This is a genomic window from Sutcliffiella sp. NPDC057660 (assembly GCF_042800035.1).
Classification (GTDB): Bacteria; Bacillota; Bacilli; order Bacillales; family Bacillaceae_I; genus Sutcliffiella_A.
In genome coordinates this window covers 114,986-172,656 of sequence record NZ_JBHVHV010000005.1, presented here as the reverse complement: position 1 = coordinate 172,656, position 57,671 = coordinate 114,986, and the positions used below count along the sequence as shown (strand labels likewise).

Genomic DNA, 57,671 nt, shown 5'->3' with positions numbered 1-57,671 from the left:
TGACGTTGTCCGAAATGAGCAATTCTCAATCGATTTTTCGAGTCAGAGAGAGCTTCTTGATAATATTCAAGAGATGAAACGGATGATGAAAGGGTTAAAAAGTCCATATAGCCGTGATTCAGAATTACCCGATTACTTTTTCGAAATCGAAGAATCCTTGCAGAAAACGGAACTTCCCACCGAACTCGCACAAGCAGCTTCAGAGCATCTTTATCAAGAGTGGCAGAAGAGTAAAAATATGTCCAAAAGACAGATGACAGAGACTCTAAAGGGTTATTTTCTTCAATTAATAGAGCAGGTTGATTTTGAGCGGAATATTTATAAGAAGAAGTATGTAAGCCTTGTCGGCCCAACAGGCGTCGGTAAAACCACGACATTGGCGAAAATGGCAGCGAGTGTGGTACTGAAGCATGGCAAGAGCGTTGGTTTTATAACGACTGATACCTACAGGATTGCTGCTATTGAACAATTGAAAACCTATGCAAGCATTTTGGAAGCGCCAATTGAGGTTTGTTATAATGCCGAAGATTTTCAGGAGGCAAAAGGGAGGCTTTCTCATCTGGATATTGTGTTTATCGATACGGCAGGGAGGAACTTTCTGAATGAAGAGTTTGTCAGGGATCTGCAAGCGGTCATTGATTTCAAAGAGGAAATGGATACGTTTCTGGTTTTATCCCTCACTTCGAAAATAAATGATATGAAAAAGATAACAGATCAGTTTTGGAAAGTCGGCATTCAACAATTCATATTCACGAAAAAAGATGAAACGGCTTCCTCAAGCTCGATGTATGCCATGATACAACAATACGATATTGGTGCAGCTTTTATCACAAATGGACAAAGTGTGCCGGAAGACCTGCAGGTGGCACATAAGGACCTGGTCGTCACAGAATTGCTTGAGGAATTGAAGCAATGAATGATCAGGCAAGACTACTAAGAGAGCAGATTGAAAGACATCGTGAATCATCAGGACATGAAGGCCGGCCTCACAAGGAAGCAAAGAGCCTTGCCATCATAAGCGGAAAAGGCGGAGTAGGAAAATCCAATTTTTCGTTGAACTTTTCGATAGCCCTCCAGCAAAAAGGGAATAAAGTACTCTTGTTCGACTTGGATATCGGGATGGCAAATATAGATATTCTAATGGGCACAACTCAAGGTTACAGCATAGTACATCTTTTTGAAGAAGGACGCACACTGGATCAGATTATACAGCGCGGACCGGAAAATCTCTCCTATATAGCTGGAGGATCGGGATTAACAGAAATTTTCAAAATGGATGAGCAAAAAAGGAGATATTTTTTAAGCCAGTTGGAAGAAGCTTCGTCCCATTACGATTACATTATCTTTGATATGGGAGCTGGGATCACGGATGAAACTCTGCAACTCCTTTTATCGGTCGAGGAGATCTTCCTACTGACGACGTGTGAACCTACGTCTTTGACAGATGCCTATTCCGCTCTAAAATATATCAATATCCATGAGGAATCCATTCCATTTAAATTGCTGTTGAATAAAGTTCCGGATTTCCAAGTCGCTGCCAAGACAGCTGAACGGCTTCAGGCAGTGGCCAAGCAATTTCTGAAAAAAGACCTTCCATATCTTGGCTCCATCCCGGATGATAGATATGTGTTGCATGCTGTAATGGAACAGACCCCATTTGTACTGAAGTATCCTAAATGCCAGGCATCAAGGGCAGTAGCCAACATAGCTTCCTATTACTTGGAGGATAAGAAAAAGTCCTCTACATCAACCAATCAAAAACCATCCTTTGTCGCAAAGCTACTTCGTCTTTTTTCCTAAAGACTGAATGGTTGCGGTAATAGCTTTCGAAAGAGGGGCAGTCATACAAAAATGAAAAAAATAAAAGTATTGGTGACAGACGATTCAATTTTTATGCGGAAGCTGATTTCAGATCTTCTTCAAGATCACCCCGATATTGAAGTGATTGCTACTGCGCGTAATGGGGCCGAGGCAATCGAAAAGGTGAAGGAACTGTCACCGGATGTTGTCACATTGGATGTGGAAATGCCTGTTATGGACGGCTTAGAAGCATTGAAGCAAATGATGGCCCAATCAACTGTACCTGTTATCATGCTTTCAAGTACAACCTCGTCGGGATCCTTGAATACCATTCTGGCGATTGAAAACGGGGCAGTAGACTTTGTTGCAAAACCATCCGGAGCAATATCCTTGGATATATATAAGGTAAAAGAGGAATTGATCGAGAAAATTCTGCTTGCTGCATCTTCCAATATCCTATCTTTACGAAAAAGAGAGAGGAAAAAACCCCAGCCAACAAAAGCCTTGTGTAGTAAAATAGACCTAGATTCAGAGGAAAGAAAATGGAACAGATCTATTATCTGTATAGGGACGTCGACCGGAGGACCAAGAGCACTTCAAACATTGCTTACCTCGCTGCCGAACTCCTTGAATACACCTGTATTTATTGTTCAGCACATGCCAAAGCAATTTACAAAATCATTGGCAGAGCGGCTCAATTCCCTTTGCAGTTTTCCTGTTACAGAAGGGGCACATAGTGAAAAAGTGAAAAACGGTACCGTTTATATTGCGCCTGGCGGGTTTCATATGGAAGTGGAGGAGTTAGGAGACGAGCTATATATCTCCTTGAATGAAGATTCTCCTTTAAAAGGTCATCGTCCAGCCGTTGATAACCTCTTTGCTTCCTTGAGTAAATTAAAGAAAACCAGGAAAATTGCCGTAGTCCTTACAGGAATGGGTACGGATGGGGCTGCCGGGATAAGGAAGCTAAAAGAAAGTGGACACACAGTTGCAATAGCCGAGTCAGAACAGACTTCCATTGTGTATGGCATGCCGAATGCAGCCGTTCAGACAGGCCTTGTAGATCGCATCGAAAATCTTGAAGATATTGCTGACGTTATTCAGCAATATACATTGTGATAGGGGTGTTTCAACATGGAATTAAGCCAATATTTAGATATTTTCCTTGAAGAAAGCAAGGAACATTTAGAAACAATCAATAACCAGCTTGTTGAATTGGAACGTAATCCTCAGAATATCGAAATTGTCAATGAAATCTTCCGTTCCGCACATACACTTAAAGGAATGTCTGCCACGATGGGCTATGAAGACCTTGCGAGTCTGACTCATCAAATGGAAAATGTGCTGGATATGATTCGAAATCATAAATTATCTGTTTCGTCCAATCTGTTGGATGTCATTTTCCGCTCGGTAGAGTATCTAGAGGCAATGGTATTTTCCATTGCAGATGGTGGAGATGGGAAAAAAGATGTTTCCGATGTAGTCGCGCTGCTGGTGAAAATTGAAAAAGGCGAGACGTTCGTGGACGAGTCAATAAAGACGAGTGGAGATGTGGAGGAGCATTCCTATGACTCCTATGAACTGACGATTCTCCAACAATCCGAAGAACAAGGGTTTTTGCCTTTGGAGGTCAAGGTTACTCTCCGCAAAGACTGTCTTTTAAAAGCAGCTAGAGTATTTATGGTGTTTGAAGTGGTGGAGCAGATAGGGGAAGTAATCAAATCAAACCCACCTGTTGACCAGCTTGAAGAAGAGAACTTCAACGATTCGTTTGTTATTACAATGGTAACAAAAGAGGACAAACAGGATGTCAAAGAAAGAATCATGAAGGTTTCAGAAGTGGAAAAGGTAGAAACTACCGTTATACATACAAAAAATCTTTCTGTGCAGGAAACAAACGACGTGCAAGTTGAACCTGAAAATGAAGGGCTTGTGCTACCTGTCATAGAGGCAGCAGCAACGTTGGAGCCTTCAATGAAGGCTGCAGAGCCGGTAGTTGCTATAAAAGCAGGACAAACAAACAAAACGATCCGAGTAAGTATCGATAGGCTGGATGGGCTGATGAATCTGTTTGAAGAGCTTGTGATCGATAGAGGAAGGCTGGAGCAGATTTCAAAGGAATTGAATGAGACTGAATTGATTGAAACTGTAGAAAGAATGTCCAGAATATCGAATGATCTGCAGAACATCATCTTGAATATGCGTATGGTCCCTATTGAAACCGTCTTTAACCGTTTTCCTCGTATGGTCCGACAGCTTGCAAGAGATCTTGGGAAAAAGGTGGAAATAGAAATCATTGGTGCTGAAACCGAATTGGATCGTACCGTTATGGATGAGATCGGCGATCCGCTTGTTCATCTTCTGCGCAATGCAATCGACCATGGCATTGAGCTGCCTGATCAAAGAAGCGCGGCTGGGAAGGATGAAGAAGGTAAAATCACATTAAAAGCCTTTCATAGCGGGAACCATGTTTTCATTGAAATCGTCGATAATGGCGGTGGAATTTCAAGGGAGAAGGTCCTTAAGAAAGCGATTAGCCGGGGTATCGTATCCTCTCAGCTTGCCGATAGTCTAACAGACCAGGAAGTTTTTCAGCTTATATTATCCTCTGGATTCTCGACTGCTGAAGTGATCTCGGACATCTCTGGCCGTGGTGTTGGATTGGATGTAGTAAAAAACACAATAGAATCCCTAGGTGGAAATATCACGATAGATTCCGTGGAAGGAAAAGGAACAACCTTCTCCATCCAACTGCCATTGACCTTGTCTATCATATCCGTACTACTTACAGAAATAGAAAAAGAGAAATACGCAATTCCTTTATCGTCAATCATAGAGACGGCAATTATCAAGAAAGAGGAAATCCTGACCGCACATGGGCAGGAAGTAATTGACTTCCGAGGGAAAATTGTACCGGTCGTACACCTTGAAAAGGTATTTCATGTCGAGAAAACCCGGGATAATAAAGCGGATCTTTATTCCATTGTCCTGGTGAAAAAAGGGGATAAGATGGCAGCGCTTGTCGTGGACTCCTTCATTGGACAGCAGGAGGTTGTATTAAAGGCACTTGGCCAATACCTAAGTTCAACATATGCCATAAGCGGGGCGACTATACTCGGAGATGGACAGGTTGCGCTGATTGTAGACTGCAACGCTCTTATAAAATAGATACGTTGCTATTCGTAGCCCGTGATTTCAGGAATGACTGGAGGAAAAGGAATGCAGACAACTGCTCAAAAATTAAAGCTCATTATTTTTGAACTGAATACGGAGGAATATTCCATACAGGTTCAGCAGGTCCGCTCTATCGAGAAATTATTGCCAATTACAAGAGTTCCCAATGTACCTGCACATATTAAGGGAGTCATTAATCTAAGGGGTGTAATCACACCAATTGTCGATCTGCGTACAAGATTTGATTTGCCTGAAAAGCCCTATGATGAAAGAACAAGAATCATCATTACAGTTGTCGGTGATCTTGAAGTAGGATTTATCGTGGATGCTGCAAACGATGTTCTGGATATCTCCGAAGAGTCAATCGAACCGGCGCCGGAAGTAGTGGGAAGCGTTGAAACAAAATATGTCCAGGGTGTCGTGAAGATTGATAAACGACTGTTCGTTCTCTTGGATCTTCATGAAGTCCTGCAATTGGAAACACTACATGATTGAAGGTTGATAGAATGAACAATCGGGATAAACAATTAGAATTGGACTTATTGAAGGAGCTTGGCAATATAGGCGCTGGCAATGCTGCCACCGCTTTGTCGCAGCTCTTGAATAAAGATATATATATGAACGTTCCAAGGGCAAAGATTGTCAGCTTCAATGAAATGATGGAGCTTGCAGGCGGCCCTGAAAGACCTGTTGCAGCCGTGTTTTTAACAATGGAAGGGGAGCTTTCCGGCAGCTTGTTCTTCGTCCTTTCCTTGGAAGATGCTACAAAGCTGATACAGCAGCTATTAGAGGACGAAAGTCTGAACAAAGAAAGCTTGCCGCAACATGAGATGGCCTTGTCTGCATTGCAGGAATTGGGCAATATTGTCTCCGCTCATTATTTGACGGCATTATCGGAAGCAATCGGACTAATTGTGACACCTTCTGTACCACAGGTTTCATTGGATATGGTAGGGGCTATTGTAATGGCAGGTCTGCTGGAAATTTCACATGTGAGTGACCATGCGATATTCATTGATACGGAACTATCGCAAACCTCAGACGAGACGGCCGAGAAAGTGAAGGGTCATTTCTTCCTTATTCCTTTTCCGGATTCATTCGAAAAAATTTTGATGGAATTGGGAGCGAAGTAAATGCTGGGCTTACAAAATGTCGTCAAAGTTGGTATTGCAGAGATGAATATAGTTCAAGTTCCACAGTTCATACGCACATCCGGTCTTGGATCATGTGTCGGGGTCGTTCTTTATGATGCGACATCAAAGATTGCAGGGATGGTACATGTGATGCTTCCCAATTCCAGCCTTGCGAGGACAACAGATTTTAACCCTTGCAAATATGCAGATACAGGAGTGGATCATCTACTCCATATGTTAATCAGAAGTGGCGCCAGCCTCCCGAAATTGAAAGCCAAAATGGCTGGAGGAGCTCAGATGTTCCAATTCTCCAGTTCTAGCAGTGAAATGATGAGAATCGGCCCCAGAAATGTCGAGGCTGTCAGGGAAAGACTTGAATTTCACCAAATAAAGGTAGTAGGCGAGGATTGCGGGGGTAACAGCGGCAGAACCATTGAATTCAATCCGGAATCAGGAAAACTGATGATAAAGACAGTCAATAAAGGAATCACTTATATTTAATGTAATAGGTCTTAACGGCAATAAAGGGGGGGAAGCCATGAGTACAATATCATCTAGCAAGGAATCAAGCTACTGGAATCTTTGGAAAACAAAAAAAGATCAGGATGCAGGCGATTATCTAGTGAAGAAATATATGCCACTTGTCCATTATCATGTTCAGCGTATCGCAACAGGCCTACCCAAAAATGTAAAAAGAGAAGAACTAAAAAGCTTGGCATTGGTCGGGTTATTTGATGCTATAGAAAAATTCGACCCCAGCAGGGACTTGAAGTTTGACACCTATGCCTCTTTCCGGATTCGCGGCTCCATCATTGACGGATTAAGAAAAGAAGATTGGCTTCCAAGAAGTCTACGCGAAAAGTCCAAACGGATTGAAGCGGCAATCGAAAGGTTGGAGCAGTCGCTCATGCGGAATGCCACCCTTCAGGAACTGGCGGAGGAGCTTTGCATGCCTGAGGAGGAAGTAGCCGCTATTACTCATGAGGTGTTTTTTTCCAACGTTCTATCCATTGATGATATGCCGAAGGAACAGGATGATTCCTCCCATCAAACCTTTGCTCTGAAAGATGAATCAATCATTTCCCCTGAACAGGAATTGTTGAAATCCGAAGCGATCCAGCAGCTGATGGACCAGATTGAAAAACTGAATGACAATGAAAAGCTGGTCATTAGTCTATTCTATAAAGAGGAACTGACCTTGACGGAGATTGGTCAGGTACTCAGCCTTACTACCTCCCGGATTTCACAGATACATTCCAAAGCAATCTTTAAATTGCGCAAAGAACTGTCTGCTATGATTTGATGTAATAGACCATAAAAACTCCCCTGTTGGTTTTCGCTGCAGGGGGGCGTTCAAAATCAATTTTGTTCATAATTCAAGGCTATTTTCGTAAGATTGTTGCTTTAAGCATAGGGAGCTGGACTAAAGATTAAATGTGAACAATAAACACCCTGTTGGTCTCCGTTCCAGGCGGCAGCGATCGCGGGCGGCCTCGGGATCCTCCTCGGGGGTCTCCCTTGACACGCTGCTCCCGCAGGAGTCTCACGCCTTGCACTCCAACCAACAAGGGTGAGTAATAGAATAAAATTTGCCTTTCTAAAGTTTGACAAATTGGCCTTTGTCTCTTATTTTCATTTCAGTGGAGCAAATAATGTTAAAAAACTGAGTTGATTGTAGCGGAGGACACTTGACTCCAGCGGGAGAATAGAGGGTATGGGAGACCCCACTGGCGAAGCCGAGGAGGCTCCCATCCGTCCCCGGCGAATCTTGTGTCCGCAGCGGAAATCAACGGCTACATTTGAAGTGGCCATTTTATCAAACTAGTAGCAATGAATGTGATAACAGCCTAATATGAATTAAAAAGTGCAAAATCCCAAAGCCGGTTGTGTTCATTCAATAACGCAATCGGCTCCATCTTTGATATGAAGTGAAAGGAGCGTGTTGCTTTTGACAAACCTATTCTTGGTGATTAATTTTGCCATAAGCTTATTGGCTATTTTTCTTGTTATCATCCTATATATTAAATTTTCTAATGTACAGCAGCTGGAACAGGATTATCATAAGCTGCTGAAAGAGGCGGAAGAAACGATAGGTTCCTATGTTTACGAACTGAAGGAAGAGAACGAAGCTTTTCTAGCGAAGCTCCCTGAACGTAATAAAGTGGTGAAAGAGCAGTCAGGGAATTCGACAGAACGTTTAATTGACGAAAAGGAGCCTGAAATCACCCAGGATGATATCAATGCCTTGCTTGGGGGAAGGGTACCGTCAGACTCAAAAGGCAAGAATGAAAAGAAAATAGCTTTTGAAGAATTAAGCACCTATGAACAAGTGGCGATCCTTCTTGAAGAAGGCCATTCCATGGAGGAAATTGCAAAGAAATTGGATAAAGGTAAGACGGAAATAGAACTTTTGTGGAAAATTCGACAGTGATAAGCAATTACGACTTGATTGTAAAATGTGATTGTGATATATTTATTTTCGGTGTTATAAATTCACACGTTTACCGATTCGAGCATTGGTGCTGACCTGTTCAGTTTTGCTTGGAAATGAAGTGGACGGAGGAAAAAAAACCATTAGGAGGAATATAACATGTCAGTAATCTCTATGAAACAATTACTAGAAGCTGGTGTACACTTCGGACACCAAACTCGCCGTTGGAACCCGAAAATGAAGAAATTCATCTTCACTGAGCGTAACGGCATCTACATCATCGACCTTCAAAAGACAGTTAAAAAGGTTGAAGAAGCATACAACTTCGTGAAGGAACTTGCTGGTAACGGCGGAACAGTATTATTCGTTGGTACTAAAAAGCAAGCTCAGGATTCTGTGAAAGAAGAAGCAGAACGTTCCGGAATGTACTACGTTAACCAACGTTGGTTAGGTGGAACTTTAACTAACTTTGAAACAATCCAAAAGCGTATTTCTCGTCTAAAAGCGATTGAAAAAATGCAAGAAGATGGAACTTTCGAAGTTCTTCCAAAGAAAGAAGTTGTAATGTTAAAGAAAGAGCTAGAGCGTCTTGAAAAATTCTTAGGCGGAATTAAAGACATGAAGGGCCTTCCTGATGCATTATTCATCATTGACCCACGCAAAGAGCGTATCGCTGTTGCAGAAGCAAGAAAATTGAACATCCCTATCGTTGGTATCGTAGACACTAACTGTGATCCGGACGAAATCGATGTTGTAATCCCTGCAAACGACGATGCAATCCGTGCTGTAAAACTTTTAACTGGTAAAATGGCAGATGCTATCCTTGAAGCGAAACAAGGCGAAGAGACTGCTACAACTACTGCATAATTTGATTTAAGAAAAAGGTGATAAGAGGGGAAAGCCTTTTATCACTTTTTTTTGGAAAATATCCAGATGGCAGAGTGGACCAACTTTTCCCCACTCCATCAGATTTACATACACTAAGGAGGAATATTACTATGGCTGTAACTGCTCAAATGGTAAAAGAATTACGTGAAAAAACTGGCGCTGGCATGATGGACTGCAAAAAAGCGTTAACTGAAACAAACGGTGACATGGAGAAAGCAATCGATTTCCTGCGTGAAAAAGGTATTGCGAAAGCTGCTAAAAAGACTGACCGTATCGCTGCTGAAGGGTTGACTGCTATCGTAACTAAAGGAAACGAAGCGGTAATCCTTGAAGTGAACTCTGAAACGGATTTCGTAGCGAAAAACGAAGGATTCAAAACGCTTGTTAACGAATTGGGTGAATTCCTGATCACAAACAAACCTGAATCTGTAGAAGCTGCACTTGAAATGAAAATGGACAATGGTGTTGCAGTATCTGAACACATCAACACTGCTATTTCTAAAATCGGTGAGAAGTTGACTCTTCGCCGCTACACTATCGTAACTAAAACAGACGCTGACGCGTTTGGTGCATACCTTCACATGGGTGGACGCATCGGTGTATTGACTCTTCTTGAAGGTACTACTGATGAAGCTGCTGCGAAAGACGTTGCTATGCACATCGCTGCAATCAACCCTAAATACGTTTCCCGTGACGAAGTTTCTGCTGAAGAAGCTGATCGTGAGCGTAAAGTTCTTACCGAGCAAGCATTAAACGAGGGCAAGCCTGAGAACATTGTAGCTAAAATGGTAGAAGGTCGCCTTGGAAAATACTTCGAGGACATCTGCCTTTTAGACCAGTCTTTCGTTAAAAACCCTGACATGAAAGTTCGTCAATTCGTTGAAAGCAAAGGCGGAGCTGTAAAATCATTCATCCGCTACGAAGTTGGAGAAGGTATCGAAAAACGTCAAGATAACTTCGCTGAAGAAGTAATGAGCCAAGTTAAAAAATAAGAGTTGAACTCTGTATAGTAGGGGAGCACACTTTGTGTTCCCTTTTTTAAAAACAATATTATCTATTTATATAGGTAGGTAGAATAGAAATACATGTATTCCTGGAGGTTATTATGGCTCAAGCAAAATATCGTCGTGTCGTATTGAAATTAAGTGGGGAAGCTTTAGCAGGCGACCAGGGCTTCGGTATCAATCCATCCGTTATAAAATCTGTATCCCTTCAAGTAAAGGAACTGGCTGATTTGGGTGTGGAAGTGGCTGTCGTAGTTGGCGGCGGAAACATCTGGAGAGGCAAGATAGGCAGTGAAATGGGAATGGATCGTGCTTCCGCTGATTATATGGGGATGTTAGCTACTGTCATGAACTCATTAGCACTACAAGACAGCCTGGAAAACGCAGGGGTGGAAACCCGTGTTCAAACTTCGATCGAAATGAGACAAGTTGCAGAACCATACATAAGAAGGAAAGCAATACGTCATCTTGAAAAGAAACGTGTTGTCATTTTCGCTGCAGGTACCGGTAACCCGTACTTCTCCACTGATACAACAGCTGCATTGCGTGCTGCTGAAATTGAGGCGGAAGTAATCCTGATGGCAAAAAACAATGTGGATGGCGTATATAGTGCAGATCCGACCATCGATAGTACTGCAACAAAATATGAAACACTTTCCTATCTTGATGTATTACGCGAAGGACTTGCTGTAATGGATTCCACAGCTTCTTCTTTATGTATGGATAATGATATACCAATCATTGTTTTCTCTGTCATGGAAGAAGGAAACATCAAACGTGTAGTTTTAGGTGAAAATATCGGAACAATTGTAAGGGGGAAATAACCATGGCCAAACAAGTCATTACACAAACAAAAGAAAGAATGGAAAAAGCGATTCAGTCTTATTCCAGAGAATTGGCATCCATCCGTGCAGGACGTGCTTCTGCGGCAATTCTCGATAAAGTGACTGTCGATTATTATGGCGCTCCGACTCCTGTAAACCAGCTTGCATCCATTAACGTGCCGGAAGCAAGACTATTAGTGGTACAGCCTTACGACAAATCTTCTTTAGGGGATATCGAAAAAGCGATCATCAAGGCGGATTTAGGACTGAATCCTTCCAATGACGGAACCGTTATCCGTATTTCCATCCCTGCATTAACTGAAGAAAGACGTAAAGAGCTTGTTAAAACTGTGAAGAAATCTTCTGAGGAAGCAAAAGTTGCGATCCGTAACATTCGTCGCGACGGCAATGATGATTTAAAAAAGCTTGAAAAGAACGGCGAGATCACAGAAGATGAATTGCGTGGTTATACAGATGACATCCAAAAGCAAACAGACAGCTATATTGTGAAGGTGGATTCTGTTACAAAAGAAAAAGAAAAAGAAATCATGGAAGTCTAAGCGATTTACATGTAAAATAGAAAGATGGAAAGACCCTCTAATGTTTACAGGGGGTTTTTTTGTTAATACTGTTACTATAAATGGAGAACCTTTGTTGGCGAGTCTGTTTATTTTTAATGGAGGATTTTTATGCTGAAAAAAATACAAGAGTGGAGAGGCAAAGAAACCTCTAAATCCTCTTTTTCCAAAGAGGAACTAATGCAGCACCAAATCCCGGAACACATCGCTGTCATTATGGATGGAAATGGGAGATGGGCGAAAAAACGCGCCCTACCACGAGTGGCAGGGCATCATGAAGGAATGAAAACGGTAAGAAAGATTACAAAGTCCGCTAATAGCCTTGGTGTCAAGGTGCTGACGATGTATGCTTTTTCAACTGAAAATTGGAAACGCCCAAAATTGGAAGTGGATTTCTTGATGAAGCTCCCTGAAGAGTTTCTTGGCACATTTCTACCTGAATTGATGGAGGAAAATGTACAAGTCCGATTGATGGGAAACAAATCAGACCTCCCGGCACACACGCTCAGGGCTGTTGAAAATGCAATGGAAAAGACAAAGGATAATACCGGTCTAATTTTAAATTTCGCCTTGAATTACGGGGGCAGAGATGAAATTTTACGTGCGGTAAAAAATGCAACAACAGATATTCAAGACAACAAATTAACGATGGAACAATTATCAGAAGAGGTTTTTTCTACGTACCTTTTCAGCAATCAACTACCAGATCCAGATCTTCTAATTCGTACAAGCGGTGAGATTAGATTAAGTAACTTCATGCTATGGCAGCTTGCCTACGCCGAATTCTATTTTACTGATGTACTATGGCCAGATTTTGATGAAAATCATCTCTTTGAGGCGATTAGTAGCTATCAACAGCGCGGCAGAAGATTTGGTGGTATATAAAAAGGTGTTGGACATACAATGAAACAACGGATTATTACAGCTGTCATCGCTGCCGCGGTGTTCTTGCCAATCGTGATTTATGGAAATCTACCATTTGTACTCTTTATTTATTTATTAGCTACCATAGGATTATACGAAGCACTTAGAATGAAGAATATCTCCATTACAAGTGTTCCAGGCGTGTTATCCCTGCTGTTGATGTGGGTGCTTCTTATCCCAGGAGGATGGATGCCGACTGAACCCCTGTTTACGAAAGTGGAATTCCTGGTAATGGGTGTCTTGCTGCTATTAACCTATACGGTCATTAGTAAAAATAGATTCAATTTTGATGATGTAGGGTTTGCATTGCTCTCTATTATCTATGTTGGTATGGGCTTCTTCTATTTTATCGAAATTCGTGACATCTCCTTGGCCTATGTGTTTTTTGCTCTGGTTGTAATTTGGGCAACCGATTCCGGAGCGTATTTTATTGGCAAGGCGATGGGAAAAACAAAATTGTGGCCGGAAATCAGTCCGAATAAAACAGTGGAAGGATCATTGGGCGGAGTGGTTTGTGCAATTTTAGTTGCAATCATTTTCCAGTTTACAGTAGGGTTTGAACATGGGCTTATCATTACCATCATAATAGCGAGTATTCTATCGGCAGTGGGACAAATGGGCGACCTGGTCGAGTCCGCACTGAAAAGACATTATGCGATTAAGGATTCCGGTAATCTCCTCCCTGGACATGGTGGGATTTTAGATCGTTTTGATAGCCTGCTGTTTGTTTTGCCACTATTGCATTTTATACATAAATTTATATCCTAAGCGCTCGTATAGTGGTGGATGAAGGAGTGAAAGCTTGTGAAGCAGATATGCCTATTAGGTGCTTCTGGTTCGATAGGGGTACAAACTTTAGATGTGATAAAGCAGCATCCGGATCTATTTCAACTAGTCGCCTTTAGTGTCGGGAGCAATGTTTCGGCAGCAGTCGAGATAATCAAGGATTTTTCACCTAAAGCTGTTTCAGTGAAAACTAAAGAGGACTGTGATACATTGAAAAGGCAGTTTCCGGCAAGTAAAATCCGCTTTTCCTATGGGGAAGATGGGTTAGTGGATATTGCCACCCATGAAGAGGCAGAGATTGTCGTGAATGCAGTGATGGGAAGTGTTGGACTAGTTCCGACGCTGCATGCCATTGAGTGCAAAAAAACAATTGCACTTGCAAACAAGGAAACTCTCGTTACAGCAGGTCACATCGTCATGGCGGCGGCTAAAAGGCATGGTGTAACGATTCTTCCGGTTGACAGCGAGCATTCCGCAATTTATCAATGTCTTCAAGGAGAAAATGAAAAAAACATCCAATCTCTTATCTTGACTGCATCCGGTGGAAGTTTCAGGGATAAATCCAGAAAAGAATTGGAAGGGGTAACAGTTGCCGATGCCCTGAATCATCCTAACTGGTCCATGGGTGCAAAGATCACCATAGATTCTGCGACCATGATGAATAAAGGGTTGGAAGTGATCGAGGCACACTGGCTGTTCGATATCCCTTATGAAGATATAAAAGTGGTATTACATAGAGAAAGTGTCATTCACTCTATGGTGGAATTCCATGATACAAGTGTGATGGCCCAGCTCGGCACGCCAGACATGAAGGTCCCCATCCAATATGCACTAAGCTATCCGGATCGTTTTGAACACAAATCAGGAAAAAGACTGAGTCTCACGGATTTTGGAAAGCTCCATTTTGAAAAAATGGATTTTGAACGATTCAGATGCCTGCATTTTGCTTTTGAAGCAGGGAATACGGGAGGCACGATGCCTACTGTACTGAATGCAGCGAATGAAATGGCTGTGGATGCATTCCTCAACGGCAAAATAGAGTTTTTAACCATTGAAGACCTCATCGATAAGGCCATGCAGCGACATACAGTCCAGTTGAATCCTGATTTGCAGACCATTAAAGAGGTTGACCTTGAAACGAGAGAATTTGTTCGTTCACTAACAGATTAGAGGTGGAGATCTAGTGAATACAGTAATCGCATTTATTATCATCTTTGGAGTTCTTGTATTTGTTCATGAACTGGGACATCTGGTTTTTGCCAAACGCGCAGGTATTCTTTGCCGCGAATTTGCCATTGGCTTTGGCCCCAAGGTATTTTCATTTAAGAAACAGGAAACCGTCTATACCATCAGGCTTCTGCCAATCGGTGGATTTGTCCGGATGGCTGGGGAAGACCCGGAAGTTATTGAGGTCAAACCGGGGTACCATGTCGGCCTTATGTTCGATGGCAAAGGGGAAGTCAATAAGGTAGTCATCAATAATAAGGATAAGTATCCGGATGCCAAGATCATCGAGGTTGAATATGCGGATCTCGAACGTGAACTTATCATCAGAGGGTACGAGTTAAATGAAGAGGAAACTTTGAAGGAATATAAGGTGAGCAAGGAATCCTACTTTGTCATGGACGGGCAGGAAATCCAAAATGCACCGTACGATAGACAATTCGGTTCCAAAACGCTAATGCAGCGTACACTGGCTATTTTTGCAGGTCCGATGATGAACTTCATTCTAGCCTTTTTGATTTTCGCCTTTCTGGGTATGGTCCAGGGTTATTATATCAACGAAGCCGTTATCGGGGAATTGACTCCGGATGGCGCTGCTCAGTCTTCAGGTTTACAGCAAGGCGATAAAGTGTTGGCAATCAATGACGAAAGCGTGTCTACGTGGGAAGAAGTCGTGAAGATCATCCAAGTTAACGCAAATGAGGAACTGCTGTTCTTGGTTGAAAGAGACGGGCAGTCGATGAACATTCCGGTCACCCCTAAATCCGAACAGGCTGAAAATGGAGAGGCAAGAGGAGTTATTGGCGTATTCATGCCTACCGAGAAGTCCGTCCTAGGGGCTATTCCAAAGGCTGCCACAGAAACCTATACTTGGACAAAAGAGATCATTACCGGTCTTGGTAAGCTTGTAACAGGTCAATTCTCCATTGATATGCTTTCCGGTCCTGTAGGCATTTATAAATCTACCGAAGTGGTAGCGGAATCAGGAATTTTCCTCCTCATGCGCTGGACTGCCGTGCTAAGTATCAACCTGGGCATCATCAACCTACTGCCTATCCCGGCATTGGATGGTGGAAGACTGATGTTCTTTGCTGCCGAAGCGGTAAGAGGAAAACCGATTGACCGCCACAAAGAAGGACTCGTCCACTTCATCGGTTTTGCATTACTGATGCTCTTGATGCTAGTCGTAACCTGGAATGACATCCAGAAGTTCTTTTTGTAATAAGAATCTTTTCGTAAAGATTGTTGCTTTAAGAATAGGCTTCAGCTAAAGATAGAATGCCGACATTAAACACCCTGTTGGTCTCCGTTCCAGGCGTTCGCTTATCCTAAGGCGGCCTCGGGAGCCTCCTCGGCGCTTTGCGCCTGCGGGGTCTCCCTTGACACGCTGCTCCCGCAGGAGTCTCACACCTTGCACTCCAACCAACAGGGGTGAATCATAGTATAAAATTTGCTTCTCTAAAGTTTGAAAATTGGCATTGTCAAATTTTTTTACTTCAGTAGAGCAAATAATGTAAAAAAACTGAGTTGATTGTAGCGGAGGACACTTGACTCCTGCGGGAAGATAGAGGGCATGAGAGACCCCACAGGCGAAGCCGAGGAGGCTCCCATCCGTCCCCGGCGAATCTTGTGTCCGGAGCGGAAATCAACGGGCTACATTCGATGTGACAGCCTAAATTAAAAAGTTTGATTAAAGGAGATTGACTTGCATCCTTGTGAAAGATGCAAGTTCTCTTTGCTTTTATAGTAAAATACATAAGTTATGGGGTGCCCTTATATGAAACAAAGCATGACGCTAATTCCTACTCTGAGAGAAGTCCCTTCAGATGCAGAAGTGAAAAGCCATCAATTGCTGCTTCGAGCAGGTTTTATACGACAAAACGCAAGCGGAATCTACAGTTTTCTGCCTTTAGGAAAAAGAGTATTGAAAAAGGTGGAAGATATCGTCCGCGAAGAAATGGAAAATGCAGGGGCGGTGGAGCTACTGATGCCGGCTATGCAAGCGGCAGAGCTGTGGCAGGAATCCGGCCGATGGTATTCCTATGGACCTGAACTCATGAGATTGCATGATCGCCATAATCGTGAGTTTGCACTCGGTGCGACCCATGAAGAGGTAATTACAACAATTGTACGTGATGAAGTGAAATCCTATAAGAAGCTTCCTTTGACACTCTATCAGATTCAAACTAAATTCCGTGATGAAAAGCGTCCCCGCTTCGGTCTTTTACGAGGGAGAGAGTTTCTGATGAAGGATGCCTATTCCTTCCATGCAACACAAGAGAGCCTGGACGATGTTTACGAAAAGATGTTCACAGCCTACTCCAATATCTTTACAAGACTGGGATTGAATTTCCGAGCTGTCATTGCAGATTCCGGAGCAATGGGCGGTAAGGATACGCATGAATTCATGGTACTATCAGAAATTGGAGAGGATACGATTGCCTATTCTTCGGACTCTTCCTATGCTGCCAATATTGAAATGGCTCCGGTTGTTGCCAACTATGAAAAAAGCGGCGAAGCGGCAGAAGAGTTGGAAAAGGTGTCTACACCTGACAAAAAAACCATTGAAGAGGTTTCAGACTTCCTACAAGTTACTAGTACCAAAATGATTAAAACACTTTGCTTTAAAGTGGATGAAAAATTTGTGGTAGTACTGGTTCGCGGCGACCACGAAATCAATGACGTAAAATTGAAAAACCTCTATCAGGCATCCGTAGTTGAATTGGCATCGCCTGATGAAGTGAAAGAACAGATGGGCTGCTCCATCGGTTCCCTTGGACCGATAGATTTACCCCAATCTATAGAGGTTGTAGCTGACCACGCAGTTGAGTATTTGGTAAACGCTGTGGCAGGTGCCAATGAAGAAGGCTATCATTATACGAATGTTAATCCTGTCAGGGATTTCACCGTAAGTCAATATACAGACCTGCGTTTCATTCAGGAAGGGGACCTTTCACCTGATGGACAAGGGGTTATCAAGTTTGCCAAAGGCATTGAAGTTGGACATGTATTCAAGCTTGGTACACGCTATAGCGAAGCAATGGGGGCAACTTTCCTTGACGAAAACGGAAGATCGCAGCCGATGATTATGGGCTGCTACGGCATCGGTGTGTCCCGTGTTATGGCTGCGGTAGTAGAGCAGTTCCATGATGAAAGTGGAATTGTGTGGCCCGAAGCAGTTACACCTTATGATGTTCATGTCATACCGGTTAACGTGAAAAATGCCGACCAGGCACAACTGGCGGAAGAAATTTATTCCGATTTGAAAAAAGCAGGATTTGCAGTTCTGTTCGATGATCGCCAGGAACGTCCTGGAGTCAAGTTTGCAGATGCAGAGCTGATCGGTTTGCCTGTACGTGTGACTGTCGGGAAAAAAGCAGAGGAAAAAGTAGTGGAAGTAAAATGGAGAAAAACAGGTGAAATGGAAGAAGTATCTGTTGAACATTTGATTCAAACACTGCGCCAATCTGTAGTACAATAGATGTGAATACACAAAAAAGGTACCCCCATTTGGAGGTACCTTATAGTATGTTTAGAAAAATGATTAGGGACGGAGAAAGGGGTCTGAACATTGTAATGGAGCTAGTTCAAGAAAAAAAAGATCGATTTCGTCTTCTCCTTCAGCAGCTTGATTTGACAAGTGATGATATTTTTCCTTACTTTGCAGAAGCTGGAATAGATAAATTGACTGTAGAGAAGACAAGCAAAAGATGGCATTTTCATTTTGTTCTACAGAAAGTTCTGCCTGTTTCCATCTATGAATTATTTTACATGAAGCTAACAAAAAGCTTTTCGCATATAGCCAATGTTTCCTTTCAAATCAGTGTCTTGGACCGTTCATTTGAGGATTCATATATACAAGACTATTGGCCAGTCTGCCTGAAAGAACTTGAAGGCTGTTCCCCGCCGCTATTAATGTTATTAAAGGGGCAAGCACCTACGCTTCAGGGCAATAAGCTTATGCTGACTGCCAGGAATGAAGCGGAGGCTATAGCGGTCAAACGAAAATTGAACACTACCATATGTACAACATATGAGGGGTTTGGTTTTCCGACGTTCGTGCTTGATACGACACTTTCCCATTCGGAGGAGGAGTATCAGCAGTTTGTGGAACAAAAGCAGATGGAAGACCAACAAAAAGCGTTGGCCGCTGTCACCGAGATGCAGAAAAAAGATAGCGCCAAAGAGGATGGCAGTTCGATCAGCGGTCCGGTAATGATCGGCTACACCATCAAGGATGACGCAGAGATAAAAACCTTGGCGGAGATTGTCGAAGAGGAAAGACGTGTCGCTGTTCAAGGGTATGTATTTGATGCCGAAACGAAAGAGCTTCGCAGCGGCAGAACGTTGTTGACCTTCAAGATAACCGACTATACCAATTCCATCCTTGTAAAAATGTTCTCAAGAGACAAAGAGGATGTACCGTTATTGCAAGCCGTGAAAAAAGGCATGTGGCTTAAAGTGCGAGGAAGCATTCAAAACGACACCTTTGTCCGTGACCTCGTTATGATGGCCAATGATATCAATGAATTCCAAGGCAAAGAAATCAGGGATACTGCACCAGAGGGTGAAAAAAGGGTCGAACTGCATCTTCATTCCCCGATGAGTACAATGGATGCCGTCAGCTCCATTTCCTCCCTGGTGGCTCAGGCAAAAAAATGGGGTCATGAAGCCATCGCCATTACAGACCATGCGGTTGCTCAAGCCTATCCCGAAGCATATTCCGCCGGAAAGAAGAATGGCGTCAAAATATTGTATGGATTGGAAGCGAACCTCGTAGACGATGGTGTTCCCATTGCCTATAATCCTGCCCATCGAAATCTGGCGGAAGATACTTATGTTGTTTTCGATGTGGAGACCACAGGTTTATCTGCCATGTACGACACAATTATCGAGCTTGCAGCAGTCAAGATCAGGGATGGAGAGATTATTGACCGATTTGAATCATTCTCCAATCCCCACCACCCTTTATCTGCAACCACCATCAATCTGACAGGGATCACAGATGACATGGTCCGGAATGCACCGGAAATAGGTGATGTACTGCAGGATTTCTATAAATGGATAGAAGATGATATTCTAGTGGCACACAATGCGAGCTTTGATATGGGATTCCTGAATATCGGGTTCCAGCGCATAGGAATTGGAAAAGCGAAGAATCCTGTCATCGATACACTTGAGCTGGGTCGACTGCTTTTCCCGGATTTAAAAAATCATCGGTTGAATACCCTTTGTAAAAAGTTTGATATTGAACTAACACAGCATCACAGAGCAATCTATGACGCGGAGGCCACCGGTTACCTGCTCATGAAGATGCTGAAGGACTCCCTGGAGCGCGGCATCACCTATCATGATGAACTGAATGACAACTCCGGTAAGTCCGATGCCTATAAAAGGGCGAGACCTTCCCATATCACTCTGCTGGCAGTAAATGAGGTTGGATTGAAAAACATTTTTAAGCTTGTATCGATTTCCCATATGAACTACTTTTTCAGAGTTCCTCGAATCCCACGTTCATTGCTGCAAAAATATCGGGAAGGCCTGCTCGTAGGGACGGCCTGCGATAAAGGGGAAGTTTTCGAAGGGATGATGCAAAAAGCACCGGATGAAGTAGAAAGCATTGCCGAGTTCTATGATTACATCGAAGTTCAGCCTCCAAGCAATTATGATCACCTGATTGAATTGGAATTGATCAAGGACGAAAAGGCGTTAAAAGAAATCATCACAAATATCGTCAAGCTTGGAGAAAAACTAGAAAAGCCGGTAGTAGCGACTGGTAATGTACACTATCTGAAAAAAGAGGATAAGATTCACCGTGAGATTCTTGTAAGGTCCCAATCAGGAGCGAATCCCCTGAACCGTCACAAGCTTCCGGATGTCCATTTCAAGACAACCGACGATATGCTTTCCGCCTTTTCTTTCCTTGGTGAAGAAAAAGCAAAGGAAATTGTCGTCACAAATACGCAGAAAATCGCGGGCATGACCGAGGAGATTAAACCGATCAAGGATGATTTGTATACACCTAAGATTGAAGGTGCAGATGAAGAGATTCGTGAGATGAGCTATTCAATGGCGCGAAGCATCTACGGGGAAGATCTTCCGGATCTGGTGGAGAAGCGAATTGAAAAAGAACTGAAAAGTATCATCGGGCACGGTTTTGCAGTTATCTATCTGATATCTCATAAGCTTGTTAAAAAGTCATTGGATGATGGATATCTAGTAGGTTCTCGTGGTTCTGTCGGATCTTCTTTTGTGGCAACCATGACGGAGATAACCGAGGTGAACCCACTTCCACCGCATTATGTGTGTCCATCCTGTAAAACATCCGAATTCTTTGACGACGGTTCGGTAGGTTCGGGGTTTGATCTGCCGGATAAAGACTGTCCGAATTGTGGAGAGGCTTTCAAAAAGGATGGTCATGATATACCGTTTGAAACGTTCCTTGGATTCAAAGGGGATAAGGTTCCCGATATCGATTTGAACTTTTCCGGGGAGTATCAGCCTCGTGCCCATAATTACACGAAAGTGCTGTTTGGCGAAGACTATGTATTCCGTGCAGGGACGATCGGTACCGTAGCTGATAAAACAGCATACGGGTATGTGAAAGGCTACGCAAATGATCGTAACCTCATTCTTCGGGGAGCTGAAATTGACCGCCTATCATCAGGTTGTACAGGGGTAAGAAGGTCAACAGGTCAGCATCCCGGCGGTATTATCGTTGTGCCGGATTATATGGATATATATGATTTCTCCCCTATACAGTTTCCGGCTGATGATACAAGTTCGGAATGGAAGACCACTCATTTTGACTTCCATTCCATTCATGACAATCTGTTAAAGCTTGATATACTTGGACATGATGACCCGACCGTTATCAGGATGCTGCAGGATCTAAGCGGTATTGATCCGAAGACGATTCCTACAGACGACCCTTATGTGATGAAAATCTTCAGCGGCACCGAATCGCTCGGGGTTACGGAAGAACAGATCATGTGTAAAACTGGTACACTTGGTATTCCTGAGTTCGGAACAAGGTTCGTAAGGCAGATGCTTGAAGATACAAAGCCATCGACCTTCTCTGAGCTTGTCCAGATATCCGGGCTATCGCATGGTACAGATGTATGGCTTGGGAACGCACAGGAGCTTATTCACAATAAGACATGTACCTTGAGCGAAGTTATCGGATGCCGTGATGATATAATGGTTTATCTCATCTATAAAGGACTGGACCCTTCCATGGCCTTCAAGATCATGGAATCTGTTCGTAAAGGGAAAGGTCTTTCCGAAGAATTCAAAGAGGAAATGATCAAGAACGATGTACCTGCATGGTATATCGATTCGTGCCTGAAAATAAAATATATGTTCCCGAAGGCGCATGCTGCAGCCTATGTTCTTATGGCAGTGCGTATCGCCTACTTTAAAGTGCATTTCCCACTGATGTATTATGCGGCGTATTTTACCGTCCGAGCGGATGATTTTGATCTTGACAGTATGGTGAAAGGATCAGCAGCCATCCGTCAAAAGATTGAAGAGATAAATGCCAAAGGTCTGGATGCTTCCCCGAAGGAAAAATCCTTATTGACCGTTTTGGAATTGTCACTGGAAATGAGTGAAAGAGGATTCTCGTTCCAAAAAGTGGATTTGTATAAATCACATGCATCCGATTTCATTATTGAAGGGAATACACTCATCCCTCCTTTCAATGCCATTCCTGGACTTGGTACCAATGCTGCCATCAATATTGTAAATTCAAGGGAAGATGGCGAGTTCCTTTCAAAAGAGGATCTTCAGCAGCGCGGCCGGGTTTCAAAAACTATCATGGAATTTCTGGACAAGCAGGGATGTCTTGGTTCTCTACCGGATCAAAACCAGCTCTCCCTGTTCTAAAATGTTGTCACAAACCTTGTAAATCAAAACAGGGCAAGCTTTGCAAACACTAGAAAGATTTGCATATTTACCAGGGATATGATATATTTACATTGGAAATGCTATATACAGGTAATTAGCAAAGAGTGGGGAAACCCACTCTTTCGTATTGTATCCCCATTTTCCGGCGACTTAGGAAATTACGATTCTTCGGTATCGCCTTTAGGTGTACATAAGCTTGCTTGTTTATGATTCCCTGCTAATTTTGGCAGGGTCTTTTGTTCAGATTTTAAAAACATCGTTTCTCGCTACAGCGAAGGAGGAAAAAGATGAGCAAAAATGTAATAGATACGGTAGAGGAATTAATGCTGCCTATCTCAGAAGAAATGAATGTTGAATTAGTGGATATTGAGTACGTAAAAGAAGGTTCTTCTTGGTTTTTACGTGTGTTTGTAGACAAAGATGGCGGCATCGACATCGAAGACTGTGGAACAGTGAGTACGATGTTGAGCGAAAAGCTTGATGAGCTGGACCCTATCCCGCATAACTACTTCCTCGAGGTCTCTTCTCCTGGTGCAGAACGCCCCTTGAAGAAAAAAGAAGACCTGGAAAAATCAATCGGCAAGTATGTGCATGTGAAAACATACGAACCGTTGGATGGACTCAAAACTTTTGAAGGTGACCTTTTAAGTTTTGATGGAGAAACTCTTACCATTTCCATGACGATCAAGACACGTAAAAAAGTAGTGGCAATTCCGTATCCGAAAGTGGCCAAAGCACGTTTGGCAGTGAAATTCTAATAAGGTTCAATACCTATTTCCACACTGGCCGTCAAGGTTAAAAAGAATGAATAGGTATGTTAAGGGGGACATGGTTGTATGAGCAGCGAGTTATTTGATGCCCTGACTCTGATGGAAAAAGAAAAAGGCATTAGCAAAGACGTAATTATTGAAGCGATTGAGGCTGCACTTATATCTGCTTACAAAAGAAACTTTAATCAAGCACAAAATGTTCGGGTGGATCTGAATTTGGAATCAGGCACTATGCGAGTATTTGCAAGAAAAGATGTCGTAGAGGAAGTATTTGATCCCCGTCTTGAGATTTCCGTGCAAGAAGCTCGCCGACTGGATCCGAACTATCAGGAAAACGATGTTGTGGAAATCGAGGTAACACCGAAGGACTTTGGCCGCATTGCAGCACAAACTGCGAAGCAGGTCGTAACGCAACGAGTAAGAGAAGCGGAGCGAGGAGTCATCTACTCGGAGTATATCGAACGTGAAGAAGATATCATGACAGGTATTGTCCAACGATTGGACGCTAAGTTCATTTATGTCAGCCTAGGGAAAATCGAAGCGCTTTTGCCGGTAAATGAGCAAATGCCTAATGAACATTACAAACCTCATGATAGAATAAAAGTATTCCTTACAAAAGTAGAGAAGACAACAAAGGGTCCTCAGATCTTTGTTTCACGCTCGCACCCGGGTTTGCTGAAGCGCCTATTTGAATTGGAAGTTCCGGAAATCTATGATGGAACTGTCGAAATCAAATCCGTTGCCCGCGAAGCAGGTGATCGCTCCAAGATCTCTGTTCATTGCGATAATCCGGAAGTTGATCCGGTTGGAGCTTGTGTAGGTCCTAAAGGGCAAAGGGTTCAGGCAATTGTAAACGAACTGAAGGGCGAAAAGATCGACATCGTAAAATGGTCCAAGGATCCTGTGGAGTTCGTGGCAAATGCCCTTAGTCCGTCAAAGGTTCTGGAGGTACAGGTAAATGAAGAGGACAAAGCGACAACTGTCATCGTTCCTGACTATCAACTTTCCCTTGCAATCGGGAAAAGAGGCCAAAATGCGCGTCTTGCAGCCAAACTTACAGGCTGGAAAATTGATATAAAAAGCGAGTCTGAAGCAGAACAATTAGGAATCTATCCAAGCCTTTCCCTATCAAAAAATGATGAGGAAGATATGGATGATTACTATGAGGATGAGAACACAGAAGAATGATCGTAAAAGAGGGTGAGACCAGTGAACAGTCGCAAAAAAATTCCTATGCGAAAATGCGTTGCTAGTCAGGAATTGAGACCGAAGAAAGATCTGATTCGCATTGTCCGCTCCAAAGAGGGCGAAGTCTCGATTGACCTTACAGGGAAAAAGTCTGGTAGAGGGGCGTATTTGGCAAGAAGCAAAGAGAGTATCCTTCTTGCACAAAAGAAAAATATATTATCCCGACATCTAGAAGTGGCGATTGATGATTCATTGTATGATGAATTGCTTCAACTGGTAGAAACGGAGAAAGATTCAACATCATGAATAATCAATGGTTATCCATATTAGGTCTCGCCACAAGAGCGAGAAAAATCATCACCGGGGAAGAGCTGGTGGTGAAAGAAGTCAGAGCTGGGAATGCCAAGCTTGTACTAGTTGCAGGGGATGCATCTCCCAATACAATGAAAAAGCTGCATGATAAGTGCAGTTATTACGAAGTGCCGATCAGAACGGTCGAGGATCGGTACGAGTTAGGTCGGGCAATAGGAAAAGACGCGAGAGTTTCCATCGCGATCCTTGATGCAGGGTTTGCAAAAAAACTCCTCACTTTGCTCGATTAATCTTTGGGGGTGAATGTATGACGAAATTACGCGTGTACGAATACGCTAAGCAAAAGAACGTATCAAGTAAAGATGTCATTACAAAACTAAAAGAAATGAATATTGAGGTATCAAACCATATGGCAACATTAGATGAAGACACTATCCAAAAACTGAATGGCACAAATAAAACTGAAGCAGCTAAAAAACCGGCGGCTTCCCAAGGAACTAACAGTGCTCCAAAAAAGCCTGCGAATAACCAAGGGTCAGCACAAGGTGGCACAAAGAGCAGCAACTCTGCCCAAAAGCCAGCAAAGAAGCCATTCAACAATAATAGCAATAACAGCAATAATAACAATTTTTCAAAAGGTAAGAAGAAACAGCAGAACAATAAACAAAACCGCGGACCACAATCAGCGCCAACACCACCAGTGAAGAAAAAAGAGACACCTTCTAAGATCACTTTCACAGGTTCCCTTACAGTTGGAGAATTAGCAAGCAAGCTGAACAAAGAGCCTTCTGAAATTATCAAGAAGCTTTTAATGCTTGGTGTAATGGCTACCATCAACCAGGATCTTGATAAAGATGCAATCGAACTGGTAGCTGGCGAGTTCAATGTTGAAGTAGAAGAAGAAATCATTTTTGAAGTAACTGATTTCGAAGGCTACGAAACAGAAGATAAAGAAGAAGTGCTAGAAGAACGTCCACCAGTTGTTACCATCATGGGTCACGTTGACCACGGTAAAACTACCCTGCTTGACTCCATCCGTAACACAAAGGTTACAGCTGGAGAAGCAGGTGGAATCACCCAGCATATCGGTGCTTACCAAGTAGTGGTGGAAGGAAAGAAAATCACTTTCCTTGACACTCCTGGGCATGCTGCCTTTACTACGATGCGTGCGCGTGGAGCGCAAGTAACGGATATAACCATTCTTGTTGTAGCGGCCGATGATGGAGTTATGCCTCAAACAGTAGAAGCAATCAACCATGCAAAAGCTGCCGAGGTTCCAATCATCGTTGCGGTAAATAAGATGGATAAAGAAGGTGCCAATCCTGAACGTGTTATGCAGGAATTGACAGAGCATGGACTTGTTTCCGAAGCATGGGGCGGGGATACTATATTTGTTCCACTATCTGCTCTAAGCGGAGAAGGAATTGATACGCTACTTGAAATGATCCTGCTTGTATCAGAAGTGGAAGAATTCAAAGCAAACCCTAAGCGTGCCGCATCAGGTACGGTTATTGAAGCACAGCTTGATAAAGGAAGAGGATCTGTAGCGACACTTCTTGTGCAAAAAGGTACACTCAAAGTTGGAGATCCAATCGTTGTAGGAAACACTTTCGGCCGCGTGCGTGCGATGGTAAATGATTTGGGACGCCGTGTGAAAGAGGCTGGTCCATCTACACCTGTTGAAATCACGGGTCTTAATGATGTGCCGCAAGCCGGTGACAACTTCATGGTCTTCGCAGATGAGAAAAAAGCACGTAATGTCGGAGAAGCACGTGCTCAAAAACAACTTCAAGAGCAAAGAAGCGAGAAAACTCGTGTAACATTGGATGACCTTTTTGAACAAATCAAACAAGGTGAAATGAAAGAAATCAATATCATTGTCAAAGCTGACGTTCAAGGTTCTGTAGAAGCGATGGCTGCATCCCTGCAGAAAATTGAAGTCGAAGGCGCCAAAGTGAAAATCATTCACACTGGTGTTGGAGCAATCACAGAATCCGACATTATTTTAGCATCTGCCTCCAATGCGATTGTAATAGGCTTCAACGTGCGCCCTGATGCAGGAGCAAAGCGTACAGCTGATGTGGAGAAGGTTGACATTCGTCTACACCGTATCATCTACAAGGCGATTGAAGAAATTGAAGCAGCGATGAAAGGGATGCTTGACCCTGAATTTGAAGAAAAAGTTATCGGTCAAGTGGAAGTTCGTCAAACCTTCAAAGTTTCCAAAGTTGGAACAATCGCAGGAGCTTATGTGACGGAAGGTAAAATCACTCGTGATTCCAGCATTCGACTAATCCGTGATGGCATTGTCATTTTTGAAGGGGAATTAGATACTCTAAAACGTTTCAAGGATGATGTGAAAGAAGTTGCGACAAACTATGAGTGTGGAGTAACGATCAAAAACTTTAATGATATCAAAGAAGGCGACATCATCGAAGCGTACGTCATGCAAGAAATCGAAAGAAAATGATCGGATATTTAGAATGTGACTGTATGATCTATGATGCTCAATCCTTGAAGGAGAAGAGAGCCGTACTTCAGCGCATCATCACAAGACTGAAGCAACGGTTCAACATTTCCATTTCGGAGATTGACCATCAGGACGTATGGCAGCGGACGAAGCTAGGGATCGTATCCATATCTTCTTCTAAATCCGTCACCGAAAAGGAATTGCAGAAAGTCCTTATATATTTGGATTCCTTTCCGGAAATAGAACGAGCAGAAACTTCGCTTGATTGGCTTTAAAGGGGTGAAAAGTATGACACTCAGATCAAACCGTGTTGGAGAGCAGATGAAAAAGGAGCTTTCCGATATCATTGGTCGTAAAATCAAAGATCCCCGTGTAGGTTTTGTCACAGTTACAGATGTGCAGGTTACCGGCGATCTTCAGCAAGCCAAGGTGTTTATCTCTGTCCTTGGAGACGATGAAAAGAGACAGGATACACTGATAGGCCTGGCAAAAGCAAAAGGCTTCATCCGCAGTGAAATCGGACGGAGAATTCGTTTGAGAAAAACTCCTGAGCTTTTCTTTGAATTTGACGAATCCATGGAATACGGTAATCGCATCAATACCTTAATCCATGAATTGAATAGAAATGACTCTGATGATGAAGAGTAACCTTGAAGGATAGACAGAAGTGTCTATCCTTTAAGTGTAATTAATGCGTTATTCAAGGCTTTAAAAACTACTGAATTGATTAAATAGGAAGGGGTGCATCCCTTGGATGGCATTCTGGTCTTAAACAAACCAAAGGGATTAACTTCTCATGACTGTGTCTTCAAAGTGAGGAAAATCCTCAAAACAAAAAAAGTCGGCCATACAGGCACGCTCGATCCGGAAGTTACAGGTGTTCTGCCGATCTGCATTGGAAAGGCGACTAAACTTGTTGAGTTCCTGACAGCTGAACAAAAAACATACATAGGGGAAGTAACAATAGGCTTTTCCACCACAACCGAGGACCAAACAGGAGAAGTGGTGGAGAAAAAGGAAGTAACTGAACCTATTTCACAAGAGAAAATAGAGCAGGTTCTAAAAGAACTGACAGGTGAAATAGAACAGACCCCTCCCATGTTCTCCGCAGTGAAAATAAATGGGAAAAAATTATATGAATATGCCAGGGAAGGAAAAGTTATAGACCGACCTTCCAGAAAAATTACCATCTACGACCTTTTTCTAACAAGTGATATTAAGCATGAGAACGATACTCTGAAGTTTTTATTTGAGGTGTCATGTAGCAAAGGGACCTATGTAAGGACATTGGCAGTCCAAATAGGAGAACTGCTTGGCTATCCAGCACATATGAGTCTATTGACCAGAGTCGCTTCTGGGAATTTTAAAATTGACCAGGCGATTACTTTGGAGGAACTCGAAGATCTGATGGTGAACGATAAAGTGGACAGTGTCCTTGTTCCAATGGAAAAAGCGTTAAACTCGTTGCCTAAGCTTGAGATAAGTGATACAGTAGCAGAGAAAGTCCAAAATGGAGCAGTCCTCCCCTTTCCTGAAGAGTTTGCTGGTGAAGCGGAGTACTTCAGTGTTTTCCATAATAATGCTTGCCTGGCCATTTACATGAAGCATCCGACAAAACCGGGATTAATGAAGCCAAAGAAGGTTTTTCACGGTCAGGACAGTGGATTTTAAAGAGAATAGAAATTTGGCATACATTCTGTATGAACAGATAGATTTAGGTGATTATGATGAAAGTTGTCTATTTAGAACATCCTCATTCTATACAGCAAAAAGAGTGTGATCCTTCGGTCGTGGCACTCGGTTTTTTTGACGGCATCCATTTAGGTCACCAAAGTGTCATAAAGGCTGCCATTGAAATATCAAGGGAGCATAATCTGAAAGCTTCCGTCATGACATTAGATCCGCATCCATCCGTCGTTCTGAGGAAGACCGTTCAACATGTTCGTTATATTACACCCTTGATGGAGAAGATAAAGATTCTTAACAAATTGGGTGTGGATATTCTGTACGTGGTGAAATTCGATCTGGAATTTGCCGGTCTTGTGCCTCAGGACTTTGTTGACCAGTATATAATTGGGCTCAATATCAAACATGTAGTGGCTGGATATGATTATTCATACGGCCGCTTAGGGAAGGGAACAATGGAAACACTGCCTTTCCATTCTCGAGGGCAATTTAATCAGACCGTCATTGAAAAGTATACAACCAATAACCTCAAAGTAAGCTCTACACTGATTCGGGATCAGATCAAAGAGGGGGAAATGGATAAGCTCCCCCATACGCTGGGCCGCTTCTATGTAATCAGGGGAACAGTGGGGCATGGTGATAAACGTGGCCGTACCATCGGTTTCCCTACAGCGAATATTGAGCTTTCAGACGATTATGTGGTTCCGAGGACAGGTGTCTATGCAGTGAGAATGCATGTAAGAGGTCAATGGCATCAAGGAGTCTGCAATATCGGCTATAAACCGACCTTTAAAGAACGTAAAGAAGATGCATTGCCTTCCATTGAGGTCCATCTTTTTGAATACAATGAATCTATCTATGGAGAGGAAGTCATTGTGGAATGGCACCAAAGCATCCGGGAAGAGCGGAAGTTCGCAGGTGTTGATGCCTTGATTACACAAATCAAAAAGGACAAGCAGATGGCAAAGGACTATTTTCATAAAAGCACACCCGATACTTGCTTTTTATCGAAAAAAGATGTATGCTATTAAACGTACTAAAACCATTGCTTGGCAAGTCGAATCACCAACGCTTGCTCGGTAATAGGGGTTTTTACTAATAAGGAGGTGAATAGGATGGCTATCACACAAGAGCGTAAGCAAGAGCTAATCAATGAGTACAAAACTCATGAGTCTGACACTGGATCACCAGAGGTTCAGATCGCTGTCCTAACAGAGCAGATCAACAACCTAAACGAGCATTTACGTACGCACAAGAAAGATCACCACTCACGTCGTGGTCTATTGAAAATGGTTGGTAAACGTCGTAACTTACTAACTTACCTACGTAATAAAGATGTAACTCGTTACCGTGAACTAATCACAAAATTAGGTCTACGTCGATAATGTTTTTTGAAAAAGCGGGAGAATTCCCGCTTTTTTGTTAGTATTTTTAGAAGCGACTATTCGCAAGGTTGTACCTTTGACTTTCCATATATATCATAAAAGGCAACTTTTTACCTATACATTACGGAATTCTATTGATATGTTGTAGTTATTTCGTTCATACTATACATAATACTGAATGCATTATTTTTACTATTGAATATTTTAAATAGGCACTACTCAGATCGTTGCTTTTACCTTATATGAAAATTGTACCTCTTGGCTTCTTGCTTTTTAGTGTAGATGTCCCAATAGGATGAAAGGAAAGTAGCAAGTAAGTAAGCCTATACATATGAAATGCTAGAGAGGGGTTAAACGAACTCATGGGACAAGACAAACAAGTCTATACTATTGATTGGGCTGGAAGAAGCCTTTCGGTGGAAATTGGCCAATTGGCGAAACAAGCAAACGGAGCTGTAATGGTTCGTTATGGTGACACTGCGGTATTGAGCACTGCAACTGCTTCAAAAGAACCAAAAAAATTAGATTTCTTCCCATTAACTGTAAACTACGAAGAGAGATTGTATGCAGTCGGGAAAATTCCTGGTGGATTCATCAAGCGTGAAGGTCGTCCAAGTGAAAAAGCGATCCTTGCCAGCCGTTTGATTGATCGCCCGATTCGTCCGTTGTTTGCCGACGGGTTCAGAAACGAAGTACAGGTCATCAGCATCGTGATGAGTGTGGATCAGAACTGTTCCTCTGAAATGGCTGCTATGTTCGGTTCATCATTGGCATTATCCATTTCTGATATCCCTTTTGAAGGACCGATTGCAGGAGTTACCGTTGGTAGAATTGATAACGAATTCATCATCAATCCTAACGTGGAGCAATTGGAAAAGAGTGATATCAATCTGGTTGTTGCCGGTACAAAAGATGCCATCAACATGGTAGAGGCAGGAGCAGATGAAGTGCCGGAAGAAGTGATGCTTGAAGCAATCATGTTCGGTCACGAAGAAATCAAGCGCCTGATCGAATTCCAGGAAGAGATTGTAAAAGCAGTCGGTAAAGAAAAGACTGAAATCGCGTTGTACGAAGTGGACAAAAACCTGGAAAACGAAATCCGCGCTCTTGCCGAGGAAGATATGACAACTGCTGTTCAAGTATTTGAAAAGCATGCACGTGAAGCAGCCATCAAAGAAGTAAAAGCTGCTGTCCTTGCTAGATACGAAGAGCAGGAAGCGGAAGCAGATACACTAAAACAAGTAAATGAAATTTTGAGCATGCTTGTAAAGGAAGAAGTAAGAAGGCTTATCACAGAAGATAAGGTACGTCCGGATGGCCGTAAGAGCGATGAGATTCGCCCATTATCCTCTGAGGTTGGATTGCTTCCTCGTACACATGGTTCAGGGTTGTTTACTCGTGGACAAACTCAGGCATTGAGCATCTGTACATTAGGAGCACTTGGCGATGTTCAGATTTTGGATGGTCTTGGAGTGGAAGAAGAGAAGCGCTTTATGCATCACTATAACTTCCCATTATTCAGTGTTGGTGAAACTGGTCCGATGAGAGGTCCAGGCCGTCGTGAAATCGGGCACGGTGCCCTTGGTGAACGTGCACTTGAACCTGTCCTGCCTTCTGAAAAGGATTTCCCATATACAGTTCGTCTTGTTTCCGAAGTATTGGAGTCAAACGGTTCCACTTCCCAAGCAAGTATTTGTGCTAGCACATTGGCAATGATGGATGCAGGTGTTCCAATCAAAGCACCTGTAGCCGGAATTGCAATGGGATTAATCAAAAAAGGTGAACATTATACAGTACTATCCGATATCCAAGGTATGGAAGATCACTTGGGGGATATGGATTTCAAGGTTGCAGGGACTTCTAAGGGTGTTACAGCACTTCAAATGGATATTAAAATTGAAGGGCTTTCCCGTGAAATTCTGGAAGAAGCATTACAGCAAGCGAAAGTTGGCCGTATGCACATTCTGGAATCCATGCTTGCGACTCTAAACGAGTCTCGTAAGGAACTTTCCCAATATGCTCCTAAAATCCTGATGATGGCAATCAATCCGGATAAAATCCGTGATGTAATCGGACCGAGCGGAAAACAAATCAATAAGATTATTGAAGAAACTGGCGTTAAAATCGATATTGAGCAGGACGGAACGGTCTTTATCTCCTCTGTAGACAGTTCAATGAACGAAAAAGCGAAAAAGATCATCGAAGATATCGTGCGCGAAGTACAAGTAGGCGAAATCTATCTTGGAAAAGTGAAGCGCATCGAGAAGTTTGGTGCATTCGTCGAATTGTTCAGCGGCAAAGACGGTCTTGTTCATATTTCAGAGCTTGCAGAAGAACGTGTGAAACAAGTGGAGGACGTTGTGAAGCTTGGCGAAGAAGTATTGGTGAAAGTTATGGAGATCGACAAGCAAGGAAGAGTGAATCTTTCCAGAAAAGTTCTCCTTAAAGAGCAAAAAGAAAAGAATGAACAAATGTCATAAAAAACGAGCCTGGTGAAGACCGGGCTTTTTTTGCAATAGGAACAATATTGCTTTATGTTCTACCTTGTCCCCCTTCTACATAAATTCTAGTAGAAAGGGGGAAGGCTAGAATGAAAAGATCAATTTTACAGCTGGCAGCTTTTACGATTGTAGCTTTTTTTACATATAAAACGGTGAGTCATCCAAACCCGGAGGATCTTACCAAATCTCTGTCACTTAATCTTTCGGAAGTTTCCAAGCAGAAGGATGCTTTATACGGAGAGATAGAAGAGAAGGCACAAGACTACGAGGTTGCAGCCCAGGATGCCAAGATAGATAAGGTATGGAAAGCGCAACCGGGCCTGAACGGGCTGAAGGTCAACGTGGAAAAATCGTATGAAAATATGAAGAAAAATGGTGTATTCGATGAGAAAAAGCTTGTAATGGATCAGGTAGCGCCAAAGGTTCATCTGAGTGATCTCCCAGCTTCCCCCATTTACCGCGGACATCCCGAAAAACAAATGGCTTCTTTCTTGATAAATGTGGCATGGGGAAATGAACATATTCCCGGGATGCTTGAAACATTAAAGAAACATGGGGTACAAGCGACGTTTTTCCTTGAGGGGCGGTGGGTCAAGGAGAATCCTTCCATGGCGAAAATGATTGTCGAAGCAGGGCATGAAGTGGGCAACCACTCCTATACCCATCCAAATATGAAGACACTTGGCTCAAATGCAGTTCGGGAACAGTTAGTGAAAACAAACGAAGTGATAGAAGCGATTACAGGCAACGATGTCGTATGGTTTGCACCGCCGAGTGGAAGCTACCGGGATGAGGTTGTCGCAATTGCTCATGACTTGAAGCTTGGCACTATTATGTGGAGTGTGGATACAATCGATTGGCAGCGTCCGGAGCCTAATGTGCTGGTCAATCGGGTGATGGGGAAAATTCACCCAGGTGCCATGATCCTTATGCATCCCACACCATCAACGGCGCAGGCATTGGAAACGCTTATCATCTCAATTAAGGAAAAAGGGCTGGAACTAGGATCTGTTTCCTCTTTGCTAAGTGAAGAGAGAATCGAACATCACCACTAGAATTGGCAGACTTGAATAGGAGGATTATCGTTGCTTACTAAACATACATGTTCAAATGGAGTTAGAATCGTAGTAGAAAATATACCACATGTCCGCTCTGTCGCAATCGGCGTCTGGATCGGTACCGGTTCTAGAAATGAAGACCATGAAAATAATGGGGTATCCCATTTCCTGGAGCATATGTTCTTTAAAGGGACCAAAACGAAGAATGCAAGAGAAATAGCAGAGGCCTTCGATTCCATTGGCGGACAGGTGAATGCTTTTACTTCAAAAGAATATACATGCTATTACGCAAAGGTAATGGATGAACATTCCGATTATGCTCTTGGTGTTCTGGCAGATATGTTCTTCCATTCCGTCTTTGATGAGGAAGAGCTGAAAAAAGAAAAAAATGTCGTGTACGAAGAAATTAAAATGTATGAGGATGCTCCTGACGACATAGTCCATGATGTGTTAAGCAGAGCCTCCTATGGAAATCATCCACTTGGCTATCCAATACTGGGTACAGAAGGTACGTTATCCACTTTTAATGGAGATACATTGCGAAATTATATGAAGGAAACCTATACTCCAGATAATGTAGTCATTTCGGTGGCAGGGAATATTGAAGATTCTTTCATAAAAGAAATCGAAGCGCATTTTGGAAGCTATGAAACTGGATTCTCCAAACGCGACTATGTAAAGCCCGCTTTTGAAACGGGACGCATTGCAAAAAAGAAAACAACAGAACAGGCCCATCTATGCCTTGGATACAATGGCTTACCGATAGGCGATAAAGACATTTACAATCTGATTGTACTGAATAATGTATTGGGCGGGAGCATGAGCAGCCGTCTATTCCAGGATGTACGTGAAGAGCGTGGACTTGCCTATTCCGTCTATTCCTACCATTCCACTTATCAGGACAACGGGATGCTGACCATCTACGGTGGAACTGGCAGCAGTCAATTGGATTTGCTTTTTGAAACGGTCCAGCAGACTCTTGAAAAGCTGAAAGCGGATGGAATAACTCAAAAAGAGCTCGTGAACAGTAAAGAACAAATCAAGGGCAGCCTGATGCTGAGCCTCGAGAGTACCAATAGCCGCATGAGCAGAAACGGTAAAAACGAACTGCTACTGGGCAGACATCGCTCACTTGATGATATATTGGAACGGATCAACAGCATTACAGAGGAGTCTGTCAACAGCCTGGCAAAGAAAATCTTCACGGATGAATATTCTGTCGCGTTGATCAGCCCTGATGGAGAACTGCCAAATTCCCTAAAAGAATAAATATTTCGCCTGCTGGGAAAACTAGCAGGTTTTTTTTCGTTAGCTCCTTAATATAGTAGTTATAAGGAGGCGATGCGTATGAGACTGAGTGAAATGAGCGGAAAAGAGATCGTGGATGTAAAACGCGCCGAAAGATTAGGAATCTTGGGACATACTGATTTGGAAATCAACGAAAATACGGGGGAAATCAGATCACTGATCATCCCCTCGGTAAAATGGTTCGGACTGAAGAAAGAGGGAACCGATATCCGCGTGCCCTGGCAGCATATCAAGAAAATTGGAACGGATATGATCATCATTGATATTCCGGATGAGGAATAGTGAGAGACCCGGCTTGTTGCCGGGTCTTTTGCGTTCATATTACAAATGTAATATGAAGGGTTTTTCCGCTAAGCAATCCAGTTGAAATCCTCATCATAAGGTCGATGAAGGGTTTTTCCGCTAAGCAATCCAGGTGAAATCCTCATCATAAGGTCGATGAAGGGCTTTTTCGCTAAGAAATCCAGTTGAAATCCTCATCATAAGGTCAATGAAGGGCTTTTTCGCTAAGAAATCCAGTTGAAATCCTCATCATAAGGTCGATGAAGGGCTTTTTCGCTAAGAAATCCAGATAAAATCCCCATCATAAGGTCGATGAAGGGCTATTTCGCAATGAAATCCAGATAAAATCCCCATCATAAAGTCGATAAACAGATTTCAATCTCTTTTTAAGTCAGAACTATCCCCACAAACCTACCAAAAATCCCCTATTCAACTTCCCTGTACCTTTATCCCCCTATTCAATCACAGAATTTCTTTGGATGACATAAGATGTGGAAGTAAGAAAAGTTGAGGTTATGGTTTCAATACTTTCACGAAATAGAAGAAGGTGAACTTATATGCTGACCGGAATGCACATAGCTGTCATTGGCGGTGATGCAAGGCAGCTGGAAGTGATTCGTAAGCTTATTGAGCTGGACGCAAAGCTTTCGCTAGTTGGATTTGATCAATTGGATCACGGCTTCACTGGTGCTTCAAAAGAGCAAATAGATGAAGTGGATTTCTCCACGGTTAGTGCCATTATCCTACCTGTTCCAGGGACGAATTTAGAAGGGCAAGTGGATACCATATTTTCGAACGAAAAGATTAGTTTGACGGAAGAACTTGTTAAACAGACTCCTGCCCATTGCACCATCTACTCCGGAATTACCAATAGCTATCTGGATCTTCTCGTAACAAGCACCGGACGGAAACTGGTGCAATTGTTTGAGCGGGATGACGTCGCTATTTATAATGCGATACCAACCGTTGAAGGAACTATTATGATGGTTATCCAGCACACGGATATTACGATCCATCATTCAAAGGTGGCGGTGCTGGGGTTGGGTAGAGTAGGGATGAGTGTTGCACGTACATTTGCAGCACTTGGAGCAAATGTACGAGTGGGAGCAAGAAAATCAGAGCATATTGCCCGGATTTTTGAAATGGGATTGGCTCCTTTTTCATTGAAGGATCTATCCTCCCATGTTTCAGATGTGGATGTGGTCATCAACACCATTCCGCATATGATAGTAACTTCTGATGTAATTTCAAAAATGCCCGCACACACTTTGATTATCGACTTGGCATCCAAACCGGGTGGCACGGATTTCCGCTATGCAGAAAAAAGAGGAATAAAAGCATTACTGGCACCAGGGCTTCCAGGCATTGTTGCTCCGAAAACAGCTGGTCAGATAGTGGCCAATGTGCTGTCACAGTTACTTAAGGAAAGCATGGATGGGAGAGGGGAGAGTTAATATGGATTTAAAAGGAAAACGATTAGGGTTTGGATTAACCGGTTCACACTGCACATACGATGCGGTGGTGCCTGAGTTGAAAAAGTTAGTGGATGCAGGAGCAGACGTCCTTCCAGTGGTTTCATTCACCGTTCAGAATACCAATACCCGTTTCGGTGAAGGGGAAGCGTGGATCAAAAGAATAGAGGAAATAACAGGCAACAAAGTGATTGATTCCATTGTAAAAGCCGAGCCACTTGGTCCGAAAATCCCCTTGGATTGTATGGTCATCGCGCCATTGACCGGGAATTCCATGAGCAAGTTGGCCAATGCACTGACAGAATCACCAGTACTGATGGCTGCAAAAGCCACACTCCGCAATCATAAGCCGGTTGTGCTGGGTATTTCCACCAATGACGCATTAGGGTTGAATGGGATGAATCTTATGAGGCTGATGTCCACAAAGAACATCTATTTCATTCCATTTGGTCAGGATGCACCGGAAAAGAAACCGAATTCGATGGTTGCCAGAATGGAAATGTTGGTGCCGACAGTACTGCATGCGCTTGAAAATAAACAAGTACAGCCCGTCATAGTTGAACGTTACAAAGATGACCTATAGAATATACTGATGCGGGAAGAGAAGAAAAAGTTAAATTTTCTTCTCTTCTTTATTTGAGTAATGTGATAAAATTAAAAATTAAGTATGAATGTTTATACTATTTTATTTGTTATGGAGAGGTGCTTGAATAGATGAAAGGTTATCATGTAGCAGTAGTAGGGGCAACAGGGGCAGTTGGACAACAAATGCTTCATACATTAGAAGAAAGAAACTTTCCGATTGAGAAGCTGACACTATTGTCATCAGAGCGCTCAGCAGGTAAAAAAATCAAGTTTAAAGGCCTGGAATATACAGTTGAAAAAGCAGAACCGGCGAAATTCGACGGTGTTCAAATAGCGTTGTTCAGTGCAGGAGGCAGCGTTTCCAAGGAGCTGGCTCCAGAAGCGGCCAAAAGAGGTGCTATCGTCGTGGACAATACGAGTGCATTCCGTATGGATCCGAATGTACCGCTTGTTGTACCTGAAGTGAATGAATCAGATCTGAAGGATCACAATGGGATCATTGCCAACCCTAACTGCTCCACCATCCAGATGGTAGTGGCGCTTGAACCGATCCGTCAGAAATTCGGATTATCAAAGATCATCGTTTCCACCTATCAGGCAGTTTCCGGTGCAGGAGCGGCTGCCATTGACGAACTAGAGTCCCAATCCCAGGCTATCCTGAACAAAGAGGAATTCACTCCTGGAATACTTCCTGTAAAGGGTGACAAAAAGCATTATCAAATCGCATTCAATGCCATTCCGCAAATTGATAAGTTTGAAGACAATGGCTTTACATTTGAAGAACTCAAAATGATCAATGAAACAAAGAAGATCATGCATGCACCTGATTTGCAGGTTGCGGCAACTTGTGTACGCTTGCCAGTTGTCACAGGACATTCCGAGTCTGTATATATTGAAATTGAGGACGAAAATGTGAATGTTCAAGATATTAAAGCGCTGCTTCAAGATGCGCCTGGTGTGGTGCTGCAAGATAAACCGGAAGAGCAGCTGTACCCGATGCCTGCATATTGCGTTGGCTTGAATGATGTGTTTGTCGGACGAATCAGACAAGACCTTGATAACAAAAAAGGGTTCCATTTATGGGTTGTTTCCGATAATCTTCTAAAAGGCGCAGCCTGGAACTCCGTGCAAATTGCAGAAAGCTTAGTTGAAATAGGAATTGTAAAATAAAATTCCCAACTCGAAAGGTCCAGATTTCTTCCGACCTTTTCTTTTCTGCTGTAAACTCCACCTCATTTCTTGAACAATGACATTCCAATCCATCAGGTACTATTTTGACAGCATGTTTCGTATGTATTATGGATGTTTAAAACAAAGAGGTGCCATGACATGAAGATAATTGTTCAAAAATTTGGTGGAACGTCTGTTAGGGATGAAAATAGCAGGGAATGTGCTTTCATGCATGTCAAAAAGGCAGTAGGAGAGGGATTTAAGGTAGTGGTGGTGGTTTCTGCTATGGGACGAAAAGGTGAGCCCTATGCTACAGATACCCTCCTAAGCTTGATTGGCAGTGGAAGTCACTCAGTTTCCAGACGTGAAATAGATAGTTTATTGTCTTGCGGGGAAATTATTTCCTCTGTTGTTTTCAGTAACATGCTCATTCAAAAAGGGTTGTCGGCAACATCATTCAATGGCCCACAGGCTGGATTTCGCACGAATAATGATCATACGAATGCTCGCATCGTTGATATGAAATGTGATCGGCTTTTGGAAGCGTTGGATAAACATGATGTCGTGGTGGTTGCAGGGTTCCAGGGAGAGGCAAAAAACGGGGACATCTGCACAATAGGGCGAGGGGGGAGCGATACCTCCGCCGCTGCTCTGGGCTCCGCATTACAAGCTGAGTGGATCGATATTTTCACAGATGTGGAAGGTGTCATGACCGCAGATCCGAGAATTGTAAAGGATGCCCGCCCACTAACTGTCGTTACGTATAATGAAATTTGCAATATGGCCTATCAAGGGGCTAAGGTCATCCATCCTCGTGCAGTGGAGATAGCCATGCAGGCAAAGATCCCGATTCGTATCCGTTCCACATATTCGGAGTCACATGGCACCCTTGTGACCACTTTGGATAAGGTAAGCAAAGGGTCAGATGTGAAAGATAGGTTGATCACAGGAATTGCCCATGTTCCGAATGTGACACAAATTAAAGTGTATGCAAAAGAAGGAAATTACGGGATTCAGACAGAAGTATTCCGTGCAATGGCAAACGAGCAGATCAGCGTAGATTTTTTCAATATTTCACCTACTAGTGTGGTATATACAGTAACAGACGAAATGAGTGATAAGGCAATATACGTCTTGCAGAAATTAGGCTATGAGCCCAAAGTGACCCGCCATTGCGCGAAAGTTGCCACTGTCGGAGCAGGTATGTCAGGTGTGCCTGGTGTGACTGCGAAGATTGTGACGGCCTTATCGGAACTTGGTATTCAGATTCTTCAATCGGCAGATAGCCATACAACCATTTGGGTCCTTGTCAGACAGGATGATATGATTCAGGCAGTGAACGCTTTGCACAAAGCTTTTAATCTGGCAAAAAAACAACTAACCATTCTACAAGCAGTAGTAGATGAAGGAGAGATTCAAGTACATGATTAATTTTGGTAAAGTTTTAACAGCTATGGTGACACCATTTGATAACAACGGAAATATAGATTTTGAGAAGACGACCCTTTTAGTGAACCATTTGATCAAAAATGGAACAGATGCATTGGTTGTAGCAGGTACAACCGGTGAATCACCTACTCTATCAACAGAAGAGAAGCTGGCATTATTCAGTCATGTTGTAAATGTGGCAGCTGGCCGGATTCCAGTTATTGCCGGGACAGGAAGCAATAACACTAGAGCGTCAATCGAGCTGACGAAGAGGGCTGAAGAAATCGGTGTGGATGCGATCATGCTTGTCGTACCATACTATAATAAACCTACACAAGAAGGCATGTATCAGCATTTTAAAGCCATCGCTGCAGAAACTTCCCTGCCTGTGATGCTTTACAATGTCCCAGGCAGAACTGTCGCAAACATGAGTGCAGACACTACTGTCAGATTGGCTGAAATAGACAATATCGTGGCGGTGAAAGAAGCAAGCGGAAATTTGGATGCCATGACGGAAATAATCGCGAATACATCTGATGACTTTTTGCTATACGGCGGTGATGATGGACTTACATTGCCAGTTCTATCAATCGGAGGTATTGGAGTAGTCTCGGTTGCTTCCCATGTCATAGGCAACGAAATGCAGGAAATGATTCAAGCTTTCGAGGATGGGGAACACGCGAAAGCTGCAAAACTCCATCAAACATTGCTGCCTATCATGAAAGGTATGTTCAGCGCACCAAGCCCAACACCTGTCAAAACAGCCTTGCAGCTTAAAGGCATGGATGTAGGAGGGGTAAGGCTTCCGTTAGTGCCACTTTCCCAAGAAGAAAGAGAAACGCTGACTGCCCTTTTAAAAACCATATAAACTTATAAATATAGACCAGGGTTCTTTTTTTAGAGACTTTGGTCTTTTTTGATTTTTCTGGATTGTGTGATATTCATAATATTTCTTGTATTCCAATTCTTGCATACGTTATAATATTGTCAAATGACTGAGCGGGTATTCTTTTAGCTAAATAGCCTAAGTAACGTTTCAATTCTAAACAGCATAAAAAGAAGAAAGCATATTTGTCATCCAATTTTTTATATACATATAGGAGGGAAGACTGTGAGTACAGCAAAGACAGAGAAGCTAAGAGTATTTTCCCTTGGAGGCGTTGGAGAAATCGGGAAAAACATGTACGTGCTTGAAATCGATGAGTACATATATGTGATAGACGCAGGTGTGATGATTCCGGAGGATGGGATGCTTGGGATTGATATGGTGATTCCAGATGTTTCATATCTTTTTGAAAATAAAGATAGAATACAAGGCATATTCTTGACACATGGGCATGAAGAGCATATTGGAGCTTTAGCATATATCCTCAGAAAATTAAAAATACCGGTATATGGGACGAAGTTGACCTTGGCCCTTGCAGAAGAGCTTGTCAAAGGCGAAGGGCTTTCAGAACAAGTTACCTTCCACGAAATTAACGGGGACACCGTACTGGATCTTCCAAAAACGGAAGTCACCTTTTTCCGCACCAATCATAGCATCCCAGATTCAGTGGGAATCTGTTTCCGTACATCCCAGGGGGCAATTGTACATACAGGTGACTTTAAATTTGATCAATCCCAATTGGCTGAAACCGCTGATATCGGGAAAATGGCAAAAATCGGGAACGAAGGAGTGCTATGTGTTCTCTCCGACTGCATGAATGCAGAAAAGCCGGGATACACCATTTCAGAAGGGATTGTAAAACAGGAAATCGCCGATGTGGTATACAATGCAAGGGGCAGAGTATTTGCAGCCTGCCTGGCAACTAATCTTGCCAGAATACAGCAAATCGTCCAGGCAACTATCGAAAGCAATCGAAAGCTGGTTATCGTATCCCACCCAACCAATAAAATTTTGGATATTGCAATGAAGCTTGGCTATCTGGAAATACCGGAGGAAATAATCATTCCAGTCAACGAGATGGGCAATACAGATGATGAGAGAATAGTCGTCCTTACCATCGGCACACATTCGCAGCTGATGACATCCTTATTGAAAATGGCGAAAGGTACACATAAGCATGTACAGATTCAGGAACATGATGTGGTGATGATTGCCGCTTCCCCATCCCCAGGCACAGAGCTTACCGTAGCCAAGGCTATAGATAAAATCTACCGCGCAGGGGCAATGGTGATTTATGGGCAAAAGAAGATTCACGTTTCAGGTCATGGCTGCCAGGAAGAATTAAAGCTAATGCTTAATCTTCTAAAGCCGAAATTTGTCATACCTATACAAGGTGAATATAAAAGGCAGATGGCACTTTCCAAAGTAGCAAAAAGTGTCGGCATAAAGGATAATTCGATCTTCCTTCTTGAAAAGGGGGAGGTCATGGAATTCAATGGCGAAGAAGCGAAATATGGAGGGAAAGTGTTTGCGGGCAATGTCCTTATTGATGGTTTAGGTGTTGGGGATATAGGTAATATCGTCCTTCGCGACCGACGTCTTCTTTCACAGGATGGAATCATGATCGTGGTGGTTTCCATAAACAGAGGGCAGAAAACGATTGTTGCAGGACCTGAAATCATCTCTAGGGGCTTTGTCTATGTACGGGAGTCTGAGCAGCTGCTGGAAAAAGCGAACGAAATCGTTACCGGAATCCTTGATCAGGCGGTAAAAGAGCATGTGATGGAATGGTCAAGTCTGAAGCTGAAAATCAGGGAATCCCTGAACCAGCACCTATATGAGAAAACAAGAAGAAGACCAATGATATTGCCAATCATCATGGAAGTATAAATGAATAGACCAAGCCGTCAGGGAGTTGCATCCCTGGCGGCTTTTTTCTTTCTTTTCATTGTTGCTATTCTGAAAAAATGTTCACATCAAATATTGCCCGTTGATTTCCGCTCCGGACACTTGCTTTCCGCGGGGACGGATGGGAGCCTCCTCGGCTTCGCCTGCGGGGCCTCCCATGCCCTCTACTTTCCCGCAGGAGTCAAGTGTCCTCCGCTACAATCAACTCACGGGTTAATCATTATTTACTATGGGAAGAGCTTTAAGAACAATCAATTTTGCAACTGAAATGAAATATTGAGACAAAATCCAATTTTTCTACCTTAGTAAGGCAAATTTACTACTTTGAGTCGCCCCAGTTGGTTGGAGTGCAAGGCGTGAGACTCCTGCGGGAGCAGCGTGTCAAGGGAGACCCCACAGGCGCAAAAGCGCCGAGGAGGCTCCCAAAGCCGCCCGCGGAAAGCGAATGCCTGGAACGGAGACCAACAGGGTGTTTAAGGTTGACACTTTATCTTTAGCCCAGCCCTATTTTTAAAGCAACAATCTTTACTAAAAGATCAAAGAATGAAATCGTTCTTTGGGTTAATACTAGAATAGATTAGTTTTTCCTAACTGTTAGACGAAAGGAGCAATTAGCGTGACGGAATTTACATACCAGTCTTCAGGGGAGCCACCCCAGGAACCCAATAAACAGGATGCCGGAAAGGATTCTATAGTAAATAAAATTCAACAGCTTGGCCAAACAAATGTGCCACAGATGCCTGCAGATTCAAAAATACATTGTTTGACAATCGTTGGACAGATCGAGGGGCATGTCCAATTGCCGCCTCAGAATAAGACAACGAAATATGAGCATGTCATCCCACAGATCGTTGCCATTGAACAGAACCCTAATATAGAAGGCCTATTGGTCATTCTGAACACTGTAGGGGGGGATGTGGAAGCCGGTCTTGCGATATCCGAAATGCTGGCATCCCTTTCTAAACCGACTGTGTCGCTCGTTTTGGGGGGTGGCCATTCAATCGGGGTGCCAATTGCTGTGTCCTGCGACTATTCCTTTATTGCTGAAACGGCAACAATGACCATTCATCCGGTACGACTGACCGGTCTCGTAATAGGAGTTCCTCAGACATTTGAGTATTTGGACAAAATGCAGGATCGAGTCATCAACTTTGTGACAAAGAACTCCAATGTCACCGAAGAGAAATTCAAGGAGTTGATGCTTTCCAAAGGGAACCTGACCAGGGATATTGGGACCAATGTTGTTGGGTCTGATGCAGTGGAATACGGGCTGATTGATCAGGTTGGTGGTGTTGGAGAGGCCATAAAGAAACTTAATGAGCTAGTCGAGGCACGCCAGGAACATTTGGAAGGGAAGTTGCTTCAATGATTTTATATACGACCATGCCGCAGGAGATCATTTTTCCTGCCGACAACAGCGAATATGAAAAGCAGCGTGTAGTTGCCTATAATGGAATTTCGCTTGTTGTTCAGCAGACGGAAATGAATTCCTATCAGATTGTGCGCAATCTCAGTACCGACCCCGCTCACTACCTGAATAGTGATTATGCTCCCGGTCAAACTATTTACCTAGGTCCATAATACATTGCTGTTTTCGCATACATTGTTGCATACAGCGTAAACACGTAATTTTACTTGCATTCGTGCTCTTTTCCCGTGTAAATGATATAATTATTCCTTGAATAATATGGGGAGAAATGCTGTAAAAAATCCAAAAGCCGATTTTTTACGGACATAAGCAACAAACTTTACGAAAAGAGCTTAATACAAAAAGCCGGGTAAAGCATGATATTTTCAGTAAACTACCTTTCAAGAAGAATGGCTTATGATATAATACAAGCATCAGAGGAAAAAGCAGCCATTTTTGTTGGCTGCTTTCTTCTTCTCATTATGGTGTTAGATAGGTGAATAAAATGTCAAAGCGGAAAAAAAGACCGAGTAAAAATCGAAATGAATGGAAAAGAACGGTCACCTTTGAGGTGATTGGCCTGTTAATGCTTGCCGTAACATGTATTGCCATAGCCAAACTGGGTATGGTAGGGCATGCCTTTGTTTTGGTATTCCGCTTCTTTAGCGGAGAATGGTATATGCTCATGCTGCTTGGCTTGTTGATTCTATCAGGCTATATAATCTGGAAGCGAGATCTGCCACCCTTTTTCACAAGGCAGTTGGTAGGTATATATGTCATCATCATGTCGGTACTCCTATTGAGTCACGTCTCTTTATTCAAAATGTTATCCAGAGGAGGAACATTTGCAGATCCTTCTGTTATTGCAAATACATGGGAATTATTCTGGTTTGAAGTGAATGGGGAAACCAGTACAACCGATTTGGGCGGAGGCATGATTGGAGCAGTTCTCTTTGCACTATTTCACCTACTATTTGAGGCAAAAGGTGCACAATGGATAGCAACAATCTTTATTGTGATCGGAATTATCCTCGTTACAGGCAAATCATTGAACGATACAGTCATCAAAGTGGCAGTGGGACTTTTTACTTTTACAAAAGAACAGTGGTTGGCCTTTACAGAAGATATGAAGGTGTGGAGAACGGACAGCAAGAAACGAAAAAAAGAAAAACAATCCGTAAAAGCTCAAAAAGATCCGGAAGTGAAACCTACATTAAAAGAAGAAGTGGTAGTAATAGAGGAGCCGGGAGACGAAGTAATTGCCCCACCGATCATTTCCTCCTTCAATGATCGGTCTGAACATATGCAAAAAGGGGAAGGTACAAAGAAGCCGAAGTCCGCTGCTGAAGGTAAGTCTGAAGTGGAACCAGAGGAGGAACTGGATGTATCAATTGCAGCTCCGATGGCATTCACGGAAGTGGAGAACAAGGAATACCAGCTACCTCCCTTGGATCTATTGAACGAACCTATTACCAATCATCAGACTACGGAGCATGAAAATATCTATCAGAACGCCCGTAAGCTTGAAAAAACATTCGCAAGCTTCGGGGTAAAGGCGAAGGTCACAAAAGTCCATTTAGGACCTGCCGTCACCAAATACGAAGTGTACCCTGATGTGGGTGTGAAAGTCAGCAAGATTGTGAACTTAAGTGATGACCTGGCACTTGCGTTGGCTGCAAAGGATATTCGTATAGAAGCACCGATCCCTGGGAAGTCGGCGATTGGAATTGAAGTGCCTAACAACGAAGTGGCTATGGTTTCACTTCGGGAGGTATTGGATACAAAACAGGCTGAAAAGCCGGATGCCAAGCTGCTTATCGGGCTTGGAAGGGATATCTCCGGGGATGCTGTAGTGGCGGAATTGAACAAAATGCCGCATCTACTTGTTGCTGGTGCGACCGGAAGCGGAAAAAGTGTCTGTATAAATGGCATCATCACAAGTATTCTTGTACGGGCGAAGCCGCATGAAGTAAAAATGATGATGATCGACCCTAAAATGGTAGAACTAAACATGTACAATGGTGTACCGCATTTGCTAGCGCCTGTAGTGACAGATCCTAAAAAAGCATCACAGGCCCTGAAAAAGGTCGTAAATGAAATGGAACGAAGATATGAATTGTTTTCCCATACGGGTACGAGAAATATCGAAGGTTACAATGATTATATCAAGAGGCATAACCAGGATGAAGAGGCAAAGCAGCCTTCCCTTCCATATATCGTTGTAATTGTGGACGAGTTGGCTGATCTCATGATGGTTGCCTCCTCCGATGTGGAGGATTGCATCACAAGGCTTGCACAGATGGCTCGTGCTGCAGGGATTCACTTGATCATCGCAACCCAGCGACCTTCCGTTGATGTCATTACAGGGGTCATCAAGGCGAACATTCCTTCAAGAATAGCCTTCAGTGTATCCTCCCAGACAGACTCCAGGACCATTCTTGATATGGGTGGTGCAGAAAAGCTGTTGGGACGCGGTGATATGCTATTCCTTCCTGTAGGTGCATCCAAGCCTGTCAGGGTGCAAGGTGCCTTCCTGTCGGATGAGGAAGTGGAACGTATAGTAGACTTTGTCATTGACCAGCAAAAGGCACAGTACCAAGAGGAGATGATTCCTCAGGATATCAATGAAGAGGTGGAAGCAGTGGAAGATGATCTGTATGATGATGCGGTTCAGCTTGTCCTTGAAATGCAAACAGCTTCGGTATCCATGCTTCAGAGACGCTTCAGGATTGGATATACAAGAGCGGCACGCCTTATTGACGCGATGGAAGTCAGAGGGGTTGTTGGCCCTTATGAAGGCAGTAAGCCAAGGAACGTCTTAATGTCCAATTCCCACAGCGAAGACGTTGGATCATAAGAATGGAGGATAACAGTTTTCTGTTATCCTCTTAATTTTATGCTGTTTTCGCATTCATTGCTGTTATAAAGATAAAATGTAACCATTAAATGTTGCCCGTTGATTTCCGCTGCGGACACAAGATTCGCCGGGGACGGATGGGAGCCTCCTCGGCTTCGCCTGTGGGGTCTCCCATGCCCTCTACTTTCCCGCAGGAGTCAAGTGTCCTCCGCTACAATCAACTCAGTTTCTTTACATTGTTTGCTCTACTGAAGTAAAAAAATTAGACAATGCCGATTTTCAAACTTTAAAGAAGCAAATTATATACTATGATTCACCCCTGTTGGTTGGAGTGCAAGGCGTGAGACTCCTGCGGGAGCAGCGTGTCAAGGGAGACCCCGCAGCGCAAAAGCGCCGAGGAGGCTCCCGAGGCCGCCTTAGGATAAGCGAACGCCTGGAACGGAGACCAACAGGGCGTTTAATGTGGACATCTTATCTTTAGTCCAGCTCTATGCTTAAAGAAACAATTTTGATTAAAAGAGACTAATTTTATTTTCAAATACTTTATTTTCTATTTATTTTACGGGAGAAAAGTGTTATATTATTTTGGATAAAAGGGCATATATAAATTGTTTTGTAAACGGTTAATGGGGGAAGAATTATGTCAATTCGGTCAGACAGTAGGCATTTATACTTACTAGTGGTAGATAAATTAAAACAGGATATCGAGGATAAAATATATAAGGAAAAAGAAAAGCTGCCTTCCGAATTTGAGCTGTCACGCCGATTAGGTGTCAGCCGCGCCACTCTCAGGGAAGCGCTTCGAGTTCTCGAAGAGGAGAATATCGTTATCCGGCGTCATGGAGTGGGGACATTTGTCAATTCCAAGCCGGTTTTCTCTTCAGGAATTGAGCAATTGAACAGTGTGACGGAAATGATCTCACAAGCCGGCATGAAAGCGGGCACGATTTTCCTGACGTCCACCATTGAAAGTCCAACGGAAGAGGACATCAAGAAATTCGATGATCCTTCCATGGAGGAGCTTTTGCATTTTGAACGGGTAAGAACAGCGAACGACCTGCCAGTGGTTTACTGTATCGATAAAATCCCTACAACGATTGTGGAAGACTACCAATCTTACAAAAATGAGTCATTGCTTGAGCTATTGGAAAAAGTTGCGGGCAGAACCGTCTCCTATGCAGTGGCCCACATTGAACCATTAGGCTACCATGATAAAATCTCTCCAATTCTCGAGTGCGAACCGGAGACTGCATTATTAGTGCTAAAACAGATGCACTACGATCAAAACGATGAACCGATTCTCTATTCCTTGAATTATTTCAGAGCGGATAAATTCAGCTTCCACGTCCTAAGAAAACGTCCATAATCACCGCACACAAAGTGACTTCCAAAATGGGGGTCACTTTTCTTTTTTAAGGTTCGGTAAACGAAGAGTTTTGAATATAGCACAACGCTAGCTGATGATTGGAGCAAAAGGCGGATACTCCTGCGGGATTTAGCGGTACGCTGGAGACCCCGCAAGGCGAAGCCTGAGGAGGCTCCAGCATCGCCCCGCGGAAAGCGCAGCCTTTTGAGGAAATCATCAGCGGTCTTTTAACACGTTTTTTCATAAATTAACCATAATAATATTATGTAAATAAAATGAACAAAAACCTCTCACTAAAACTTGTAATACTTTCTAATAAACCTTTATATTGGAACTAAGACTATTTTTCATGAAATAATGAAAGAATAGTACTGACTTGTTTGAAATAGTAATGAATACTATGCGAAAATTGAAAACCTGCCTGCTATGTGGAAAGTTAAGATGTGAAATTATTATACAATCTAAGGAGGAGATATCTTGAAGCTGATCGATGAACGAACATTTTCCCTCAATGGGGTGAAAGTTCATAATGTATCAACAGATAAATTTAAAACAAATACGCTGGTCCTTAAATTGATGGCACCACTTTCCGAGGAAGATGTCACTCTCCGAGCGCTGCTGCCTTATGTGCTTCAAAATGGCACAAAATCTCATCCCAAGTCTTCGCATTTCCGTGGATATCTCGATGAACTTTACGGTGCAAGCCTGGCGGTGGATTTGAGCAAAAAAGGGGAGTCACACATCATCACTTTTCGTTTGGAAATTGCGAATGAAAAGTTCCTAAAGGATACAACTCCTCTGTTGGAAAAAGGCATTCAGCTTCTTAGTGAGGTTCTCCTCCAGCCGGTTGTTGAAGGCGATTCCTTCGCTCAAGCCACTGTAGAAAAAGAAAAAAGAGCCTTAAAACAAAGAATTCAATCTGTTTATGACGATAAGATGAGATACGCAAGCCAAAGGTTGATAGAAGAAATGTGCAGTGATGAGCCGTATCGCCTACAAGCAAATGGCCAAAGCGAACAGGTGGATGGTATAACTGCTCAATCCCTTTATGAGTATTACCAACAAATGCTAAAAAACGATGATATCCATCTATATGTAGTCGGAGATATTAAAGAATCGGAAGTAAAGGCTTTTGTTGAGAAATATTTCACCATCGAGGATCAAGGAGAAAAAAAATCTTCTGTAATTACTGAGCATCCAAAGCTTTCCAAAGAGCCGAATGAGGTGGTGGAACGCCAAGATGTGAAACAAGGAAAGCTTAATATGGGCTATCGGACAAATGTAACGTTCAATGATGATCTATACTATGCCCTGCAAGTCTTCAATGGGATATTCGGAGGTTTTTCCCACTCCAAGCTATTCATCAATGTGAGGGAAAAAGAAAGCCTTGCATACTACGCTGCGTCAAGGGTTGAAAGCCATAAAGGGTTGCTTCTTGTAATGTCCGGCATTGATTTCTCAAATTATGATAAAGCGGTCAACATTATTCATAAGCAAGTGGAGGCGATGAGGCAAGGTGAATATACCGATGCAGAAATCGCACAGACAAAAGCTGTCATTAAAAATCAAGTGCTCGAGACAATTGATACTGCACGGGGATTAATCGAGGTTCTCTATAATAATGAAGTTGCGGAAGCTGATAAACCGGTAGACCTTTTCCTCGAAGGTATCGAAAAGGTCACCAAGGAAGAGATCCAGCAGGTTGCCAAGCAGGTCGAACTGGATACAATCTACTTTTTAACGGGAAAGGAGGCAGAATAAATGGAGAAAATAGAATTCAGCCAACTGGCAGAAACCTTATATCATGAAACCTTGGATAATGGACTTCAGGTTTACCTATTGCCTAAAGATGGCTTCCACAAAACCTATGCCACCTTTACAACCAAGTATGGTTCGATCGACAATCAGTTCATCCCTATTGACGGAGACGAGTACTTGCATGTACCTGATGGAATCGCACACTTTCTCGAGCACAAGCTGTTTGAAAAAGAAGACGGAGATGTTTTCCAGGATTTCAGTAAGCAGGGTGCATCGGCCAATGCCTTCACCTCATTTACCAGAACAGCCTATCTATTCTCCAGTACATCAAATGTTGAAAAAAATCTGGAAACATTGATGGACTTTGTTCAGAGTCCATACTTTACAGAAAAAACTGTGGAGAAAGAAAAGGGGATCATCGGACAAGAAATCACCATGTATGAGGATAACGCAGACTGGCGTGCCTACTTCGGCTTGATTGAAAGCATGTTCCATCATCATCCAGTGAAGATTGACATTGCAGGTACAAAAGAATCCATTGCAAAAATCACGAAGGATCTGTTGTATACCTGCTATGAAACGTTCTATCATCCAAGCAATATGCTGTTATTTGTTGTCGGACCAATGGATACGGAAAAAATGATGCAATTTATAAAAGAAAATCAAAGTAAGAAAACATTCAAGGAGCCAAAGGAAATAAAAAGGCATTTCGAAGAGGAGCCTACCACCGTACACGAGGCGAAGAAAGTGCTGAAAATGAATGTCCATACTTCCAAAAGCTTACTTGGAATCAAGGAGTCAACTCCCGATAAACAAGGTGAGGAGCTCCTGAAGCACGAACTAACTGTCAATGTGCTATTGGATCTTCTGTTTGGAAAAAGTTCCGATCACTATCAAAAGCTTTACGACGACGGTCTTATCGACGAAACGTTCGCCTATGACTACACAGGAGAGAATGGATTTGGTTTTGCCATGCTTGGCGGAGATACAGCCAATCCGGATAAGCTTGCTGAAAAGCTGAAAGAGATTCTGCTGTCCTTAGATCCTTCCTCCATTAAAGAGGATGAATTGGAACGGATAAAGAAAAAGAAAATTGGATCCTTCCTGAGGGCATTAAATTCACCAGAGTTCATTGCCAACCAGTTCACAAGGTATGCATTCAATGAAATGGATCTATTCGAGGTAATCCCTCAGTTGGAAAAAATCACATTACAGGATCTCTCTGACGTGGCGAAAGCCCTTATTAAAGAAGAGGCTTTCACCGTTTGTCAGGTAGTGCCGAAATAAAACAGGTCGATTCAACTGTGCAAAAGTACGGTTGAGTCGACTTCTTTCCTTTAATCGAATTTTAAGTTATGAAGGTGAATCTATTGCAAAAAAGAGCATTGATTATTGGGGCAAGTGGGGATATTGGTAAAGCGATTGCTGAAAATCTATTGGAAGAAGGGTATTTTACCTATCTTCATTATAATCGGGATCGGCGTGCAGTCGACCAGATGGAAAGGAGATTTGGGAGTGATCAACTTGTAGCCATACAAGCCGATTTGGCAAGTAAGGATGGAGTAGGTCTATTAAAGAATGAAATAGCTGACAAGCTGGATTGCATCATTTATAATGCCGGGTCGGCCTTTTACGGCCTTATGACAGATATTGATGAAACAACAAAAATGAATATGATACAACTTAACATAACATCGTTATATTCAACTATCCAGTTGTTCCTTCCTGATATGATCAGAAAAAAGGCAGGTAACATAGTGGTCATCTCTTCTATCTGGGGAGAAATTGGAGCATCATGTGAAGTGCTGTATTCCATGACCAAAGGCGCTCAAAATTCCTTTGTCATGGCATTGGCCAAGGAAGTGGCTTTAAGCGGAATCCGAGTAAATGCCATTGCTCCCGGTGCAGTAAATACAAAGATGCTACACCATTTTTCAAAGGAGGAAAAGGATGCCATGGCAGAAGATATCCCGATGGGCAGACTTGCCGATCCTTCTGAAATTGCCAACTCTGTTTCTTTCCTGGTTTCTGATAAAGCTTCCTACATAACGGGACAAATTTTAGGCGTTAATGGAGGATGGAATTAAGAATATGCATATTTTTTCTCCTGCAAGACATACTAACTCTTGAACATATGTGGAAGGAGGAGTTAATTATGTCAGTGTTGGATAATTGGGATCAATGGAAAGGGTTTTTAGGTGATCGCCTGAATCATGCAGAGCACGAAGGAATGGATCACGGTGCCATTTCACAGCTTGCATATGAAATCGGAGACTACCTTGCCCAAGAAGTGGAAGCAAAAAATCCGCAGGAACGCGTATTGGCAGACCTATGGAAAGTGGCAAGCCCGGAAGAGCAGCATGCCATTGCTAACATGATGGTAAAGCTTGTTCAAAATGACGGTTCACACTAAGAGAGGCTAATTCCTCTCTTTTTTTTTGCACATTTACGGTACTTTTTGTAGATAAACAATTTCTGAAATCGGTTGGGCCTTGAATAGCCCATTCCGCCCGAAATTTTGAATTTGCGCCCGATATCCCTGGATTATCGCCCGAAAAACAAATTTTCCTCCCGAACGCAATTTGACGGGTATATCAAATTTTTATTCATAATACAGGAATTACTTTCTAATTTACTTATTATTAGCTATTATAGAAGTTATAATGGTGAACGTAACGTTTTGATGGACGGGAGTGGTTTGATGGAGAAAAAAGAGTGGTATTTAGAATACCAGATACATATTAACAGGCCAGGTCTTCTTGGAGATATAGCGTCTTTACTCGGAATGCTCTCCATAAATATCGTAACAATCAATGGAGTGGATGACTCGAGACGGGGCATGCTTTTGTTAAGCGATACAAATGAGCAAATAGTCCGTCTTGAATCTATCCTGAATACAATGGATAATATAACAGTAACAAAGCTTCGAGAGCCAAAACTTCGTGATCGTCTGGCTGTTAGACATGGAAGATACATACAACGAGATGCAGACGACAAAAAAACTTTCCGCTTTGTAAGGGAAGACTTGGGCTTACTAGTTGACTTTTTAGCAGAGCTGTTCAAGCAGGAAGGGCATAAACTGATTGGAATCAGGGGAATGCCAAGGGTAGGGAAAACCGAATCCATCGTTGCCTCAAGCGTTTGTGCAAATAAACGTTGGCTATTTGTTTCCAGCACCCTGCTAAAACAAACGATTCGCAGTCAGTTGATTGAAGATGAATATAGTGAGGACAACCTCTTTATTATTGATGGAATTGTTTCTACGAAAAGAGCAAATGAAAAGCATTGGCAGCTGATACGGGAAATTATGAGATTATCTGCAGTGAAAGTGGTTGAACATCCTGATGTTTTCGTGCAAAATACAGAATATAAACTTGATGATTTTGACTATATTATTGAATTGAGAAATTCGGAGGACGAAGAAATAACTTACGAAGTTGTGCAATCCAATAATATGTTCGAAGATAATCCTTTTGGAGGCTTTGATTTTTAATAATGTTGGAAGGTGTTAGGTAGTGACAGAACTCGGAAACAGACTGAAGCAGGAACGTGAAGCAAAAAAGATGTCCCTAGAGGATCTACAAACGACAACAAAGATTCAAAAAAGGTACTTGATAGGTGTGGAAGAAGGAAACTATTCCATTATGCCTGGCCAATTCTATGCCCGTGCATTCATCAAACAGTATGCCGAGGCGGTCGGACTCGATCCGGAAGAAATATTTGAAGAATACAAAAATGATATACCTGTAAAAGAGAAAGAGGATTTACCGCAGCTTTCCCGTGTGAAAACGCGAAAACAAGTGCCTGCAAAAAGCACCAAGTCCTGGAAATTCCTGCCTATTCTATTTACAATTTTAGCAATTGTAGCAATATGCGCCATTGTTTATACGGTTGTCATCAGCCTGTCAGGTGGAGAAGGAAATGATGCAGATCAAGCTGCACGGGATACGCAGCCTGCAGAAATAGATGCTCCTAATCAAGATGCCGAGCCTGAAGAAGAGGAAACGGCACCGGTTGAGGAAGAGAAGGATCCTGCTGAAGATGAGAAACCGGCTGAAGAGGAAACTCCGGCTGCTGGAACGTTGAAGGAGCTAGAAAAGAGCGGCTCAAATGCTACTTTGGAATTGAGTGGTACGGATCAATTTTTTGTGGAACTAACATCTCCAGGTGAAACATGGATTGAAATCGATAATGAAAAAGGTAAAAATTTTCTTTATGGTCTGGTGAAAAAAGAAGACGGGGCCAAAAAAATTGATTTGTCAAATGAAACAGAAGTTAGTTTTAAAGTGGGTAGGACTTTTGAGACAGATATAAAGATTAATGGAAAGCCATTCGTGTTTCCATTTCCGACAGATCAGAAAACTACACAGACATTCACTATTAAATTTGTAAAGAATGGAGAACAATAAAGTCATCGGCATGATGGCTTTTTTTGTACACATTAATCTCATATGATTAGACAAACAACCCATATTTATGTATATTGGAAAAGCAATATTGAATGTTGGAGGAATGAATGTGAATTTACCTAATAAAATTACCGTTTCAAGAATTGTGTTAATTCCAGTATTCATGGTATTAATGCTTGCGCCTTTAGATTTAGGAGAACTGGCAATCGGACAAGAAACCATACCCTATGCACATCTATTCGGAGCCCTCATATTTATCATTGCCTCCGTTACTGATTGGGTGGATGGCTATTATGCAAGGAAGCTTAACCTTGTGACCAATCTAGGGAAATTCCTGGATCCGTTAGCTGATAAGCTTCTTGTTTCCGCAGCATTAATAGCTCTAGTGGAACTTCAGATGGCTCCGGCCTGGATCGTCATCCTGATCATCAGCAGGGAGTTTGCAGTAACAGGTCTCCGTCTTGTGTTAGCAGGGGAAGGGGAAGTTGTCGCAGCAAATATGTTGGGAAAAATCAAAACCTGGGCCCAAATTATTGCAGTATCAGCATTATTATTACATAACATACCATTTGAAATGATTTCCGTACCATTTGACACGATTGCACTTTGGGTTGCGCTGATTTTCACCCTTGTATCAGGGTGGGACTATTTCTATAAAAATAAAGATGCAATTCTTCGGTCAAAATAAAAGCTTCATTTTGATAGAGGGGAGAGAAGGACATGTTTAGGAGTGCAGAAATCATTGCTGTAGGTTCTGAGCTGCTTCTGGGGCAGATATGCAACACGAACGCACAATTTCTGTCCAAGCAGTTGGCGGAACTTGGAATCAATGTTTATTTTCATACAGTAGTCGGGGACAATCCTGATAGACTGACCACAGCTATACATACCGCAAAAAAGCGGGCCGATCTTCTCATATTCACTGGAGGACTTGGACCAACCAAAGATGACCTGACCAAAGAAACGATATCGAAGGTTCTTCAAAAGGATCTTGTAATGGATGATGAGGCATTAACAAATATTGAAGCCTACTATCAAAAAACAAAAAGAACGATGAGTGAGAATAATAAAAAGCAGGCTATCGTTCTAGAGGGATCTACAGTGTTACCGAACGATTACGGAATGGCGCCGGGTATGGCTCTTACCGGCCAAAATCACACTTATATGCTACTGCCTGGTCCTCCAAAAGAGCTGCAGCCAATGTTCCTGAACTACGGAAGGGAATTTATCCTCTCAAAGCTTGGTGTGAAGGAACAGATAGTTTCAAAGGTTCTGCGCTTTTTTGGAATTGGTGAGTCACAGCTTGAAACAGACATCGAAGATTTGATTGAGCGGCAGACAAATCCTACTATTGCGCCTTTGGCAGGAGACCACGAAGTAACCTTGCGATTGACGGCGAAGCACCATTTGGAAGAAGAAGCGAATAGGTTGATCAGTGTTACGGAAAAACTTATTCAGTCCAGAGTGGGCGAGCACTTTTATGGTTACGACGAAGATACGATCTTTTCCGTCCTTTTTGGGAAAATACAGCATTCCAACTATACACTCAGCAGTGCTGAGAGTTTGACGGGAGGACTGTTCTCTGAAAAGATGACTGCCTTTACCGGTGCCTCCGAGGTGATAGAGGGCGGTATTGTTTGCTACACCAACGAAATCAAAAAGAATGTATTAGGTGTTTCCGAACAAACACTGGAGCAGTATGGTGCGGTTAGTGAAGAGTGTGCTGCAGAAATGGCTGAACGTGTGAAAGACTTATTTAAGACGGATATCGGAGTCGGCTTCACTGGAGTTGCAGGACCTGGTACTATGGACGGGAAACCGGTAGGGACCGTATTTATTGGTCTGGCCCTCCCAAGTGGCAGAACTGTGGTTCATTCTATCCTGTTGGCTGGTGGAAGGGACTCCATCAGGCAAAGAACAGTGAAATATGGTTGTCATTTCCTGTTAAAGGAATTATTCAAAAGCAGCTGATATCCTCAGCTGCTTTTGTTTTAGGGAGTAAACAAAAACCGAAAAAAGTTTTTTAAGTCGGTCCGCTCTCATAAAAAGTACAATTCGGTATAGGGAAATTGTTATTTTTGATCTATTTTCAATTATAAAAAAACCGAATGGATGTTCGTTTTTTGGTTGCCAAACACACTGAAAAGAGGTATAGTTAGATTAGTTAATAGATATCAATTATTGAGTTTCATAGATATAAAGGAGGAAATTGAATGAGTGATCGTAAAGCGGCTTTAGATATGGCATTAAAACAAATAGAAAAACAGTTCGGTAAAGGTTCCATCATGAAGCTGGGTGAACAGGCGGAGCGTAAAATCTCCACAATGCCAAGTGGCTCCCTTGCATTGGATGTAGCATTGGGTGCCGGCGGATATCCACGAGGAAGAGTAGTGGAAATCTATGGTCCCGAATCTTCAGGTAAAACAACAGTTGCCCTTCATGCAATCGCTGAGGTACAGCAGCAGGGTGGACAAGCAGCATTTATCGATGCCGAGCATGCACTTGATCCTGTATATGCGCAAAAATTGGGTGTAAATATAGATGAATTGCTTCTATCACAGCCGGATACCGGGGAACAGGCCCTTGAAATTGCAGAGGCGCTTGTAAGAAGTGGTGCTGTTGATATCATAGTAGTCGATTCAGTTGCAGCGCTAGTTCCAAAAGCGGAAATTGAAGGGGAAATGGGAGACTCCCATGTTGGTCTTCAGGCTCGACTTATGTCCCAAGCACTTCGTAAGCTTTCCGGTGCAATCAATAAATCCAAAACCATTGCGATCTTCATCAACCAGA

The 57,671-nt window shown here is 42.8% G+C and carries 52 protein-coding genes (2 of these 52 running past the window's edge); all 52 read left to right on the top strand.

What is annotated here, in order from left to right; translation table 11 throughout:
• A protein-coding gene (gene flhF / locus ACFVAD_RS06995; RefSeq protein WP_386637487.1) for a flagellar biosynthesis GTPase FlhF crosses the window boundary here: on the top strand, positions 1-916 show its 3' portion. Its footprint begins 230 nt before the window's first position; the window shows 916 of its 1,146 coding nt (coding positions 231-1,146); the start codon falls outside the window, past its left edge; its stop codon occupies positions 914-916.
• Positions 913-1,800, top strand: a complete 888-nt coding sequence (locus ACFVAD_RS06990) for a MinD/ParA family protein (RefSeq protein ID WP_386637485.1) — start codon at positions 913-915, stop codon at positions 1,798-1,800. The genes flhF and ACFVAD_RS06990 overlap by 4 nt, the downstream gene beginning before the upstream one ends.
• Positions 1,801-1,851: 51 nt before the next feature.
• Complete coding sequence (locus tag ACFVAD_RS06985; RefSeq protein WP_386637483.1) at positions 1,852-2,919, top strand: protein-glutamate methylesterase/protein-glutamine glutaminase; 1,068 nt, start codon at positions 1,852-1,854, stop codon at positions 2,917-2,919.
• Between the two features lie 15 nt (positions 2,920-2,934).
• Positions 2,935-4,968, top strand: a complete 2,034-nt coding sequence (locus tag ACFVAD_RS06980; protein WP_386637481.1) for a chemotaxis protein CheW — start codon at positions 2,935-2,937, stop codon at positions 4,966-4,968.
• 51 nt (positions 4,969-5,019) lie between these two features.
• The gene (locus ACFVAD_RS06975; RefSeq protein ID WP_386637478.1) at positions 5,020-5,469 is read left to right on the top strand and encodes a chemotaxis protein CheW; all 450 of its coding nucleotides are present in this window, start codon (positions 5,020-5,022) and stop codon (positions 5,467-5,469) included.
• 11 nt (positions 5,470-5,480) lie between these two features.
• Positions 5,481-6,107 (top strand): chemotaxis protein CheC, encoded by a 627-nt coding sequence (locus tag ACFVAD_RS06970; protein WP_386637476.1) that lies wholly within the window; start codon positions 5,481-5,483, stop codon positions 6,105-6,107.
• Positions 6,108-6,608, top strand: a complete 501-nt coding sequence (locus ACFVAD_RS06965; protein WP_386637474.1) for a chemotaxis protein CheD — start codon at positions 6,108-6,110, stop codon at positions 6,606-6,608.
• A gap of 37 nt (positions 6,609-6,645) precedes the next feature.
• Positions 6,646-7,410 carry a FliA/WhiG family RNA polymerase sigma factor gene (locus tag ACFVAD_RS06960; protein WP_386637472.1) on the top strand — a complete coding sequence of 255 codons (765 nt, stop codon included), beginning with the start codon at positions 6,646-6,648 and terminating at the stop codon, positions 7,408-7,410.
• 645 nt (positions 7,411-8,055) lie between these two features.
• A complete protein-coding gene (locus ACFVAD_RS06955; protein ID WP_386637470.1) occupies positions 8,056-8,538 on the top strand; it encodes a hypothetical protein in 483 nt (160 codons plus the stop codon).
• 159 nt (positions 8,539-8,697) lie between these two features.
• On the top strand, positions 8,698-9,405 hold the full coding sequence (gene rpsB, locus ACFVAD_RS06950) for a 30S ribosomal protein S2 (RefSeq protein WP_204413719.1): 708 nt from the start codon (positions 8,698-8,700) through the stop codon (positions 9,403-9,405).
• 131 nt (positions 9,406-9,536) lie between these two features.
• Entirely contained in the window at positions 9,537-10,418 is an 882-nt protein-coding gene (tsf, locus tag ACFVAD_RS06945; protein ID WP_386637467.1) for a translation elongation factor Ts, read from the top strand.
• A gap of 113 nt (positions 10,419-10,531) precedes the next feature.
• Positions 10,532-11,254, top strand: a complete 723-nt coding sequence (gene pyrH / locus ACFVAD_RS06940) for a UMP kinase (RefSeq protein WP_386637465.1) — start codon at positions 10,532-10,534, stop codon at positions 11,252-11,254.
• Positions 11,255-11,256: 2 nt separating this feature from the next.
• Positions 11,257-11,814 carry a ribosome recycling factor gene (gene frr, locus ACFVAD_RS06935; RefSeq protein WP_386637463.1) on the top strand — a complete coding sequence of 186 codons (558 nt, stop codon included), beginning with the start codon at positions 11,257-11,259 and terminating at the stop codon, positions 11,812-11,814.
• Positions 11,815-11,943: 129 nt separating this feature from the next.
• Complete coding sequence (locus ACFVAD_RS06930) at positions 11,944-12,717, top strand: undecaprenyl pyrophosphate synthase (RefSeq protein WP_386637461.1); 774 nt, start codon at positions 11,944-11,946, stop codon at positions 12,715-12,717.
• Between the two features lie 18 nt (positions 12,718-12,735).
• Entirely contained in the window at positions 12,736-13,524 is a 789-nt protein-coding gene (locus tag ACFVAD_RS06925) for a phosphatidate cytidylyltransferase (protein WP_386637459.1), read from the top strand.
• Positions 13,525-13,560: 36 nt separating this feature from the next.
• Positions 13,561-14,712 carry a 1-deoxy-D-xylulose-5-phosphate reductoisomerase gene (gene dxr, locus ACFVAD_RS06920; RefSeq protein WP_386637457.1) on the top strand — a complete coding sequence of 384 codons (1,152 nt, stop codon included), beginning with the start codon at positions 13,561-13,563 and terminating at the stop codon, positions 14,710-14,712.
• Positions 14,713-14,725: 13 nt separating this feature from the next.
• Positions 14,726-15,988: an RIP metalloprotease RseP gene (gene rseP, locus ACFVAD_RS06915; protein WP_386637455.1), complete on the top strand. Its 1,263-nt coding sequence runs from the start codon at positions 14,726-14,728 to the stop codon at positions 15,986-15,988.
• Positions 15,989-16,543: 555 nt separating this feature from the next.
• Entirely contained in the window at positions 16,544-18,247 is a 1,704-nt protein-coding gene (locus tag ACFVAD_RS06910) for a proline--tRNA ligase (RefSeq protein WP_386637453.1), read from the top strand.
• A gap of 95 nt (positions 18,248-18,342) precedes the next feature.
• Positions 18,343-22,653 (top strand): PolC-type DNA polymerase III, encoded by a 4,311-nt coding sequence (locus tag ACFVAD_RS06905; protein WP_386637451.1) that lies wholly within the window; start codon positions 18,343-18,345, stop codon positions 22,651-22,653.
• 308 nt (positions 22,654-22,961) lie between these two features.
• Positions 22,962-23,432 (top strand): ribosome maturation factor RimP, encoded by a 471-nt coding sequence (gene rimP / locus ACFVAD_RS06900; RefSeq protein ID WP_386637449.1) that lies wholly within the window; start codon positions 22,962-22,964, stop codon positions 23,430-23,432.
• A gap of 78 nt (positions 23,433-23,510) precedes the next feature.
• Positions 23,511-24,632 carry a transcription termination factor NusA gene (gene nusA, locus ACFVAD_RS06895; protein ID WP_386637447.1) on the top strand — a complete coding sequence of 374 codons (1,122 nt, stop codon included), beginning with the start codon at positions 23,511-23,513 and terminating at the stop codon, positions 24,630-24,632.
• Positions 24,633-24,653: 21 nt separating this feature from the next.
• Complete coding sequence (gene rnpM, locus ACFVAD_RS06890) at positions 24,654-24,938, top strand: RNase P modulator RnpM (RefSeq protein ID WP_386637445.1); 285 nt, start codon at positions 24,654-24,656, stop codon at positions 24,936-24,938.
• Positions 24,935-25,234 carry a YlxQ family RNA-binding protein gene (locus tag ACFVAD_RS06885; protein WP_386637443.1) on the top strand — a complete coding sequence of 100 codons (300 nt, stop codon included), beginning with the start codon at positions 24,935-24,937 and terminating at the stop codon, positions 25,232-25,234. Before rnpM ends, ACFVAD_RS06885 begins: the two co-directional genes overlap by 4 nt.
• A gap of 17 nt (positions 25,235-25,251) precedes the next feature.
• Complete coding sequence (gene infB / locus ACFVAD_RS06880; RefSeq protein WP_386637440.1) at positions 25,252-27,414, top strand: translation initiation factor IF-2; 2,163 nt, start codon at positions 25,252-25,254, stop codon at positions 27,412-27,414.
• Positions 27,411-27,689 carry a DUF503 domain-containing protein gene (locus ACFVAD_RS06875; protein ID WP_386637438.1) on the top strand — a complete coding sequence of 93 codons (279 nt, stop codon included), beginning with the start codon at positions 27,411-27,413 and terminating at the stop codon, positions 27,687-27,689. Before infB ends, ACFVAD_RS06875 begins: the two co-directional genes overlap by 4 nt.
• Before the next feature lie 13 nt (positions 27,690-27,702).
• Complete coding sequence (gene rbfA / locus ACFVAD_RS06870) at positions 27,703-28,062, top strand: 30S ribosome-binding factor RbfA (protein WP_386637436.1); 360 nt, start codon at positions 27,703-27,705, stop codon at positions 28,060-28,062.
• Positions 28,063-28,164: 102 nt separating this feature from the next.
• Positions 28,165-29,085, top strand: coding sequence for a tRNA pseudouridine(55) synthase TruB (truB, locus tag ACFVAD_RS06865; RefSeq protein ID WP_386637434.1), 921 nt, complete (start codon positions 28,165-28,167; stop codon positions 29,083-29,085).
• 56 nt (positions 29,086-29,141) lie between these two features.
• Positions 29,142-30,131, top strand: coding sequence for a bifunctional riboflavin kinase/FAD synthetase (ribF, locus tag ACFVAD_RS06860; RefSeq protein ID WP_386637685.1), 990 nt, complete (start codon positions 29,142-29,144; stop codon positions 30,129-30,131).
• Positions 30,132-30,215: 84 nt separating this feature from the next.
• The gene (gene rpsO, locus ACFVAD_RS06855; RefSeq protein ID WP_078380855.1) at positions 30,216-30,485 is read left to right on the top strand and encodes a 30S ribosomal protein S15; all 270 of its coding nucleotides are present in this window, start codon (positions 30,216-30,218) and stop codon (positions 30,483-30,485) included.
• Between the two features lie 362 nt (positions 30,486-30,847).
• On the top strand, positions 30,848-32,965 hold the full coding sequence (pnp, locus tag ACFVAD_RS06850; protein ID WP_386637431.1) for a polyribonucleotide nucleotidyltransferase: 2,118 nt from the start codon (positions 30,848-30,850) through the stop codon (positions 32,963-32,965).
• Positions 32,966-33,075: 110 nt separating this feature from the next.
• Entirely contained in the window at positions 33,076-34,041 is a 966-nt protein-coding gene (locus ACFVAD_RS06845) for a polysaccharide deacetylase family protein (protein WP_386637429.1), read from the top strand.
• 30 nt (positions 34,042-34,071) lie between these two features.
• Positions 34,072-35,313, top strand: a complete 1,242-nt coding sequence (locus ACFVAD_RS06840; protein WP_386637427.1) for a M16 family metallopeptidase — start codon at positions 34,072-34,074, stop codon at positions 35,311-35,313.
• Between the two features lie 78 nt (positions 35,314-35,391).
• Complete coding sequence (locus tag ACFVAD_RS06835; RefSeq protein WP_386637425.1) at positions 35,392-35,634, top strand: YlmC/YmxH family sporulation protein; 243 nt, start codon at positions 35,392-35,394, stop codon at positions 35,632-35,634.
• Positions 35,635-36,191: 557 nt separating this feature from the next.
• On the top strand, positions 36,192-37,088 hold the full coding sequence (gene dpaA, locus ACFVAD_RS06830) for a dipicolinic acid synthetase subunit A (protein ID WP_386637423.1): 897 nt from the start codon (positions 36,192-36,194) through the stop codon (positions 37,086-37,088).
• Position 37,089: 1 nt separating this feature from the next.
• A complete protein-coding gene (locus ACFVAD_RS06825; protein ID WP_386637421.1) occupies positions 37,090-37,689 on the top strand; it encodes a dipicolinate synthase subunit B in 600 nt (199 codons plus the stop codon).
• A gap of 131 nt (positions 37,690-37,820) precedes the next feature.
• Positions 37,821-38,861 carry an aspartate-semialdehyde dehydrogenase gene (gene asd / locus ACFVAD_RS06820; protein ID WP_386637419.1) on the top strand — a complete coding sequence of 347 codons (1,041 nt, stop codon included), beginning with the start codon at positions 37,821-37,823 and terminating at the stop codon, positions 38,859-38,861.
• Positions 38,862-39,020: 159 nt separating this feature from the next.
• Complete coding sequence (gene dapG / locus ACFVAD_RS06815) at positions 39,021-40,292, top strand: aspartate kinase (protein WP_386637418.1); 1,272 nt, start codon at positions 39,021-39,023, stop codon at positions 40,290-40,292.
• Positions 40,285-41,157, top strand: coding sequence for a 4-hydroxy-tetrahydrodipicolinate synthase (dapA, locus tag ACFVAD_RS06810; RefSeq protein ID WP_386637416.1), 873 nt, complete (start codon positions 40,285-40,287; stop codon positions 41,155-41,157). The genes dapG and dapA overlap by 8 nt, the downstream gene beginning before the upstream one ends.
• A 243-nt stretch (positions 41,158-41,400) precedes the next feature.
• A complete protein-coding gene (locus ACFVAD_RS06805; RefSeq protein WP_386637414.1) occupies positions 41,401-43,065 on the top strand; it encodes a ribonuclease J in 1,665 nt (554 codons plus the stop codon).
• Positions 43,066-43,699: 634 nt separating this feature from the next.
• Positions 43,700-44,452: a ClpP family protease gene (locus ACFVAD_RS06800; protein WP_386637412.1), complete on the top strand. Its 753-nt coding sequence runs from the start codon at positions 43,700-43,702 to the stop codon at positions 44,450-44,452.
• Entirely contained in the window at positions 44,449-44,664 is a 216-nt protein-coding gene (locus ACFVAD_RS06795) for a YlzJ-like family protein (RefSeq protein ID WP_386637410.1), read from the top strand. Before ACFVAD_RS06800 ends, ACFVAD_RS06795 begins: the two co-directional genes overlap by 4 nt.
• A 332-nt stretch (positions 44,665-44,996) precedes the next feature.
• The gene (locus tag ACFVAD_RS06790; RefSeq protein WP_386637408.1) at positions 44,997-47,348 is read left to right on the top strand and encodes a DNA translocase FtsK; all 2,352 of its coding nucleotides are present in this window, start codon (positions 44,997-44,999) and stop codon (positions 47,346-47,348) included.
• 640 nt (positions 47,349-47,988) lie between these two features.
• The gene (locus tag ACFVAD_RS06785; RefSeq protein ID WP_386637406.1) at positions 47,989-48,714 is read left to right on the top strand and encodes a GntR family transcriptional regulator; all 726 of its coding nucleotides are present in this window, start codon (positions 47,989-47,991) and stop codon (positions 48,712-48,714) included.
• A 483-nt stretch (positions 48,715-49,197) separates the two neighbouring features.
• A complete protein-coding gene (gene yfmF, locus ACFVAD_RS06780; protein WP_386637683.1) occupies positions 49,198-50,475 on the top strand; it encodes an EF-P 5-aminopentanol modification-associated protein YfmF in 1,278 nt (425 codons plus the stop codon).
• Positions 50,476-51,759 carry an EF-P 5-aminopentanol modification-associated protein YfmH gene (yfmH, locus tag ACFVAD_RS06775; RefSeq protein ID WP_386637404.1) on the top strand — a complete coding sequence of 428 codons (1,284 nt, stop codon included), beginning with the start codon at positions 50,476-50,478 and terminating at the stop codon, positions 51,757-51,759.
• A gap of 83 nt (positions 51,760-51,842) precedes the next feature.
• On the top strand, positions 51,843-52,559 hold the full coding sequence (ymfI, locus tag ACFVAD_RS06770; RefSeq protein ID WP_386637402.1) for an elongation factor P 5-aminopentanone reductase: 717 nt from the start codon (positions 51,843-51,845) through the stop codon (positions 52,557-52,559).
• Positions 52,560-52,627: 68 nt separating this feature from the next.
• On the top strand, positions 52,628-52,885 hold the full coding sequence (locus ACFVAD_RS06765) for a DUF3243 domain-containing protein (RefSeq protein ID WP_386637400.1): 258 nt from the start codon (positions 52,628-52,630) through the stop codon (positions 52,883-52,885).
• 288 nt (positions 52,886-53,173) lie between these two features.
• Positions 53,174-53,965, top strand: a complete 792-nt coding sequence (locus tag ACFVAD_RS06760) for a DUF3388 domain-containing protein (protein WP_386637398.1) — start codon at positions 53,174-53,176, stop codon at positions 53,963-53,965.
• 22 nt (positions 53,966-53,987) lie between these two features.
• Positions 53,988-54,881, top strand: coding sequence for a helix-turn-helix domain-containing protein (locus ACFVAD_RS06755; RefSeq protein ID WP_386637396.1), 894 nt, complete (start codon positions 53,988-53,990; stop codon positions 54,879-54,881).
• A gap of 109 nt (positions 54,882-54,990) precedes the next feature.
• Entirely contained in the window at positions 54,991-55,569 is a 579-nt protein-coding gene (gene pgsA / locus ACFVAD_RS06750; RefSeq protein WP_386637394.1) for a CDP-diacylglycerol--glycerol-3-phosphate 3-phosphatidyltransferase, read from the top strand.
• A gap of 32 nt (positions 55,570-55,601) precedes the next feature.
• The gene (locus tag ACFVAD_RS06745; protein ID WP_386637392.1) at positions 55,602-56,852 is read left to right on the top strand and encodes a competence/damage-inducible protein A; all 1,251 of its coding nucleotides are present in this window, start codon (positions 55,602-55,604) and stop codon (positions 56,850-56,852) included.
• A gap of 242 nt (positions 56,853-57,094) precedes the next feature.
• Positions 57,095-57,671, top strand: partial view of a recombinase RecA gene (recA, locus tag ACFVAD_RS06740; protein ID WP_386637390.1) — the 5' portion only. The gene runs 464 nt beyond the window's last position; only the first 577 of its 1,041 coding nucleotides appear in the window; the start codon lies at positions 57,095-57,097; the stop codon falls past the right edge of the window.

Excerpts from the sequence above, each read along its gene's own strand:
- ACFVAD_RS06795 (WP_386637410.1), top strand. The coding sequence starts at position 44,449 with ATGATTTTATATACGACCATGCCGCAGGAGATCATTTTTCCTGCCGAC.
- asd (WP_386637419.1), top strand. The coding sequence starts at position 37,821 with ATGAAAGGTTATCATGTAGCAGTAGTAGGGGCAACAGGGGCAGTTGGA.
- nusA (WP_386637447.1), top strand. The coding sequence starts at position 23,511 with ATGAGCAGCGAGTTATTTGATGCCCTGACTCTGATGGAAAAAGAAAAA.
- ACFVAD_RS06875 (WP_386637438.1), top strand. The coding sequence starts at position 27,411 with ATGATCGGATATTTAGAATGTGACTGTATGATCTATGATGCTCAATCC.
- ACFVAD_RS06930 (WP_386637461.1), top strand. The coding sequence starts at position 11,944 with ATGCTGAAAAAAATACAAGAGTGGAGAGGCAAAGAAACCTCTAAATCC.
- dpaA (WP_386637423.1), top strand. The coding sequence starts at position 36,192 with ATGCTGACCGGAATGCACATAGCTGTCATTGGCGGTGATGCAAGGCAG.
- yfmH (WP_386637404.1), top strand. The coding sequence starts at position 50,476 with ATGGAGAAAATAGAATTCAGCCAACTGGCAGAAACCTTATATCATGAA.
- rpsO (WP_078380855.1), top strand. The coding sequence starts at position 30,216 with ATGGCTATCACACAAGAGCGTAAGCAAGAGCTAATCAATGAGTACAAA.
- dapG (WP_386637418.1), top strand. The coding sequence starts at position 39,021 with ATGAAGATAATTGTTCAAAAATTTGGTGGAACGTCTGTTAGGGATGAA.
- frr (WP_386637463.1), top strand. The coding sequence starts at position 11,257 with ATGGCCAAACAAGTCATTACACAAACAAAAGAAAGAATGGAAAAAGCG.
- ACFVAD_RS06925 (WP_386637459.1), top strand. The coding sequence starts at position 12,736 with ATGAAACAACGGATTATTACAGCTGTCATCGCTGCCGCGGTGTTCTTG.
- rpsB (WP_204413719.1), top strand. The coding sequence starts at position 8,698 with ATGTCAGTAATCTCTATGAAACAATTACTAGAAGCTGGTGTACACTTC.
- ACFVAD_RS06845 (WP_386637429.1), top strand. The coding sequence starts at position 33,076 with ATGAAAAGATCAATTTTACAGCTGGCAGCTTTTACGATTGTAGCTTTT.
- ACFVAD_RS06990 (WP_386637485.1), top strand. The coding sequence starts at position 913 with ATGAATGATCAGGCAAGACTACTAAGAGAGCAGATTGAAAGACATCGT.
- ACFVAD_RS06835 (WP_386637425.1), top strand. The coding sequence starts at position 35,392 with ATGAGACTGAGTGAAATGAGCGGAAAAGAGATCGTGGATGTAAAACGC.
- ACFVAD_RS06885 (WP_386637443.1), top strand. The coding sequence starts at position 24,935 with ATGAATAATCAATGGTTATCCATATTAGGTCTCGCCACAAGAGCGAGA.
- rbfA (WP_386637436.1), top strand. The coding sequence starts at position 27,703 with ATGACACTCAGATCAAACCGTGTTGGAGAGCAGATGAAAAAGGAGCTT.
- ACFVAD_RS06975 (WP_386637478.1), top strand. The coding sequence starts at position 5,020 with ATGCAGACAACTGCTCAAAAATTAAAGCTCATTATTTTTGAACTGAAT.
- ACFVAD_RS06760 (WP_386637398.1), top strand. The coding sequence starts at position 53,174 with ATGGAGAAAAAAGAGTGGTATTTAGAATACCAGATACATATTAACAGG.
- ACFVAD_RS06790 (WP_386637408.1), top strand. The coding sequence starts at position 44,997 with ATGTCAAAGCGGAAAAAAAGACCGAGTAAAAATCGAAATGAATGGAAA.
- ACFVAD_RS06965 (WP_386637474.1), top strand. The coding sequence starts at position 6,108 with ATGCTGGGCTTACAAAATGTCGTCAAAGTTGGTATTGCAGAGATGAAT.
- ACFVAD_RS06745 (WP_386637392.1), top strand. The coding sequence starts at position 55,602 with ATGTTTAGGAGTGCAGAAATCATTGCTGTAGGTTCTGAGCTGCTTCTG.
- ACFVAD_RS06960 (WP_386637472.1), top strand. The coding sequence starts at position 6,646 with ATGAGTACAATATCATCTAGCAAGGAATCAAGCTACTGGAATCTTTGG.
- ACFVAD_RS06985 (WP_386637483.1), top strand. The coding sequence starts at position 1,852 with ATGAAAAAAATAAAAGTATTGGTGACAGACGATTCAATTTTTATGCGG.
- dapA (WP_386637416.1), top strand. The coding sequence starts at position 40,285 with ATGATTAATTTTGGTAAAGTTTTAACAGCTATGGTGACACCATTTGAT.
- tsf (WP_386637467.1), top strand. The coding sequence starts at position 9,537 with ATGGCTGTAACTGCTCAAATGGTAAAAGAATTACGTGAAAAAACTGGC.
- ACFVAD_RS06905 (WP_386637451.1), top strand. The coding sequence starts at position 18,343 with ATGGAGCTAGTTCAAGAAAAAAAAGATCGATTTCGTCTTCTCCTTCAG.
- ACFVAD_RS06980 (WP_386637481.1), top strand. The coding sequence starts at position 2,935 with ATGGAATTAAGCCAATATTTAGATATTTTCCTTGAAGAAAGCAAGGAA.
- ACFVAD_RS06970 (WP_386637476.1), top strand. The coding sequence starts at position 5,481 with ATGAACAATCGGGATAAACAATTAGAATTGGACTTATTGAAGGAGCTT.
- ACFVAD_RS06785 (WP_386637406.1), top strand. The coding sequence starts at position 47,989 with ATGTCAATTCGGTCAGACAGTAGGCATTTATACTTACTAGTGGTAGAT.
- pyrH (WP_386637465.1), top strand. The coding sequence starts at position 10,532 with ATGGCTCAAGCAAAATATCGTCGTGTCGTATTGAAATTAAGTGGGGAA.
- ACFVAD_RS06910 (WP_386637453.1), top strand. The coding sequence starts at position 16,544 with ATGAAACAAAGCATGACGCTAATTCCTACTCTGAGAGAAGTCCCTTCA.
- pnp (WP_386637431.1), top strand. The coding sequence starts at position 30,848 with ATGGGACAAGACAAACAAGTCTATACTATTGATTGGGCTGGAAGAAGC.
- infB (WP_386637440.1), top strand. The coding sequence starts at position 25,252 with ATGACGAAATTACGCGTGTACGAATACGCTAAGCAAAAGAACGTATCA.
- ribF (WP_386637685.1), top strand. The coding sequence starts at position 29,142 with ATGAAAGTTGTCTATTTAGAACATCCTCATTCTATACAGCAAAAAGAG.
- ACFVAD_RS06825 (WP_386637421.1), top strand. The coding sequence starts at position 37,090 with ATGGATTTAAAAGGAAAACGATTAGGGTTTGGATTAACCGGTTCACAC.
- rimP (WP_386637449.1), top strand. The coding sequence starts at position 22,962 with ATGAGCAAAAATGTAATAGATACGGTAGAGGAATTAATGCTGCCTATC.
- ACFVAD_RS06765 (WP_386637400.1), top strand. The coding sequence starts at position 52,628 with ATGTCAGTGTTGGATAATTGGGATCAATGGAAAGGGTTTTTAGGTGAT.